This window comes from Cupriavidus sp. 05T41 (assembly GCF_056396525.1).
The window spans coordinates 1-55,326 of the sequence record NZ_JBFTLQ010000019.1 but is presented as its reverse complement, the minus strand read 5'-3'; the positions used below and the strand labels follow the sequence as shown (position 1 = coordinate 55,326).

The following is a 55,326-nucleotide window of genomic DNA, read 5'->3' as shown; positions in this document are numbered from 1 at the left end:
ATGGGTGGACAGGTGCAGATCATGTTCGACAACCCTGTGGGGCTTGCGCCGTATATCAAGGCGCACAAGCTGACCGCGCTTGCCACCACCGCGCCCACGCCGTTGCTCGGCAACGTGCCCACCTTTGCCAGCCAGGGCATCCCGGACTTCTCGCAACAACTCTGGTACGGGCTGGCCTTCCCCAAAGGCACGCCCGCCGCGATCGTCGAGCGCCTGAACCGCGCGCTGAACAAGGTGCTCAACGACAAGGATGTCGTGAAGGACCTCGCGGAGAAAGGCGTCACGGCCCGCCCCGGCACGCCCGCGGAGATGCAGGCAGCGGTGGTGCACGACATTCCGTACTGGGGCGCCATCGCCAAATCCGTGGGAGCGACCATTGAATAAGACAGCCTGGATCCCCGCACCCGCACCGGGCGAAGTCGCCATGATCAACGTGTTCGTCGGCGGCGATAGTGGCGATGGCGTCAGCGCCGGCGGCGGCAACCCCGTGCCCCTGGTGGCCGACGCCCGCGGCATGACTTCGGCGGCGATGCAGTCGGTCGCGGCGGCATACGGCCACGAGTCCGCCTTCGTCCTGCCGGCCACCGCGCCGGGCTTCGACCTGCGGCTGCGCTTCTTCGTGCCGCAGCACGAGATGGAAATGTGCGGCCACGCGACGGTCGGCTCGCTGTGGGCCTTGCGCCAATGGCAGCAGTGGACGGCCCCGACCGCGCGCATCGAAACGCTCAGCGGCGCCGTCGATGCGCGGTGGGACGACGCCGGGCAACGCGTATGGATCTCGCAGCCGCCCGTGCAGACGCGCGTGCTGACCGTGCAGGAACGCCACCGGGTCGCGGCGGTCCTCGGGCTTGCTACCGAAGCGGCCGGCTACGCCATGACCAACGCATCGACCAGCCGGGTCAAGACCCTCATTGCGCTACCGGACCTGGACACGCTGCATGCCCTGCGCCCCGATTTCGCGGCAATGGAGTCGTTGTGCGCAGCGATCGGCTCCACGGGGCTCTATCCGTACGTCCTCACCTCCCTGCCGCAGACCACCGGCGGCTACGCCGTGGCACACGCCCGCCAGTTCCCGAAGTCTTCCGGCTATCCGGAAGACGCGGCCACCGGCATCGCCGCCGCCGCGCTGTGGGGACATCTGGTGGCGTCCGGCGCGCTCGGCGCCGCGGGCGGCGAACCACCCGCCGTGTCCGTGCGCCAGGGCGAAAGCATGGGCCGGCCGTCGGAAATCCTGGTCGCGCCGCGCGCGTCGGAGACAGGCGCGCCGCAGGGGTGCTGGCTCAGCGGAAACGTGGCATGGGCAAGCGCATGACAACACTGACGCCGGAAGCACGACTAGCCGCTGCGGGCCATGTACTGCCGCCGGCGCCGCAGCCGCGCGGTGCCTATGCGCCATTCAACGTAGCCGGAGACTGGATCGGGATCAGCGGACAGACCTCAAGGCGCGACGGCGTGGCCATGGCCGGCATGTGCCGGGCAGACGCCGATGTGGAGCCGGCAAGACAAGCGGCGCAAGTCGCCATGCTGAACGCGCTGGCCGCGCTGAGGGCCGCGTGTGGCGGAGGGCTGGAGCGCGTGGTCCAGGTCACGCGCCTGCGCGGATTCATCCGCAGCGGCACGGACTTCACGCGGCACACCGCCGTGCTGGACGCGGCATCGGATGTCCTCAGCCATGCCTTCCCCGAGCACGCCCTGCCCGCGCGCACGGCGGTAGGCGTGGCGAGCCTGCCCGACCAGGCCTGGATCGAGATCGAACTGGAGGCGCGCCTGTCGCCGGCAGCCAGTCATTCGCCATCGTCCGAGCCGCGCAGCAGCCGCGTCAGATGACCACTGCTGGCAAAGCCCAGCTGCTCGCTCACCCTGGCTAGCGGCCGGCCCTCCGCCAGCAGCGTGCGCGCATGCGCCGCCAGCACCCGCCGCCGCACGGCGACCGGGCTGGCGCCCAGTTCCAGCTGGCAGGCACGCTGCAGTTGCCGCATCGATACGCCCAGGCCCGCGGCCACCACTTCGATCGAAGGCAGCGCGGCGTCCCGCTCCAGCGCTGCCGTAAAGCGCCCCACCATCCGCAGCGCGACCGAGGCCGGCTCGGCCGGCACCGCCAGCGGCCTGCCTGCCATCAGCTGCGCCACGATCGCCCGCACCAGCAGCGCCGCGCTGGCCGGCGCGAGCATCGGCGACAGCAGCGCCTCCAGCATCGCGATGGTCGCCGCGTCCAGGTGCACCGCGCCGAAATGACTCAGCGCGCGCAGATGCTCGGGCGCCAGGTAGAGTTCGCCGTGCTGCTGCCGCCCGGCCTCGGCGACGGTCAGGTGCGTGGTTCCCGCCGGCAACAGCACGGCATCGCCGCGAACCAGCCGCGTGGACACCGCGCGCGCATCGTCCGGGCGGTCCGCGCGCGCCTCCCACATGCTCTTCAGCCGCCCCATGCGCGGCCACAGCAACATGCCGCAGTCATGGGTATGCCACTCGCGGCGGAAATCCGCCTGCCGGCTGTCATGCAGGGCAAAGCCATGCTCGGCGACCAGATGCAGCTTCGGGGAGAAATGGATGGGTGAGGCCATGGCGTAGAAGTCACCGCCGGGGATGGGCCGGGGCTCTGCCGGACATGATACGCCGGCCGGGACCGGGTGACCTGTTCGCCGCGCAATGCACCGCACTGGTGCTCGCAAGAAACGCGCCGTGCGCCAGGCATTTTCTCGCTTGCCGCGCTCACCCGGCCGTTGCGCGATAGACTCACTTCACGCGCGCCTGCCAGCGCACAGACGTATCTGTGCGGCGTCCCACAAATCGAAGCGACTCTTCCTTGTACGCTGCCATGTGCTGCGCATGGCGCGCCGCCGCGCAAGGATGCCGCGCGGACGCTCAATCCCGCGATGCGACCCCCGAACAGGAGCAGGGCATGTTGCGAAAGGTGATGGACCGGGCGAGACAGCTCCGGCGCAGTGAGCGGTTCAAGCATTCCGTGGCCACGCTGAGCCGCATATCCCTGCATGCGAAGCAACGGCTGAACCGTGGGGTGTTCGCCATCGACATCCACGAGAATTCCGGGTTCTTCTCCGTGCTGCAGATGGTCCTTTTCATCCTGATGTATTGCGAGGAGAAAGGGCTGGTTCCCTGCATCTCCGCGCGCGGCCGCATCTACGGCGATCCCGAAGGCAGGACAGACTGGTTCTCGACCTTCTTCGAATCCGTGCAGCGCCCGTCGCAAGCACCGTCGTCACGAAAGGTGCGGACCTCGATCGTCCACGACCTGGTTCAACTGGGATTCCGCGAGCGCTACGAGTCCAAGCTCGAACTCAAGAGTGCCAGCGCGCTGTTCTACGCGCACTACCGGCCCGCCGCGCATATCGTCGAAGAGGTCGATGCGCTCTGCGAGGCGCTCGGCATCGGCGGGTCGACACTCGGCGTGCATTACAGGGGCACCGACAAACGGCACGAGGCAGAGTCGATCTCCTGGGAAGCGTTCTGCAAGGTCGTCGAGTCAACCTTGTCGGAGAATCCCCGCCTGACCAGCATCTTCGTCTCCAGCGATGAAAGGGCGTTTCTCGACTTCTTCGTCGCCTGGCCGTTCGACAGGCCGGTCGGCGTGGCACCCTCGAGACTGCTCGCCAACGGCAGCATGCCGATCCATTTCGGTGGCTATTCGGGCCTGGAGATCGGCCGTGAAGCGCTGGTCTCCTGCCTGCTGCTGTCCAGGTGCGGCTTCCTGGTGAAAACGCCGTCTTACTTGTCTGCCTGGTCGAAGATCTTCAATCCGTCGCTGCCGGTGCGGCTCGCGTCGCCGCCCCGGGCGGATGCGTTCTGGTTTCCGGATAGTCAGCTGTGGGTTGAGAATGACCTGGCGCAAGCTGGCCAGGAGAAATGGGCGGCGGCGCCGGAAACACTGTCGCCACGCTAGGCGTAGCGAGCGGAGAAGGAAATGTGAGTGCAGAATGCGAGGCCTCCGCGTGAATATCGGCAATCATGAATCCGCACCGTCTCGACCTGGTCTCCCTTTCCCTGTTCAACCTGGTGGTCCGCTCCGGCAGCATCAGCAAGGGCGCGACGCTGGCCCACGTGGCGGTGGGCGCGGCCAGCAAGCGAATCTCCGACCTGGAGGCGGCGGTGGGCTCGAGCCTGCTGGAGCGACATTCGCGGGGCGTTTCCCTGACTGTCGCCGGGCAGGCGCTGTACCGCCACGCCCAACGCATTCTCGACGATGTCGACCTGCTGGTCGCCGACCTCTCCGACTACGCGTCGGGGATCGTCGGGGTGGTGCGCCTGTGGGTCAACACGTCGGCCGTCACCCAGTTCCTGCCCAGCGAGCTTGCCACTTTCGTGCAGGCAAATCCCGGCATACGGATCGAGCTCGAGGAGCAGAACAGTAGCGAGGTGGTGCAGGCGGTGCTGGACGGCCGGGCGGATATTGGCATCTTTGCCGATCGGACGCCCGCGCCGGGCCTGCACCAGGTGAAATACCGGGAAGACCGCCTGGGCCTGGTGGTGCCGCGCAGCCACGCGCTCGCGGGACGGCGCACGGTGAATTTTGAAGAAGCACTGGACTTCGACTTCGTCAGCCTGTCGGAGGGCACCTCCCTGGCCAAGCGCCTGCAGGCGGAGACCGAAGCGCTGGGACGCCGCCTGAAGCTGCGCATCCAGGTCCGCAGCTTCGATGCCATGTGCCAGATGGTGGCGGCCGGCATGGGCGTCGCCGTGCTGCCGTCCCATGCCGTTCACGCCCTTGTCCGGCCGCTGAACCTGCGCCAGATCCCGCTCAAGGACACCTGGGCCCGGCGCCAGCTTCTCATCGGCCTGCGCGATCCGAACGCCCTCCCGCGCCATGTGCGCACGCTCGTCGATCATCTCTGCGAGGCGCCCGCGGCCTAGCCTGCGCCTGGCGCGGGACCGGGCCAGCCAGCCCCTTCCAGCTTTCGCGTTTCGGGAAAGCTGCGTTCTCGCCTTCGTTCTTCTCCGGCTGAGTGCGGTCATCCAGAATGCCGCCATGCGTCACCAAGAGCGCCAACCACTCAGCAATTGCCAGACTCTCTGCGTCGCCGGTGCGACCGCGGGCAAGAGCAGCAAGCAAAGGAGACCAAGATGACCCAGGCTCAATCCCTGCCCATTGGCGCGCGCCCGCTGGCGCCGCCTGACGAATCGCGCACCGTGCGCAAGGTGGCATGGCGAATCATGCCCCTGATCATGGTGTGCTACCTGTTCGCGTTCTTCGATCGCATCAACATCAGCTTTGCCAAGTTCGCCCTGCAGAGCGACCTCGGCCTGAGCGACACGGCGTACGGCCTGGGTGCGGGCCTCTTCGTCGTGGGCTATGTGCTGTTCGAGGTGCCTAGCAACCTCATGCTCTACAAGGTCGGGGCGCGGCGCTGGATTGCCCGCATCATGGTGTCATGGGGCATCGCCACCGCCCTGATGGCCTTTGTCCAGACCGAATGGCAGTTCTACTCCCTGCGCTTCCTGATCGGCGCCATGGAAGCCGGGTTCGCGCCCGGCGTGCTGTTCTACCTGACCCTGTGGTTTCCGCTCGCTTATCGCGGCCGCATCACTTCCATGCTGTTCCTGGCCTCGGCCTTTGCCGGCCTGGTCGGCGCGCCTGCCGCGGGCCTCGTCCTGTCGCACATGGAGGGCTTCCTGTCGATGCGAGGCTGGCACTGGCTGTTCCTCGTGGGGGGCGTGCCCTGCGTGGTGCTCGGCTACCTTGTCTTCAGGCTGTTGAATGACCGCATCCAGGATGCCGCCTGGCTCACGCCGGACGAACAGGCCCTGCTCTCGAGCCGCATCGCGGAGCAGAACAAAGGCGTTGGTGGCCACTCCCTGCTCGACGCGCTGAAGGCGCCCGGCTTCCTGACCCTGGGCCTGGCCTACTTCCTCATCCAGATCAGCTCCTACGGCCTCAATTTCTGGGCTCCTCACCTGATCCGCGCCTCGGGCATCGCCAATCCCACTACCATCGGCCTTCTCACCGCGGTTCCATATCTCTTCGGTGCGATCGCCATGGTAGTGGTGGGGCGCCTCTCGGATGCGACCGGCGAGCGCAGCAAGTTCGTGGCGGGGCTGATGGTGATGGCCGCCATCGGCTTCTTCAGCGCGGGCGTGTTCGACAAGCAGGCCGGCTTGCTCGTGGCCGCGCTGGCGATCATGGGCGCGGGCGTTATCGCTTCGATCCCCGCCTTCTGGGCGCTGCCGCCGAAGCTGGTGAGCGGGGTCGGCGCCGCGGGCGGCATCGCACTGATCAATACCCTGGGCCAGCTCGGCGGCATCGTCAGCCCCGTCATGGTGGGTCGCATCAAGGACTTGACGGGCAGCACCACGCCAGCCTTGTACGTGATCGGATGCCTGGCCCTGATCTGCGCCGCGATCCTCCTGTTCGGGCTCCCCGCGAAGCTGCGCGCAAAGGAAGACAAGCGCCCCGCCCACTGAGAACCGGGCCAGCGCAGCGCATTGCTCCGCCGCAACGCTGCGCCGAGTCCCGCCTCAGGGAATCTCGCCTCAGGGGAGCCTCCCTTGCACATGGCGATTGATGGCGTCTTCTAGAATCAACCGACAACCGACACACGAGAACGAGGTCGATCATGAACAAGGACATTCCAGTTGCCGCGCTGCAGGGCGTGCGCGTCATCGAGATGGGGCAGCTGATCGCCGGCCCCTTCGCCGGCAAGACGCTGGGCGAATTCGGCGCCGACGTCATCAAGATCGAGCCCCCGGGCAGCGGCGACCCGTTGCGCAACTGGCGCCTGATCAAGGAAGGCACCTCCGTGTGGTGGCAGGTGCAATCGCGCAACAAGCGCTCCATCGCCCTGGACCTGCGCAGCAGCGAGGGCCAGGACATCGCCAGAAAGCTCATCGCCGAAGCCGATGTGCTGATCGAGAATTTCCGGCCCGGCACGCTGGAGAGCTGGGGCATGGGCTGGGACGTGCTGTCCGCGCTCAATCCGGGGCTCGTGATGCTGCGCATCTCCGGCTATGGCCAGACCGGCCCTTACCGGGACCTGCCGGGCTTCGGCGCCATCGGCGAGGCCATGGGCGGCTTGCGCCATCTCACCGGGGAGCCGGGCCGGGTACCGGTGCGCTGCGGCATCTCGATCGGCGACACCCTTGCGGCGCTCCATGGGACCATCGGCATCCTCACGGCGCTTTACCACCGCAAGGTCAACGGCGGCCACGGGCAAGTGATCGACGTGGCCCTGAACGAGGCGGTGTTCAACGTCATGGAGAGCCTGATTCCCGAGTACAGCGCCTTCGGCGCCGTCAGGGAAGCTGCCGGCAGCGCCCTGCCCGGGATCGCTCCCTCCAACGCCTACCGCTGCAGCGACGGCTTTGTGCTGATCGCCGGCAACGGCGACAGCATCTTCCGGCGCCTGATGCAGACCATCGGCCGGGACGACCTGGCCGCCGATCCCGCGCTGGAGAACAACGCGGGGCGCGTTGCGCGCGCGGCCGAGCTGGACAGCGCCATCGAGGCCTGGACGCTCACGCGGCCGGTGAGCCAGGTCGTGGAAATCCTGGGCTCGGCGCGGGTGCCGGCGGGCAAGGTCTACACCGCGAAGGACATCGCCGAGGATCCGCATTACCGGGCGCGTGACATGATTCTTTCCCAGACGACGCGGGACGGGTTCGATGTCGAGGTGCCCGGCGTGGTCCCCAAGCTGCTGGGCACGCCGGGCTCGGTCCGCACCTCGGCACCGGGTCTCGGCGACGATACCGACGGGGTCTTGCTGGAAATCGGCTTTTCGGCCCAGGACATCGCCGCCTTGCGCGGCAGGAAGGTGGTGGCATGAATACCTGGAACGGTGCCGGACGGCACATCTACATGCAGGAAGTCGGCATGCGGGACGGCCTTCAGGCCGAACGGGCCTTCGTGCCCACCGCGGACAAGGTCGCGCTGGTGAATGCCCTGTCCCGGGCCGGCATGGCGAAGATCGAAGTGACGGCATTCGTCTCGCCCAAGGCGATTCCGGCGCTGAGCGATGCGCAGGACGTGCTGGGCGCCATCGAACGCCACCCCGGCGTTGTCTACAGCGCCCTCGTACCCAATGTGCGAGGCGCGGAGCGCGCCATCGAGGCCGGCACGGACGAGTTGAACCTGGTCATGTCCGCCAGCGAGTCCCACAACCTCGCCAACCTGAGGATGACCCGGGCCCAGTCCTTCGCTGCCCTGTCGGAGGTGGCCGGCATCGCCCGCGACGCTGGCGCCGCCGTCAACATCTCGCTGTCCTGCAGCTTCGGCTGTCCCATGGAGGGCGACGTGCCTGCGGCGGCGGTGCTCGACTGGTGTGCCCGCCATATCGAGGAAATCGGCACCCACGGCATCACCCTGTGCGACACCACCGGCATGGCATACCCGGGCCAGGTGGCCGCGCTGACACGCCGCTTCCGGGAGCGCTGGCCGGATACCGAACTGACCCTGCATTTCCACAACACCCGCGGCATGGGGCTGGCCAACGTGCTTGCGGCCATCGACGCCGGCGCCGACCGCTTCGACGCTTCGCTCGGCGGCATCGGCGGCTGCCCGTACGCCCCGGGTGCCACGGGCAACGTTTGCACGGAGGAGATCGTCCATGCGCTGCAACTCATGGACTACGACACCGGGGTGGACCTTGCCCGCGTCCTCGAGGCCGCGAGGACGCTGTCGGCCCTGCTTGGCCATGACATCCCGAGCCAGATCCTGAAGGCTGGACGCCGGCTCGACCTGCATGCGCCGCCCGCCGACTTCGCCGCCATCCGGGAGCGTGCGCACAGCCGGCCCGCAACGCCGTGAGCCCCGCGCCGCGGCAGCCGGTTCGCACTGGTTTGCGCACGCTGCCGCGGGCACGGCGCCCACGCTTCATGCCGCCGGGTCCGGCTCCCCGAATACCGCAATGCACTCCACCTCAACCCTGGCGCCAAGCGCTAGCCCGCTGGCGCCGAGTGCGCTGCGCGCAGGGTATGGCGCCTGGAAGAAATCCTTGTAGACCTCGTTGAAGATATGCCATTCGCTGATATCAGCCAGCATGATGGTGCATTTCGCAACCCGCTGCAGCGACAAGCCGTGTGCTTCGAGCGTGCCGCGGATATTCATCAGCGTCTGCCTGGCCTCTTCGCGAATCCCCCCCGGCACTAGCCGGGTGGTGCCCGGTACGATGCCCATCTGCCCGGACAGATAGAGCAGCTCGCCAACTCGCACGCCTTCGGAGAAAGGCAGCCCGGCAGGAAGAACCTTGCCTGAATTCAGGAATTCCATATTGCGCCCCGTGTCAGCAGTGGGAACCGCGAACCGCGCGCGCCGCCCGGTCGCGTCCAACCGGTTTTCAGTGTAGGGCAAGGATGCCCGGGGTTAACTAATGTGACTCCTGATGTACTGCATTCCTGGCCGCGCCGTAGCCCTCGCGGGCCTTGCCTGCCACGCCATGGGCGACGTCCCTGGCAGCGTGGCCGATGCCGCGGCCGGCGTCGCGCGCCAGCTCTCCGGTCCTTTTGACAGCATGCACGGTTGCCTGCTTGACCTCATGCGCGGCCTGGCGCGCATCGGCCCTGGCCAGCGGACTGAGCGTCAGCGTGACCAGGGCAGCCAGAATGAATTTCCGATTTTTCACGAAGGCGATTCCAACAAAAAGCGCGGCGAGCCGGCGAGCGGATGCGCGGGCATCCACCGGCGCGGGGCCGCTTGCTCACAGGGCGCTATTGTAGGCGGATTGGTCGAGGCACTGGATGCCAGCCCCGGATGACCAGGCGGGGGGCTGCGGGCAGCCAGCCGGCAGCGGGGCTGCGTGGCGGTGCCTGGCGATGGTGTTCGGTTTCAACGGCGAGGACCAGATCCTGCTGCCGGATCATGGTGCGCCTCCCGTCATGGTCCGCGCGTTCGGGACAGATCGGCTTCACTGCGGCGACCGGCCTGCATGGCTGGTTGCGCCGTGCCGCGGCTTCAGCTTCGGCCTCAGCCGGGTCAGGACTTCTTCTTGGCGACGCCGTCATTGCCCACGCGCGACTGCACCGTGCCGAACGGGCTTGCCGGCGCTGCCGGTTTCTTCGGCTGCTTTGGCTTCTTCGCTTCGCGGTTGCCGCGTAGTTGACTCTTGGCCATGGTGATACTCCTTTGGAATCCTGATGCGTTGCTTGCCGGAGGGCAGATCCAGCATACGCCGTTAATCCAAAGCAAAGGGAAATATCGTATATGGAATGCGGCCGGCCATATCTTCAAGCGATATGCCGCCATGCCGGGCTGCCCCGGATAAGCGCGAGCGTGCGGACAGCGTCCTGGCTCCCGCGCGGGTTCGCCTCAGGTCTGCACCGCCACCATCAGGGCGGGCACTGCGCTCTTGACCGTGCTCTTATGCCCAAGCCCCGTCGTGTCCTCGAGGAGAATCGCAAGCCCCGGCTTTCCCAGCAACCGCTGGCCGTCGCTCACCTCGAATTCCATCTCACCGGAGAGAAAGAAGAGCCATTGGCGTTTCGGGCTCGGGTGGAAATCGCCGAAATACGCCACTGGCACGGACAGGAACGCGTAAGCGGATGCGGGCTGCAGGCCGGAGACAAGAATCGGCGGCGCCGGAGGAACGAAATCCGTGGACGCCATGCCGAGGCAAAGGCCTTCCTCGATATGCGACTCACCTTTGGCGTCCGCGTAGAGGCGCGCGTATGTCACAGCGTTGTCCATGGTGGCTCGGCTCCTTCGGCGCGAACATGCGCTGACTGATTGTAGGACAGCGATGCCCGGCCGATGGCGGCCGCCCGCCTTGCCGACTGCGGCGACATGCTGCCGCGGCTTGCAAATGAGCCCGGCCGGGTCGCGCCTGCTTGCAGCCGATCGGCCGCTCGCGGATAGTGCACGCCGACCTACAATGACAATGCAATGCGGGGGGACAGACCAGAGCCCCCAATTTCAAGGGGCTGACAATGACTCCTGGCCGCGCGAACCAGGGCGAACCGATCAAGGTTGGCCAACTGGACATCCAGTACCTGATCGATGGAACCGCCACGGGCGGGATGGGTGCCTTCGAGATGACGGTGCCGCCCGGCTCGCAAGTGCCGCCGCCGCATAGCCACACACACAACGAAGAGTGCGTCTATGTGCTGGAAGGCGTACTTCGGTACTCGGTCGACGGCGTTGCCCGTGACCTGGCGCGCGGCGACTATATGCTCTCCCCACGCGGATCGGTCCATCACTTCAGCAATCCGCACGGTGACACGGCCCGCGCGCTGATTGTCATGACGCCCGACCTTGGCGCCCAGTACTTCCGCGACGTCGCGGCCATCATCAATGGCGGCGGACCGCCCGACCGCGCCAGGCTTGCCGAGGTCATGTCCGGGTACGGGCTGGTGCCGGCGCCGCCCGGCGCATAGCACTCGCCAGGCAATCGCTTCCAGTGATGCGGTTTCCCGCATCTCGGGTGTTTCTCACCGGAACACCCGGCCCGACTGGCGGGGGCAACTGTGACGGATCATGGACTTTGCGCGATCCGGCGCGATCGGGGTCACGCCAGGGATTGCCCATTGCCGCTGCGGCGACCTATCGTTATTTAGGTGCAGACCTCGGCGCAGGACGTCCACCCGGAAGCCCCAAGGAGAAGTCATGAGCAAGAAGTCCCATATCACGACGTATATCGTCATCGCGATGATTCTCGGCGGCGTGGTCGGTTACGCTTGCCACATCGCTTTCCCGGATCCCAAGCTCGCGAAAGACGTCGCCGGATACATCTCGATCATCACCGATGTGTTCCTGCGGCTGATCAAGATGATCATCGCGCCGCTGGTCTTCTCCACGCTCGTGATGGGCATCGCGCACATGGGAGATGCCAGCACGGTGGGGCGCGTCGGCGTCAAGGCACTCGGCTGGTTCATCACCGCGTCGCTGGTATCCCTGACGCTGGGCCTGATCATGGCCACGCTGCTGCAGCCCGGCACCAATATCGGCCTGCCGCTGCCCGAGGTGGGCGCCGCCACCAACCTCAAGACCAACGCCTTCACGCTGAAAGACTTCGTGGCCCACACGGTGCCAAAATCCGTGGCCGAGGCCATGGCCAACAACGAAATCCTGCAGATCGTGGTGTTCTCGATCTTCTTCGGCACGGCCCTGTCCACCCTGGGAGAGCGGGGCGCGCGCATGGCCGGCGTCATCGAGGACCTGGCACAGGTGATGTTGAAGATCACCGGCGCGGTCATGTGGCTGGCACCGGTGGCGGTGTTCGCCGCCATTGCATCGACGGTGACCACGCAAGGCCTGGGTATTCTCCTGACCTTCGCCAAGTTCATGGGCAGCTTCTACCTGGCCCTGATCGTGCTGTGGGGCCTGCTGACACTGGCGGGCATGGCGTTCCTCGGCAAACGGACCTTCACGCTGATCCGCCTTATCCGCGAGCCGTTCCTGCTGTCGTTCTCCACCGCAAGTTCGGAAGCCGCTTACCCGAAGATGCTGGAGGCGCTCGACAAGTTCGGGGTCAGCCGCAAGATCTCCAGCTTCGTGCTGCCGCTGGGCTACTCGTTCAACCTGGACGGGTCGATGATGTATTGCACCTTCGCCGTCCTGTTCATCGCCCAGGCGTATGACATTCATCTGCCGCTGGGCACCCAGATCACCATGCTGCTGCTCCTGATGCTCACATCGAAGGGGATGGCGGGCGTGCCGCGCGCCTCGCTGGTGGTGATCGCGGCCACGCTGAACCAGTTCAACATCCCGGAAGCGGGCCTGCTGCTGATCATGGGCGTGGACCAGTTCCTCGACATGGGCCGCTCGGCGACCAATGCCGTCGGGAACTCGATCGCCTCCGCCGTGGTAGCCAAGTGGGAAGGCCAGCTCGCGAGCGAGTCCACGCTCGGTCCCGGCGAGGGCGGCGTCGGCGGCGGGCCGGTGCCGCTGCACAAGCCGGACGCCGTGCGTGCATAGCCGTCCGGGCCCGGATCTGGGAGAAGCGCGCATGCATGCCATACAAGTACGCCGGTGGTCCCTGCCCGGCCATCCGATGCTGCAAGCGGTCGTGGCCCTGTGCATGGCGATATGCGTCGGCATCGTCTCGGCTCAGGAAGCCATCGAGCTGCGCGGCACCCTGAGGAAAGCCAAGGACACCGGCAGCCTGACCATCGGCTACCGGGAGTCGTCCCTGCCGTTCTCGTACCTGAACCAGGCCAACAGGCCGATCGGGTACGCGATCGATATCTGTACGGCCATCGTGCAAGCCGCGGGGGCAGAGGTCGGACGCGAGTTGTCGATCCAGTGGGTGCCGGTGACGTCCGAGAACCGCTTTGACGCCATTGTCTCGGGCAAGATCGACCTGGAGTGCGGATCGACCACACGCAACGCCGAGCGCCTGCAGCGCGTCGCGTTCTCGCCCGTGATCTTCATTGCCGGTACCAAGCTGATGGTGCCGCACGGCTCGCCGATCAGGTTGCCCCGCGACCTGAAAGGCAAGACGGTGGTCGCCACGGCAGGCACGACCAACGCCCAGGCGCTGGAGCGGCTGTCCGCGCGATTCGACCTGGGGCTGAAAATCATCCGCGCGCGCGACCACGCCGATGCGTTCGAGGTGCTGCGGCACGGCGGCGCCGACGCCTATGCGGGGGACGATGTGCTCCTGTACGGCATGATTGCCAAGTACGCCGCCGGCAAGAAATACGACATCACCCGCGATTTTCTCTCTTACGACCCGTACGGGATCATGCTGCGCAAGGGCGATCCCCAGTTCTCGGCTGTGGTGGACAAGGCCGTTCGCGAGCTGATCACCTCCGGAGAACTGGAGCGCCTGTACAAGCAATGGTTCCTTGACCGGCTGCCCACCGGTGAGCGCCTTGGCATCCCGATGAGCGCGCAACTGGAGGACATCATCAGCGCGACGCCGGAACCGCCGGACTAGAGACGCGCCGCAAGGACGCCAGCAACACCCGCGAACTGGTTCAGCGCTGGTCGTACTCGTCGTGGCGGCGCCACCAGACGCCTGTCTCGTTGCGCCCCCTGGGGGCACGGTCGAGCCACTGGTACATGCCCCAGAGCCCGTCCAGTCCGCGCGCATAGGTGGAATAGGTGTGATAGACGACGCCGTCCTCCAGCACGAACACGCTCATGCCCGGCCTGTCGCGCGAGAACGTCGGCGCGTCGGTCCCGCATGTGGCTGCGATCCGGGCGACCGGCTCCGGGACCCGGGTCGCGTCCATCGCATGGCCGGCGCGCCGGTAGTTGTATTCGATGTCCCCCGCACGCTGTTGCGCCTCGGTAAACGAGACGTTGAAGTCGAAGTTGAAGTCGCTGTCGAGCGAGGACGCCCAGGGAAACGTCCATCCCATCCGCCGCTGGTACGCCTGCAGCTTCGCGAGCGGAGCCCGCGACACCGCCATGAGCGTGACGTCGTGGTTCGCCAGGTGGACGACGAAGCCGTCGAAACCGTCCGCGATCGCCGAGCAGGACGGGCAACCCGCCGTGTAGTCGGGCCCGAACATGAAGTGATAGACAAGGAGCTGCGAGCGTCCCCCGAAGAGGTCTGCCAGCGAAGCGCTCCCCTGCCCGGTCTCGAATCGGTACGCCTTGTCGACCCGGACCCACGGCAGCGCCTGACGTTGCCGCGCCAGTTCGTCGCTGCGCCGCGTCAACTCCTTCTCCGCCTCGAGCAGCTCGAACCGCGCTGCCAGCCACGCTTCGCGTGTCCCGGTCATGTGTCCTGTCATCGTTCTCTCCTTGGCTGTCCTGCGTCGTTCTTTCGGTTCCCGGTACGACGTGCTGGCCGGGGGTCGTGTGCTAGATTAGTACCGGGCATCGAACGGTGGGAGTGACAAGTTTGGCGGGATTCAGATGGACTCGCTGATCACGGCCGCGGCGCGTGCGCTCGCCGCGGGTGATCCCCTCGGCGCGCTGAACCGGATCGCCTTGCGCGACGACGCCCCTGCGCTTGCGCTTCGCGGCATCGCGATGGCGCAGCTCGGCGATCTCGCTCGCGCGAAGGCGCTGGTGCGAAGCGCGGCACGCGCCTTCGGCCCGAAAGAGGCCGTGGCCCGCGCGAGGTGTATCGTCGCCGAGGCCGAGATCGCGCTGGCCTCGCGCGAGCTGGGCTGGCCTGCGAAGGCGCTCGACGCGGCGCGGGCGACGCTCGAGGCGCACGGCGACCGCGTAAACGCTGCCCATGCGCGCCATCTCGAACTCCGGCGCCTCCTCCTGATCGGGCACCTCGACGAGGCCGAGCGTGCGCTCGCCGGGCTCGACCCCGCGCCCTTCCCGCCCGCGGCGCGGGCCGCCCACGAACTGGTCGTTGCCGGCATCGCGATGCGACGCCTGCGCACGCAGGCGGCGCGCGCCGCGCTCGCCCGGGCCGGGCGGGCCGCGCGTCTCGCAGGTATCCCCGCGCTGGCGGCGGAGGTCGAAAGCGCGCGCCTCGTCCTGGACACGCCCGCGGCGCGCCTGATCGCGCGTGGCGAGCAACGACTCCTCCTGCTGGAGGAAGTCGAGGCGTTGCAGGCGTCGCAGGCGCTCGTGGTGGACGCGTGCCGCCATGTCGTGCGCGACGCGGGCACGGTGGTGTCGCTCGCAAGGCGTCCGGTGCTGTTCGCGCTCGCCCGCGCACTGGGCGAAGCCTGGCCCGCAGACGCGCCGAGGGCCACGCTCGTCGCGCGGGCGTTCCGCGCGAAGCTCGCCGATGAATCTCACCGCGCGCGGTTGCGAGTCGAAGTCGGGCGACTTCGCACGGTGCTCGGGACGCTGGCCGGCGTGAGCGCGACGAAGCGGGGATTTGCGCTGGTACCGCGTCGCGCATGCGAGGTCGTGGTGCTGGCGCGGCCGGTCGAAGAGGCGCATGCGGCAATGCTGGCATTGCTCGCCGACGGCGAGACGTGGTCGAGTTCGGCCCTGGCGCTTGCGCTCGGAGCCAGCCAGCGCACCGTGCAGCGGGCGCTCGACTCGCTTGCGGCAGCCGGCAAGGTACAGTCGTTTGGTCGCGGGCGCGCTCGTCGCTGGCTGACCCCACCCGTGCCGGGATTCGCGGCGACCTTGTTGCTCCCCGATCCACTACCAGGTGACTAGGATGGAAGCATGAAGCGATCAGCAGCCGAAATTCTCCGCGAATACGGGCCCTTTCCGGGTGTCGACCATGTGCATGGCGTCACATATGACGGCCAGCGCGTCTGGCTGGCTGCCGGAGACAAGCTCAACGCCTTCGATCCGGCAAGCGGGGAGACGCTGCGCTCGATCGATGTCGCCGCGCAGGCGGGAACGGCCTTCGACGGCCGGCACCTGTTCCAGATCGCCGGCGATCGCATCCAGAAGATCGATCCGGACACCGGCCGCGTGCTCGCCACCATCCCGGCGCCCGGCGGCGGCGGCGACTCGGGGCTGGCGTGGGCCGAAGGGACGCTCTGGGTGGGCCAGTATCGGGACCGCAAGATCCATCAGGTCGATCCCCTGACAGGGGCGATTCTCCGCACCATCGCGTCCAACCGCTTCGTCACCGGGGTCACCTGGATCGACGGGGAACTGTGGCACGGCACCTGGGAAGATGAGGCGAGCGATCTGAGGCGGGTCGATCCGCGCACGGGCGAGGTCCTGGAGAGCCTCGAGATGCCGCCTGGCGTCGGCGTATCGGGGCTCGAGTCCGATGGCGGCGACCAGTTCTTCTGCGGAGGCGGAAGCAGCGGCAAGGTCAGGGCCGTCCGCCGGCCCAGGCCAGGCCTGGCGGACGGCAGCGGCCCCGCGATTCCCGCCGGCTCCGCTGGCGAGTAAGCGGGGCGGCCGGCAGCTTCAGTCGACCTGCGCGTTCGATTGCTTGACGACGGCGGTCCACTTCTGCATCTCGCCATTCACGAAGCCAGGCAATTGCGCCGTCTCCAGCGTGGCAGCCTCCAGGCCCTGCGCCGCCAGTTGCTTCTGGACGGCCGGATCCTGCAGTACCGCCTGCATCGTCTGCACCAGGCGGGTCCGCGCCTGGGCACCGAGTCCGGCCGGGCCGGCCAGCATGAACCAGGCCGTCAGGTCGAAGCCGGGATAGCCCGACTCGGCCACCGTCGGCACGTCAGGCGCCGCCACCGAGCGGCGCTGGCTGCTTGCGGCCAGCGCGCGCAGCTTGTGGCCCTTGAGGTAGGGCAGCACGGCCACCGGGTGATAGAACATGAAGTCCACCTGCCCGCCCAGCACCGCGGTCAACGCCTGGCCGCCTTCCTTGAACGGCACGTGCGTCATGCTCACGCCCGCCATCGACTTGAGCAGTTCGCCCGCCAGGTGGCCGGAGGTACCGCTGCCCGCCGAGCCGAACGACAGCTTGTCCGGATGTGCCTTGGCGTAAGCGATCAGGTCGGCCAGCGTCTTGTACGGCGCGTCCTCGCGGACCACCAGCAGCGTCGGCGTATAGCCCGGGATGCCGATGAACGAGAAGTCCTTGCCCGGATCGTACGGCAGCTTGCGATAGAGCGCCTTGTTGATGGCGAGCGTGCCGACGGTGCCCATCGTGAGCGTATAGCCGTCGCCCTTGGACTTGGCGACATAGTCGGTGCCGATCGCGCCGCCCGCGCCAGCCTTGTTCTCCACCACGATCGGCTGGCCGAGTTTCTTGCCCATGGCCTCGCCGATGATGCGCGCGGTGATGTCCGTGGACGTGCCGCCGCCAAACGGCACCACCAGCCGTACCGGCCTGGAGGGATAGTCGTCGGCCCGGGCAAGGCCGGCGATGAGGGTGAAGGCAGCCATCGCGGCTGCCGCCGTCAGTATCTTCTTCATGTCTCCTCCTTTGCGGATTGTCAGGAACCGGTCTGTGCCGGACTTCCCGTTTGCGCCAGTGCGGCGCGGACTTCTTCGCGAACCTGTTCGTTATGCTCGCCCAGCAACGGCGGCGCCATCACATCCAGCGCGCGCTGCCCGTCGAACGACACCGGACTGCGTACCGTCCTGAATTCCCCGAGCGTGGGATGCTGCCCCGTGACCAGCAGTTGCAGGTGCCTGGCCTGCGGGTCTTCCAGCGCCTCGCTGGTGTCGTACATCGGCGCGTGCGGCACATCCTCCGCCTCCAGCCGCTCGCACCATTGTGCCCGCGGGCGCTGGCGGAACAGGCCGCCGAGCAGGTCGATCAGCGCCTCCTGGCTGCCAATGCGCGCTTCGCGCGTGGCAAAGCGCGGGTCCTTGAACAGGTCCGGGCGCTCGATGGCGTTGGCCAGCCCCTGCCAGAATTTCTCGGGCGACGACATGTGCAGGGCGATCCATTTGCCGTCGCCGCACTCCAGCACATACGACTGCGACACACTGGGGCGGCTGTACGGACCCATGACTTCGCCGGCCGAATAGTAATGCGTGAAGGCGTCGAGGTTGAAATGGCTCATCGCCTCCAGCATCGACACTTCCACCTTGCGGCCCACGCCGGTGCGGTTGCGCTCATGGAGTGCGCCAAGGATGCCGTACGCGGCGTAGAAACCCGTCATCGCATCGGCAATCGCCGGGCCGACCACGCGCGGATTGGCCGGGTTGACCAGCAGGTTCAGGAAGCCGCTGGCCGCCTGCGCCACCGTGTCGTAGCTCGGGCGCGACGCTGCCGGCCCGGTGGCGCCAAAGCCGCTGATGGCGCAATAGATGAGGCGCGGATTGAGCTCGCGCAAGCGCGCCTCCCCTGCGCCCAGGCGCTCCGCCGCGCCGGGGCGGAAGTTCTGGATATAGACGTCGGCGTCTCGCACCAGATCGTCGAAGACCTGCAGGTCCTCGGGATGCTTGGTGTTGAGGGTGATGCTGCGCTTGTTGCGGTTGTAGGTCTGGAAATGCGGGCTGTAGAGCCCTCCCTTGAACGCGCGGAACGGGTCACCGGTCTCGGGCTGCTCGATCTTCACGACGTCGGCACCGAGGTCGCCAAGCAGCATGCCGGCGGCGGGTCCGGTAATAAAGGTCCCCTGTTCCAGGACCTTGACGCCTTGCAGGACTTTGATCATCTGAAGCTCCGTCTACGGTCAGGCTTGCGGGTCGAAGCCGGCGGGCGTCTCGCCGGTGTAGACCACTTCGCGCGTAGCCTGGTACGACAGCGCAAAGCCGATCGAGTGGCGCAGCTCTTCGCTCAGGTGCGCGATCAGGCCGCCGGTGCGCGCCAGGATCGGCACGCCCTTGAGGGCATTGAGCGGAAAGCCCACGCCCAGCAGCACGGCCGGAATCGCCGCCGAGACGTTGAGGCTGAGCTCCTTGCCGACAATGCCGGGGATGACGGATTCCACGGCATCGGCGATATCGATGTAGGTGGTATCGGCGCCCGCCTCGCGCGCCACGTTGATCAGCGCGGCCACGCGCGGATCGCGCGCCTTGTGCAGCGGGTGGCCATAGCCGGGGATGGCGCGGCGCGCCTCGCGCCAGGCGTGGACAACGGCCTTGGCCGCCTGCTCGATGGTCTCGCCGCCCGCCATGCGCTCGCGCACTTCCGTAAACAGCACGCCGGCGGTCTCTGACGCGCCCAGGATGACCGAGCCGCAGCCGAGGATGCCGGCCGCCACCGCGCCCTGCAGCGCATCGGGCGCCGCGGCCAGCGTCATGCGGCTGGCCTGCACGCTCGGCACCAGCCCGTGCTCTGCAATGGCGACCAGCGTCGCGTCCACCACCTTGACCGCGGCGGCGTCGGGCCGCTTGCCCGTGACCAGGAAGTAGAAGTACTCGGTAAAGCTGAGCTTGCCGATCAGGTCCTGGCACAGGTCCGCGCCGCGGACCACGATGGTTTCCGTGCTGGACGTGCTGATGGCGGTCTGCGGGATGGTTTCCTTGCCGATCTTCATGGTGGTGGGGTCTCCGTTGGTATAGGGCTGGTCTGGCTAGTCTATGGGCACCGCCATCACAGATGGAAATGATTAATTTCACTCAAAACCATCGATGGCATCTATGTAAGATAGCGGGATCCCCGAACCCTGCTGGCAGCACCCCATGGAACTCCGACATCTGCGCTACTTCGAAGCGCTGGCCGAAACCTTGAATTTCACGCGCGCGGCAGAGCGCGTGCATGTGACGCAATCAACACTGTCGCACCAGATCCGGCAACTGGAGGAAGAGATCGGCCAGCCCCTGTTCGACCGCGTCGGCAAGCGCGTTTCCATGACGGAGGCCGGCGAGACCCTGCTGCTCCATATCGGCCCGGCGCTGCGGCAGGTGGACCGCGCCATCCATGCCGTGCGCGACGAAAAGGAGCCGCTGGTGGGCGAGGTCCGGGTCGGCGCGACGCATAGCTTCAATATCCGGCTGATCCCGCAGTGCGTGTCGTTGTTCCTGGGCCGCTACCCTTCGGTGCGCGTGATCGTGGAAGAGCTGAGCGCGGCCGATATCACCGAGCGCCTCGCTGAGGGCAAGCTCGACCTGGGCGTGTCATACCGGCCGGCGCAGGCCGATGCGCTGTTCTTCGAGCCGCTGTACAACGAGGAAATGAAGCTGGTCGTGAGCGACCGCCACCCCATGGCCGGCCGAAAGCGTGCGCGCATGGTGGAGCTGCACGGCATGCGCATGGTGCTGCTGCCCTCCTACTTTGCCACCCGCCAGTTGCTCGACGAGTGCTTCCGGGCGGCTGCGGCGGAACCCCAGGTCATCGCCGAGCTCAATTCGATCGCGCCAATGCTGGAGTTGGTGCGCCAGACCGATATCGCGGCCGTGATCGGCGCAAGCGCGGAGTCCGATGGCGAAGGCCTGCGCTTCATCGCGCTAGAAAGCCCCACGCCGCAGCGCACGCCAGGCCTGCTCTGGAAGCGTGGCGCAGCGCGCGCGGTACCCGTGCGGTTTTTTGCCACCACGGTACGGCGCGTGGTGGAGCGGCTCGGACAGAAAGGCTGAGGGCGATCTCGCCGGCAACGCCCTGTCGTGCCGCAACGCGGCCTGCCGAAGCGGATCTCCGCGCCGGGCTATTCCCTCACCTTCCCGGCGGCCTGGTCAATCCGGCCCCTTACGACGCCAATCGCCTGCTTGAGCGCGTAGACATCCTGGAAGTAGCGATGCGGAATCCGGATCTGGCTGGCATGCGCATCGATGTTCTCGATTTCATCGCGCCATTGCGCAATCTGGTCCGGGGTCGGCTGCCCGTTTTTCCATATTTCATCTTCCAGCGCCTTGATTTCGCGATACCAGACCACGAGCCGGTTCTTGATCCGCGCCTCCGCCATGCGCGGCAATGCCTGCAGCAGGCCCAGCAGCAAGGCCATGAAGGGAAGCAGGATCAGCAGGCGCCGTTCGATAAAGCTGGCAAGCCAGAATGGAAGGTAGCGCTGCAGGAAAGGACGACCCGATCTGAAGTAGCGGGTGCTTTCGTCCGAGACGGGAAATTCATCGCTGTTCAGGTTGGGAAACGTGCCTAGCGGCGTGAAGTAGTCCTCGCCGCCGTGGACGGTCCTGGCCGCTTCCAGCAGCAGGTAGACCAGGGCCGGATGCAGCGTGTCCTTGGACACGAGCAGGGCCGTGGCCGCCAGCAGCGTGACGTCAGCCTGCGGGAGATCGTTGACGATGCTGGTCGAGGCGCGCGGGAAGACAATCTTGGAGAGAGACGGGAATTTCTGCACCAGGGCATCGGCCTGGGCAAAGCTCATCAGCTTCAGGTCACTGTTGAGCAGCGTCTGCTGCATCTCGGCATCCGGCCTGCCGATAAAGAACGCCGCATCCAGGCCACCCTCCTCGAGGCCTTGATATGCCTTGGCTGCATCCATTTCCAGCAACCTGGTATTGCCGTCGGTGACGCCACTATGCGCGAGCAAGACCCGGGCGACGTTGAGCAAGCCGCTGCCCGGCACGCCGATGGCGACCCTTTTGCCGCGCAATTGTGCCAGCCGGTCGACGGTGATGCCGCCACGGTAAAACACCCAGATCGGTTCATACGAGATGGCAGCGATGGTCTGCAGGCGGTCGGTTTCCTCCGGACTGGCGGTGCCCGACTGGATAAAGCCCACTTCGTATTCGCTGCCCGGATTCTTCAGCCGCGCGTAATTCTCGACCGAGCCGGACGAACTGCGGATATCGAGCTTGATGCCGTCGCGCTTGAGGATGGGGGCATAGCGATCGGCGAAGCCGCGGTAGATGCCCTTGTCCGCCCCGGTCGTGATGACGATCGTGCGCTGGATGGCGGGCTTGAGCACTGTCGCCAGCCCCCAGGCCAGCGCGGCCAGCAGCAGTATCGCGCCAATGACGAGAAGCCGCCGGCGCCCCGGTGTCATGGGGGTCTTCTGGCTACGGTGAAGCGCTGGGTTCTGCCTGGGCATCGTTTGGCCTCTCTTGCCAGCCCGCTCCCGCGCCGGGCGGGCCAGGAGCAAGCGTTTGCGTGGCGGCGTTGCTGGAAGCCACCGCTGACACGAGGAAGGTCGTCGCCCTGGCCGCAACGGCCGGGCGATCCTTGCCCGCTCGCTCCGGGCCGGCGCCTGATACTTTTTTTCCCGTCAGGACGGCCCTGGCATCTCGTCAAGCACCGCACGAACGAAGGCGCCCATCGAGGCGAGCGATCGGCGGCCAGCATCGACCTGTTGATAGAACAGGCTCCACGCATGAATCATGTCAGGCCAGAGTTCCAGCCTGGCTCGCAAGTTCGCCTCGCCCGCCCGCTGGGCGAGACGGATCGAATCGTCGAGCAGCGTTTCTGCCGTGCCGACCTGAATCAGCATCGGAGGAAGCCCGGTGAGATCGGCATGAACCGGCGAGACAAGCGGCATGCGCGGACTGGCGCCGTTCAAATAGGCCGCCGCCGCTTCGAGCAGGTATGGCTTCTGGATCAGGGGATCCACGGCTGCCTTGGTCACCATGGACTCGCCGGTCATTTCCAGATCGGTCCATGGCGAACTCAACCACGTGCAGGCAGGAAGGGGAATGCCCAGGTCTCGCAACGAGACGAGCGTCGCCAACGCCAGTCCGCCGCCTGCGCTTTCCCCGGCCAGTGCAATGTTCGCGGGTTCATAGCCCTGCGACAGCAGAAATCGATACCCGGCGATCGCATCCTCCAGGGCAGCGGGAAACGGGTGCTCGGGCGCAAGCCTGTAGTCCAGAGCCAAGGTGCGGGTCCGTGCCTCTCGCCCAATCTGCGCGACCATGTGCCGGTGGCTGAGAAGAGAGCCCGAGATATACGCCCCCCCATGGAGAAACACCAGGACCCGCGCCGGATCGGCCGCGGGTGTCATGGTCCATTCGGCGGGAACGCCGTCGACATTGGCGGCCTCGACCTGCACGTCCGGCGCCACGGGATAGCGGCCGAGCAACGAGTCCAGACGCTTGCGCCGTTCGGAAAGCTCGCCCGGACGGGGCTGGCTTGCCAGTAGGTTGCGGACAGCTTCGATCTGGGGATCGGACATCTTGCGGCTCCTGGAGGAGGACGATCGGAAGACGTGGCGGGAGGCCTCCGACCGTTGGCCTTGCCGGCCATGCAGCGTGCCGCGCGCGGCAGAGCGAACTCTCAACACTTTAGGCTGCACGGTCGGTAAATTCAAAGAGGCCGGAACGCGATGCCATGGGCACCATGGATGTCCGGCGCGAAACACTGGCGAGTTGCCTCTCGTCTCTGCCCGCCCTGCTTGGCAGAGACCGTAGCGCAAGGGGTAGGTCAATGAACGATGCCGAGGCCGCACTCTCACGCGGTACGTTGTTGGGCGACGCGACCAACGTCGGTTCGGAGCCAGCGCGCAGAAAATCGGCGCCATCTAGCCGGATGCCGCGCTTTCGCCACTCTCGAGCCGATCGAATCGAGCTCGGCGAGGGCGCGGCCGTTGTCGCGCAGATTCACGGCGTGCTCTGCGCACGCCAGCAACTTGCTCGCGCTACGCTCTAGGCTGCCACACTGCCGACGCAAGTCCCGCACCCTGCCGCACCCTGCCACATCCGCCCGCCGTTGCCGGCGGCCAGCGCCGCGATGCATCCCGCGCAGCTAGGCATCGAGCGCCCACACGTCGCGTAGCGCGTCCCGCATGGCGATGATTGCCGGGTCCTGCTCGCGCGCTTCCTGGTACAGCAGGCACAGACGGGTATCGCGCTCGTAGCCGCTCAGCCGGATCGCTTCGCCCGCGGCCTCGGCCCGTTGCGCCAGCTCATCGCGCAGCAGGCCGATTCCCACGCCGGCGGCCACCAGCGCGCCGATCAGCGCTTCGTGATCGGCCTCGACAGTGCCGGCCGGATGAATGCCCGCCTGCGCGCAGATCTCCGCCATCATCTCCTGGTGCGCACTGTCCGGCGTCATGCGAAGCCAGGGCAAGCGGGCCAGTTCTTGCGCATCGGCACCGCCAAGGCGCGCGCCCCACGATGGCGGCGCCACCAGGCAAAAGCTCAGCGACTTCAGGAGCAGCGCACGCGCGCCCCTCGGCGTTGTCCTGGCGACCAGGATGGCCGCATCGATCTCGGAACTCTGCAGCGCCGCCCGCAGCCATGGCGTGCGTCCGACCTGCAGGTCGATCTTCAGCCCGGGATACTGCGTGACCATATGCTGCATGAAGGGTCCGATGCGCAGCATCGCAGGATCCAGCATCACCACGCCGACACGCAGATGGCCCTCGATCTGGCCACGCAAACCCTTCGCGGCGTTCACGAAGTTGCCAAACGCTTCGATCGCGCTCTCTGCGCGGCCCAGGAGTTCCTGCCCGCTCTGCGTCAGCGTGACCGATGATGTGGAACGCGACAGCAGGCGAACCCCGAGATCCTCTTCAAGCTGCCTGAGCTGGCCGCTGACGGCGGGCTGCGTGATGTGCAGCGCCTCGGCGGCCCTCGTGACGCTGGCCAGGCGCGCGACCGTGACGAAGGTCCTGAGTTGACGGATATCCATGGCGAAACCTGATGAGTGGCGCCCCTGCGCCGGGGCCGATGGCGCATCGCGCCGGGAGCGGGATTTCACCTTCGCGGCACGGGAAAGCCGCAAAAGCCTGGCTTATGAGCTTCATCGCGATATGTGATTTCCGGTGTGCGGACACGAACATTATTCTGGAACACGCCAGGCGCCACAACCCGGGAGCAACCCAGGGTGCGAGGAGCGCCGAAGGCCGAACACAAACCAGAAGGAGACCTCATGGATACGAACCCTGCCACCGGCAATGGCCCCGACGAAAATATGCCGGCATTGTGCCGCCTGAGCGCGAGCGAAGCCGTCAGGCTGCTCAGGCAAGGGGAAATCGCGCCCCTGGATCTGGTGGACGCCGCGATCGCGCGCATCGAGGCGGTCGATCCGGTGATCAACGCTTTGCCGATTCGCTGCTTCGAGGCAGCCCGCAAGGTTGCGAAGGACTTCACCAGGCCCGCCGACGACGTCGCGGGCGATCCTGGCTGGCTGGCCGGCCTGCCGATCGCGGTCAAGGACTATAACGACCTGGGCGGCTGCCCCACCACTTACGGGTCGCCCATCTACGCGAATCGCATCGCCGCGCGCTCGGACCTGACCATCGCGAACCTGCAGCGGCATGGCGCCATTGCGCTGGCCAAGTCCAACGTTCCCGAGTTCGCCGGCGCCAATACGTTCAATACCGTATTTGGCGCCACGCGCAACCCCTGGAATACCGCACTGACGGTGGGCGGATCGTCCGGCGGCTCGGCCGCGGCGCTTGCCGCCGGCATGGTCTGGCTCGCCACCGGCAATGACCTGGGCGGCAGCCTGCGCATCCCTGCGAGCTACTGCGGCGTCGTGGGCATGCGCCCGAGCGTGGGGCGGGTGGCGCGACCGGAGTCGGTGGTCCCCTTCGACCCGCTCTGGGTGGAGGGGCCGATGGGACGCTGCGTCGCGGATGTCGCCCTGATGCTCGACGCGCAGGCGGGATTCGATGCGCGCGATCCGCTCTCGCTACCACGCCCGCAAGTCCCTTTCTCGCATGCGGTCCGCCGTCCTGTCGCGCCGGTCCGGGTCGGCTACAGCGCGGACCTCGGCATTGGCAAGGTGGATGCCGAGGTCGCGGCGCTGTGCCGGGCAGCGGCCCTGCGCTTCGCGGATTTCGGCACCGTCGTGGACGATGGCCAGCCAGACCTTGCCGGCGGCTTCGAGGCCTTCCAGACCTTGCGCGCCAACCTGGTTGCCGCCGTCAGGGGCCCCCTGCTCGAAGCACACCGCGAACACATCTGCGAGGAGATCGTCTGGAACATCGAGAAAGGCCGCAAGCAGAGCGGCGAGGATGTGGCGCGCGCAGAACGCTTGCGCGGCGAGCTGTTCATGCGCGTTGGCGCCTTCTTCGCGCATCACGACCTGTTGATCTGCCCGACGGTGGCCGTGCCCCCGTACCCCGTCGCGCAGCGCTATCCGACGCAGATCAATGGCGAGCCGCTGGGCTCGTATATCGACTGGATGTATCTCACCTTCGTGCTGACGCTGACCGGCTGCCCCGCGATCTCGGTTCCGATCGGGCTGACTTCCGACGGCCGTCCGGTCGGCCTGCAGTTGCTGGGACGGCCGCGCGGCGACTTCGACCTGCTGTCGGCCGCCGCGCTGCTCGAACAGACACTTGGCATGGCAAGCCAGGTACCGCGCAGCCCGCGCCTGGCCGGGGCGCTGTAGCCCTGTGATTTCCGCACCGGCAGGCAAGCGTGCTGGCACGCCAGCCGCTTCGCCTCCCGGGGAAGACTGTGCAACGTGAGAGGCAGGATCATGTCAGTTCAAGAAAAGCAGTGCATCGCCGGCTCCGGCAGCCAGCAGATCGACAACCATGCATACCAGGCACCGCTGCTGGAGCGTCTGGCGCTGCGCGTCACCGCGTGGTGCGAAAAGTGGTATCCCGATGCCTACGTCTTCGTGGCGCTGACCGTGCTGGCGGTGGCGCTCGGGGCGCTGGCGATCGGCGCGTCGCCCCGCGCGGTCTCGGTGGCGTTCGGCAATGGGTTCTGGAGCCTGATCCCGTTCACCATGCAGATGACCATGGTCGCGATTACCGGCTACGTCATTGCCTCATCCCCGCCCATGGCCAGGCTGGTCGCCCTCGCCGCGCAGGTGCCAAGGAACGGCAGGACAGCGGTGGCCTATGTCGCCCTGGTCAGCGTGCTGGCCTCGCTGCTGCACTGGGCGATCAGCCTGGTCTTCGCAGGCCTGCTGGCCAAGGCCCTGGCGCGGCGCGAATCGTTGCGGATGGACTATCGCGCCGCCGGCGCGGCGGCCTACCTGGGCCTCGGCGCGACCTGGGCCATGGGCCTCAGCTCGTCCGCGGCGCAGTTGCAGGCCAACCCCGCCAGCATCCCGGCGAGCCTGCTGCCCATCACCGGCGTGATCCCGTTCAGCGAGACCCTCTTCCTGTGGCAGAGCCTGGTCATCACGTGCGCACTGGTAGCCGTGTCCACGCTGATCGCCTACTGGACCGCGCCTTCGCCGGCACGGGCCAGGACCGCAGCGGATCTCGGCGTGCAGATCGAGCCGGTCGACTACACCATGGCGCCACGCACCCGGCCGGGCGAATGGCTCGAATACAGCCCCTTGCTTACCCTGGGCATCGTGGCGCTCGGGCTCGGCTGGGTCTGGACCGAGTTCGCAGGCAAGCACTGGCTGATCGCCATCTCCGGGCTCAATACCTATAATCTCATCTTTCTCTTGCTTGGCATGCTCCTGCACTGGCGCCCCAGGAGCTTTCTCGGCGCAGTCACCAAGGCCGTGCCGACGACCGCCGGCGTACTGATCCAGTTTCCGCTGTATGGCGCCATCGCCGGCATGCTCACGATGGCAAAGGGGGCAGGCGGAGAGTCATTGACGCACCACCTCTCGACGCTGTTCGTCAGCGTCGCGTCGACCGACAGCTTTCCCCTGCTGATCGGAGCGTATTCCGCGGTGCTCGGCTTTCTCATGCCCTCCGGCGGCGGCAAGTGGATCATCGAAGCGCCCTACGTCATGCAGGCCGCAAACGACCTCCATGTGCACCTCGGCTGGGCGGTGCAGATCTACAACGCGGCCGAGGCCCTGCCAAACCTGATCAATCCGTTCTGGATGCTGCCGCTGCTGGGCATATTGGGACTGAAGGCCCGCGACCTGGTCGGATTCACCTTTGCGCAACTGCTGACGCATGCGCCGCTGGTATTGCTGCTGCTGTGGTTGCTGGCCCCCACCCTGGCCTACCATCCGCCGCTGCAGCCATGACGCGGCACTGGCGTGCTTGCTGCCGCGCTCTCCGGGCAGCACGATACGCGCCAGTCCCGTGGGGCAATCCGGCATTGCCCCATCCGATCGAAAATTCCCGCCCGGCCGACATGAGTACAATCACCGCCGGGCGCGCAATCACGCGCCCTAAGAAAGCAAAAAAATAAGGGGGAACAAGAAGAATGGCAGTCCTGCAACTCAAGAACCAATTACTCGGCCTGGCGCTGGCCCTTGCCGCACAGGCAGCGCTCGCGGCAACCTGCGCGCCGGACTACCGCGGCACCGTCAACTGCCCGAGCAACTCCGCCTGCATGATGACCCGCTCCGGCGAGGTGCGCTGTGCGAAAGACGGCGGCGGCATCGCGCTGGACCGGGAAGGCGATGCCCGCTGCGGCGCGGGCCGGTGCGCACTCGACATGAAGGGCAATGTGCAGTGCTCCACGGCCGTGGGCGGCGGCGCGAGCCTTGACAGCTCGGGGGCGGTGGTCTGCGATGCGGGATGCCGGGCAGGATCGGGGTCGGCCTGTTCTTCACCGAGGTAAATCGCTGCTCGCGCCGCCTTGCGCGGCGCCCCGCATCGCAGCGGGGCCGGCGGCGCCCGCCTGCCAGCCGCCTTCGTCAGTCCGGCTTGATCCCCCCGCGCTTGACGACCTCTGCCCAGCGCCGGGTGTCATCCGTCACGACTTTCTGCAACGCCCCCGGATCGCCGCAGGTAGGTACCGCGCCCAGTTGCGCGAAGTGGGTGCGCGTCTCGGGCAGCTTGCACAGCGCCACCAGTTCGCTCGACAGTTTCTCGATGCGGGCCGCCGGCGTCCTGGCCGGGGCCATCACGCCCACCCATACGGGCGCCTCGAGCCCCTGCAGGCCGGTGACATCGCTGACGGTAGGCAGGTTCGCCAGCCCCGGCAGCGATGTCCGGGAGAACGTGCCGAGCAGGCGGGCCTTGCCGCTCTCGACCATCGGCTCGATCGAGGCCGCACTGGTCATCAGCAATTGCACCTGCCCGCCCAGCAGGTCGGTCAGCGCCGGACCGGCGCCGCGATAGGGCACGTGCAGCAGGCGGACGTTCGCCGCCTGCGCCAGCAGTTCGCCACTGAGATGAGACACCGTGCCGTTGCCGGTGGAGGCGAAGCTGACCACACCGGGATGCGCCCTGGCGTCCTTCAGCACGTCGCCCAGCGTCTTGTAGGCGCTGTTGGCACGCACGGCGACGGTCATCGGCGTATCCGCGATCAGCGCCACGGGCGCGAGGTCTTTCTGCGGCGAGTAAGGCAGCCTGGGGTTCAGCGACGGTGCGATGGAAATCGCGCCGCCCGTGGCCAGCAACACCGTGGTTCCGTCCGCCGGGCCCTTGGCCACGTAGTCGGCGGCCAGCATGCCGCCAGCCCCGACCTTGTTTTCCACGATGACCGGCACGCCCAGGCGGCTCCCGAGCTTTTCGCCGAGATAGCGGGCAATCACGTCCTGCGACCCGCCCGTAGCGAAGGGCACGATGATCCGCAGCGGCTTCCCGTCGGTCTGCGCAAGCGCCGGCGAGAGCAGCATGGCTGCGAAGGAACATAGCGCGAAAAGCTTGACGGACGATCTCATCTAATTTCCCAAGGTAACGTAAGCAATGCGTTCGAACGGTGCCGGCGCCCAGCCGCCAGCGCAACCGGCCGCGAGAACAGAATCCTCGCACAAGTCGGCCGGAGATCGTTGGATCCAGGCCAACGCATTGGTCCCGCTGTTGGGCGGAACCCGTCATCCGTTGCGCGATTTGGGCCGGCCCGCGCACCCGATACGCCCTGGAAGGATGGCATGGCCTGTGCATAGTGAATCGAAGGCCGGGCGCCAGCCACGCGCTTCGCGCGCTGGGCGCGGTGGGCCACTCACAAGGAACAAGCCATGAACGCCAGATCCCTCTATACCGTCTTCGCCATCACCGCGGCACTGACAGCCGCGTTCCTCGCCGGCGAGACGGTCGCGCTCACCAACAATATCGACGCAGACAAGCTCAGCACCGTCATCGACAACGCCAGCCATGCCGATCCCGATGCCGACGGCGAACACGCCTTGGCGGCAGCGGCACGAGGATGCAGCGGCGGGCAGGATGCCAGGCTTCACGTATATGGAGATTGAAGGGCCTGATCCCTGCCATGTCGCCACGGCCTGGACGCGCCAACGAATGGCGAACTCGGCAAAGGTGCGGGATGGCATTGTCCCTTTGAACCGGGACAGGAGATCAGCCTGCAAGCTGGTGCGCGCGCCGCGAACGTCGGCGCAGGAAAGTGGTGCCCATGGGCAGGATCGAACTGCCGACCTCTCCCTTACCAAGGGAGTGCTCTACCACTGAGCCACATGGGCAATTGCTCTAATGCATTTAGCAATGGAGCGGGAGACGAGTCTCGAACTCGCGACCTCAACCTTGGCAAGGTTGCGCTCTACCAACTGAGCTACTCCCGCGTATTGGCATCCCGACCTGAACTCGAACCAGGGACCTGTGGATTAACAGTCCGCAGGCCTCGGTGGATCAAGCCCTGCTTCGGGGGAGCCGAAGTATATCGCAAAAAAACCCGCATGGATTGCGGACTTTCCAATTTTTTTGTCCGGCATCTTCTGCCTCCCCCAGCGCCTTCATTTCCGGTACATCACAACATGATCAAGTTCTGCAGATTGTCCACGAAGCCCGGCGTCATCCGTTACAGGCTGGCCAGCACGCATGCTGTCCCGGCGCGACGAAGGGGAAGCACGGGCAAGGCGGCACGATCGCTGCCGGGGACATGGCCAACGTCACGTATCGGGGGGATGATCCCGGACTATCGCGGGCACCCCTTGCGGGTCATGCGCGGGGACTTGCGAACGCCGCTGGCTTTGCTTGCGCAGTCCGCATTTCTTTCTTCTTGTTGCGCGACGCAGCATTTCCAGCCGGCAGTATTTAGGCAACTGTCCAACGCCAATTGAATTAGAATTCGCGTGCACAGGAATCACCGCTGGTCGACTAGGCACGCATCAGGATTGCGCTATCAGGTTAGTCAAGACACCTCGGAGGATTATCGAGATGCGCCGCGATTTGATTGTTTGCGCCTCGCGCGCCGGCTGGATCGTCAAACTGTCCGGAACCCGCAACGGGATTCTGGAATTCGAACGCCAGGAAGACGCGATAGTCGTGGCGACCAGCCTCGCCGTGCGCAAGGGCGTCGAGCTGCTGCTCGAGGACGGCAACGGGACGCATCGGCTCCCGCGCAATGCCGAGCCCTTCAGCAAAGACACAAAGGCATCTTCGGCCTGACGTTTCCCTCATCCGGCCCTGACGGCGCCCTCCGGGGCGCACCATCCGCCATTTGACGGATAGCACGCACCCGGAACAAACGCGATACTGGGCTCTCTCGTATCTTGACCCGTACGACCTAGGCCGCCCCGCGCGGCCATTTTTTTTGCCTGGCACGCCGCCCCGGCAATGCTGCGGAGATCGGCTCGCCCCGGCGCCGGCCCGCTCAGCCGGCGACGCCGGGAGCCATCAGGTCCTCCAGGAAATAGGCCGCAAGCTGGTGGCGCCCTTCGAGCTGCGCCTTGGCATAAACGTTGGCAGCGTGCTGGCGCACGGTCTTGGCGCGGCTCTCGCGCAGGCCCGCGATTTCCTCTAGCGACAGGCCCTTGACCAACAGCAGGGCCACGTCCTTTTCGGCCGGCGTAAGGTTCCACGCGTCGAACTGCTCCTGCATCTGCACAAGAAAATGCCGCGTGCTCTGCTTGGCAGCGGTATCGCGCTCGATCATGGCGCGCTCGCTCGCCTGCGCCGCATTGCGCAATTCCGCAAAGTCGCGCGCGACGCGCTGCCGCTCCCGCACGAACACAACCAGGATCCACACGAAAACGATGGTCGCGACCGCCTCGGTCAGGAGGTGGTAGTTCACGCCGCTGCTGAGGTGTATCTGACTGAGATCCCATGCCTGGTAGGCAGGGAAGATGGCGAGCAGGAGCAAAAGCTTGGGTGACATGTGGCGAATTCCGGGCAGCAAGACCATCGGCGCAATCCGGCTGCAGCGTGCCGGCCCTGACGGGGAGTCAAATGTAACTGATTCTTGTTCTTAGGAAAAGACCGGTTTTTTGCGGTCCGGCTCCCACAATAAAAAGATGATCATGAGGCATATTTTCTCCGGGACATTTGCCCCGTCCGCGCGCGCACAGCGGCCGCAAAGCCAGTGCTTACAAGGCAAATGCCCCGTACAGGGGGGACATCCGCCTCGCTCCGCCGTTTTTGAATTGAACTCGAGAATGATTCGCATTAGCCTTCGCTGACTCCGCTCCGAGGGCCGCAAGGCCGGTCGGGCGACGACGACTGACCGGCCTGCTGCGCCACCTCCTCGAGTTCCAGCCTTCATGACACGTGCATTCCCACCCCGCCTCGCGCCCCGCCCCCACGCGCTTGCCGCCATCGCCTATGCCCTGATCGCCGGCCTGCCCGCTACGGCGCGCGCACAGGCCGCGCAGCCGGAACATACCTTGCCCGAGGTCACCGCCTCGGCCGGACAGGTCCCGGCCGGCAGCTTGCGGGACACGGTGACGACCGGCACCAAGACGGAAACCCCGCTGCGCGACATTCCGGCCGCGATCACGGTGATCCCCGATAGCGTGCTGCGCGAGCAGGGTGCGGTCGACATGAACTACGCGCTGCAGAATTCGGCAGGCGTGCAACCCCAGCTGGCCGGCGGCTATGGCTTTGCCAACAACTACACCATCCGCGGGCTGGGCACGCGCTTCCTGCGCGACGGCTACCTGGACGGCCCCAGCCAGAACGGCTACTACCGCACCATGTATGACGTCGAGCGCATCGAGGTACTGAAGGGGCCGGGGTCTGCGCTGTATGGCTCGGGCCAGCCGGGCGGCACGGTGAACGTGGTGACCAAGGCCCCGCTCAGCAAGTTCGGGGCCGAGATCGGCGCTTTCGGCGGCAGTTTCGGCACCTGGGGCACGTATGTGGATGTGGGCGGGCCGGTAAGCTCGCAGCTATCCACGCGCCTGATCGCCGACTACGAGAAGAGCGACGGCTATCGCGGGCTGTCGCGCGATATCAAGGAAGTCTCGCCCTCCTTTGCCTGGGCGTACGACACCAACAAGACGCTGACACTCGACTACGATCACCGCGACATCCGCATCGTCCCGGACAACTACGGCATCGTCTTCAACAACCAGGGCAAGATCGCCTCCGCACCGCGCGACGCGCGCTACTACAGCCCGTTCAACGACACCCGCCAGACCATCGACCGGGTGACGCTGAGCCATGACTGGCGCATCGATCCCGCGCTCACCATGCGCACCGCCTTCATCTATGACGAGCGCGGCCTGGACATGACGCGCAATGCCGGCGGCAACGGCGGCAACGCACTCAACCAGATGACGGGACGCGCCGCGCGCACGCAGACGGACGACGGGCACTTCATCCTCGCGCAGAACGAACTGGTCTGGAAGACGCGTACCGGCCCGGTCGACCACACCGTCCTGTTCGGCATGGAGTATTCCGACACGCATATCAACACGGTGCGCAACGGCTACAACCTGCCCAACATCGCCAACATCAATGCGCCAGTCGTGCCTGAAACCACGCTCAATGGCCTGGCCCCGGTCGTCTCCCAGGGCTTCAACCGGGTCCTGAAGCAGGAGGACTTCGGCGTCTACCTGCAGGATCAGCTGGCGTTCGGCGAGCAATTCAAGGTGCGGGCGGCGGTGCGCACGGACCGCGTCAAGTTCAGCGACGTGGGCACGCAGGGCGGCGTCTTTCGCAGCATCGGCGACACGCAGAACCTCACGTCGGGCTCGCTCGGCGCGGTATGGCAGCCGCTGCAATCGGTGTCGCTCTATGCCGGCGTGTCGACCAGCAAGTTCATCAACGTCTCGACCGAGCCCGCGGCCTTGAGCACCCAGCCGGAAAGCGCGCTGCAAAAAGAGGTCGGGGTCAAGGCCGACTTCCTCGACGGCCGCCTGCAGACCAACCTGGCGCTGTTCGAGACCGAGCGCAAGGACTACTACATCACGCTGCCGGGCGCATTGAGCCCGACGCCGGATGGCCGGGACCGCTCGCGCGGCATGGAACTGGAGCTGACTGCCCGCCCGCTCGCCGGCTGGACGGTGCTGGCGAATTTCGTGCTGCAGGACGTCGAGGTCAAGTCCAACGCGCTGGCATCCAACGCCGCGATGGGCGTCACCAACCGCAGCATCGCCGGCACCCGCCCGGCCGGGGTCTCCCGCACCGGCGGCCGGCTGTGGACCACCTATGACTTCCAGCAGCAGGCCCTGCATGGCTTTGGCGTCGGCCTGGGCCTGACGTACAAGGGCGACAGCTACGCGGACAGCCTGAACCTGTATCGCGTCCCGTCGTACGTGGTGCTCGATGCGGCGGTCTACTACCGCCGCAAGACCTGGGACGTGAGCCTGAACCTGCGCAACCTGACCGACAAGGCCTACTACGTCTCGCCGACCTTCTCGGGCGCGCTGCCCGGCGACAAGCGCAGCGCAATGCTGACCGCCCGCTACCGCTTCCAGTGAGGAACCCATGAAACAGCACGCATTTCTCGCCAGCATCGCACTTGCGCTCACCTGCGCCGCCTTCGTCGCGCCCGCCCGGGCTCACTATCTCTGGCTGGAACAGGACAAGGTCAGCGCCCACCTCTACTTCGGCGAGTACGAGGAGATGCTGCGCGAACGCTCTCCCGGGCGCCTCGATGAAATGCCGGGCCCGGAAATCCGCGCGCTCGGCCGGGACGGGCAGACCGCAGCGCTCACCGCCAGCCGCGAAGCCGGCGGCTTCCGTTTCGCCTCGCAGCCCCGTGGCATTGCCGTGCTGGCGAGCGAAGGCGCCTATGCCGTCAAGGACTGGACCCACGCGGGGCTCGGCGTGGTCAAACCCATGTTCTATGCCCGGCTGATCGGCGAGTCGACAGCGGCAGCCGAGGTGGCCACGTCGATGCCGCTGGATATCCTGCCCACGGGCAGCGCGGGCGAATATCGCGTCGTCTTCCGCGGCACGCCGCTCGCCGCGGCCGACGTGCGCGTCATCGCGTCCAACGCCTGGACGCGCGAGGCGACCACCGGCAAGGACGGCCTGGTGCGCTTCGCGTTCCCCTGGCGCGGACAATACATCCTGCACGTCATCCACCTGGAGCGCACTCCGGGCACGTTCGACGGCACCGCTTACGCCGCCGTGCGGCATCGCGCCACGGCAACCCTGACGATTCCCGCCGGCCCGCGGACGACGGCACCCGCCACCTGGCAGGCATCGCCGCCGCACTAGCGGCCGTGGCTGCGGCCTTGCGCACGCTACCGCCCGCTTCCTCCCAGCCCCGGCCGCACCGCCCCACAGGCGTGCGGCCAAGCCTACCGATGCCACCCAGAGTCGTCCGGCGCTTCGCCTCCCTTCATGCTTTGGCCGCCAGCCGGCGTGCCAGAGACTCCTTGCCCGGCGCCGCCTGGGGCGAGAGCGGCCGCCTGGCCGCGCAGGCGATCGCGGACAGCGGCTTGCCTGTGACCCTGGGGCGAATGGCCGTCTTGCTGGTTCTCCGGGAAAGCGCCGCCAGGCACACGACCGCCGAGCAATTGTGCCGCGCCATGGTGTCGTCCCCTTACCGGACCGCGCTTTCCACGTTCCGGGCCGGACTATACGAGCTGACCGAGAGCGGACTGATCTTCCGCGTCACCGTTCCTTCGGGCGACCACAAGCTGACCCACTTCTACGAACTCGCGGACCGCCCCGCGCACGAGCATCTGTTCTGCAGCGGCTGCGGCCAGATCGACGAGGTCTTCGACGCCGCGCTGCTTGCCATGCAGGAAGCCCGGCTGGCATCGGCGGGACTGCGCCCTGCCCATGTCAGGAGCGCGCTGGTCGGCCGCTGCCGGGCCTGCGCCGCGCCAGCCTGAGGCTTCGCGGAGCATGACGGTTCGGCTGGCCCGCCGCAGCGCGAACCCGGCCGCCGCGGCCACCGCGCGTTCCGCGCTCGACTGATAGTCGGAGTTCAGGCGAACGCTGCCGAAGTACGCAATGCCGGACAGGGAGTGCGTCGTCGGCCGGGACGGCCCCGATGAGCCCACGCGCGGCTGCGCCAATGGGAAAGAGGGTCTTGCCCAAGTCCATACCTGTGGACTTGGGCGAGACCCTTGCGTGTCAGCCCCGGCCAGCCGGCCGGACACGCAGTCACTCAGGCCATGGCGCCGTCGAGGTAGACATCGACGCTGCGCGCCGGATCGGACGATACGCCGCTGCGGTCCAGCCCGGCGACAGTGCGTGCGCCATCGGTGTACGGATCGACCTGGCGGGCACCTTCGCCGAAGCTGTCGAACTTGCCGGTACGAGCACCGTCGGTGAAGGCATCAGTCTTGCCAACGCGGAAGTTGTAGCCGTACTTGTCAGCGGACAAGGTGCTGTCATTTGGGCCAGAGGCCTGAGCGGCGCCGGCAATGAGAGCGACGGCGGCGACGGCCGCGGAAATGACGAAACTGCCGAACTTGAATCTCATGGTGTGCTCCTTCGAAGCGTGGGGGAATGAACGGCGCGCACGACGTTCTACCTTCCACAGAGCACGCGCCATGCCATGTGCCAAGCGGCAATGGGTGTGCGCGGAGGAGCCTAAACCGGGGAGCAAGTGATGGGGCGCAGCCAACAAGCGGCGCAATATGCGGCGCAACAGTGGGTCGCGTGCCAACACCTGGCCGGGCTCTGCACGAGGCGCCCGAAGGTAAGGTGCCGGCGCCATCCAAGGCCCGCGAAGGTGGCAATACGATGGGACGACGCACGCCTCCCGGAGGGTCTCGGAAGTAGCGGGAATGGCCGCGGCCGAACTGAATCGTGCGTGCGATGCCGCCGCCATCTGAGGATCCGTCTTCGGGCATCCCTTGCCCGCTGCATGTCACGGGGGCAGCGGCGCGGCATCGTCATCAGAGGCGTTGCAGGCTACGGCAAGTCGTCCAGCTTGACCGCAAAGCCGCGTTGCACGCCCGGCCGCGCGAACAGGGCGTCATACCAGCGCCGCACGTTCGGATAGCGATCGAGCGATACCTGGTGGCGCTCATGCCGCCACGCCCAGCCCAGAATCGCGAAATCCGCCACGGAAAGCTCGCCGGCGACGAACTCGACTTCCGCGAGCCGGCGGTCCAGCACGCCGTAAAGCCGGGTCGTTTCCTCCGAGTAGCGCTTGAGCCCATAGTGGCGGTCAGCCTCCGGTTCGACCGTGCGGAAGTGATGCACCTGTCCCGGCATGGGCCCGAAGCCGCCCATCTGCCACATCAGCCATTCCAGCACCGAAACCCGGTCGCGCAAGGCCGCAGGCAGGAACTTGCCGGTCTTCTCGGCAAGGTAAAGCAGGATCGCGCCCGATTCGAACACACTGATCGGCTGCCCGTCGGGGCCATCGGGATCGACGACGGCCGGGATCCGGTTGTTCGGGCTGATGCGCAGGAAGTCCGGATGGTGCTGCTCGCCCTTGGTGATGTTCACCGTCTTGACGGCATACGGAAGCGCCATTTCCTCGAGTGCAACGCTGATCTTGCGTCCGTTCGGGGTGTTCCAGGTGTGCAGGATGATGGTCATCGGAAACAGTAGGTGAAGTGTTGATTCGCGCGCACCTGCGTGCGGCTCAGCTAAGCGGCGCGGCGAGATATTGCCCGAAGGCGGCACGCGTACTGACGCGCTCGTACCAGCGATCCATATCCGGCAGTGCGGGACGTTCGATCTCGGCATCGAGCCCGTACCAGCGGCGCGCATAGGCGCCGAGCACCAGGTCGGCGAGCGTGAACTCGCCGCTCTCGAGATAATCGCGCCCCTGCAAATGCCTGTCCAGTGTCTGCCACAAGCCGGCCACGTTGGCGGCGTCCGCCTTCAGGCGATCCATATCGCGCTCGGCGGCGGGCGTTCGCACAACGCCCCAGAAGACTGGCCGTTCCGCTGGCTGCAGCGTCGAAAGGGACCAGTCGAGCCATCGATCCACGCTGGCGCGCAGCTTCGGATCCGCCGGGTACAGCGCTGTGCCCTTCCCGTACTGCATCGCCAGGTAGCGGAGGATCGAATTCGACTCCCACAACACGAAATCGCCATCGATGAGCGTCGGAATACGCCCCATCGGATTCATTGCAAGGTACTCAGGCTCATGGTTGCGGCCGAATTGCATGCCGGCGTCGATCCGCTCGAATGACAAGCCGAGTTCGTCGCAGCACCACAGCACCTTCTGCACATTGACCGAATTCGCCCGGCCCCAGATCGTCAGCATTTGTTGTGCCCCCGGTGAAAACCTCGCGTTTGCGAGCAAGCCCTCAACGATACACGACAGCCGAAACGGCATCGGTACGCCCCGGGGACGGGGCGCCGTCCCCGCCTCCGCCATGCCGGCAATCACGCGGGGTTGGCTACGTCCGACGCGGCGTCGGCTGTGGCTCCTTTGTCCCCGGTCGGGGCGCCAGCCGCTTTCCTGCGCCATGTCGCGGGTGGCTCGCCGAACTCCCGCTTGAACGCGCGATTGAATGAGGCCTCCGATTCGTATCCGACAGCCTCGGCGATCGATGCCAGCGACGCATCAGTGAGGCGAAGCTGCCGCGCGGCGAGCTGCAGGCGCCACAGTGCCAGGTATTGCATCGGTGGCAGCCCGACCAGTTCGGTAAAGCGCTGCGCCAGCCCCGAACGCGAGATGCCCACCTCGCGCGCGAGCGCATCCACGGTCCAGTCGTGCACCGGTCGCGCGTGCATCAGCGCGAGTGCTCGCGCGACGAAGCGATCGCGCAATCCCGCCAGCCACCCCTTGCGATCGCCGGCCATCGTGCCGACGTAACGACGAACCGCTTCGACGAACACCAGCTCCGCAAGCTTGGCCAGCACCGTGGCGCTGCCTGCCTGCGCCGAGGCCGCCTCCTCGGTCGCGAAGCGCAGCGACGATTCGAGCCACGACGCGCTGGATCCGCGCATGCTCACCGTGAACAGCCTGGGCAGCGCGGAAAGCAGGGGATTTCGCGAATTGTCCTGCATGGCAAGAAAGCCACACACCATGCGCGTGAGCTCGCCGCCGCCGCCGTGGACGAGCGTCATGACTTCGCCGGGCTTTGCCTCGACATGCTCAGCCAGGAGCGGCGCCAGGAATTCCGGCAACAGATCGGTGGAACTGCCTAACACGTGGGTCTCGCCCTGCGGCACCACGATGACATCGCCGGCCTCCGCCAGCAGCGCGCTCGCCGGATCGCCTGGCAGCATCGCCCAGCACCTGCCTTCCGTGACGAGATGGAACGAGACGACCCGCCCGGAGGCTGGCAGGTATGCCGAGCAAAGCGCCGAGTCGGCCTGCCCGATGACGCACCAGGGCGCCGAGAAGCTGCCGTCGAGGTGAACTGCCCCCGTCAACTGGATGACGCGCAGCACATCGGAGAGAGCATCCATGGCAGCAGTTGCGCAATGTTGGGGTCGCGCACAAGAAATCCGGACGCCCGGCTATTCAATGGCGCGCTTGCCGTCAGGATACTAGCCCCGTGCCTGAAGGCCAACACACGCAAGAGGATTCGGCTCAAGCAGGGCCGCACCGAGGGTTGCGGCGTTTCCCGCCAAACAGGCGGGCAATGCACGGCCTGTATGCGCCTGCTCCGGAAGAACCTGGCGATCCCGCAACCCATGCGGCGCTTCTTTGGACGCAGCCGGCCGCATTTTCACTGCAACACCACAGCAACACCAGCCCCAACCCCGTCTCCCAGGAGAGCAGTCATGTCCGCAGCCACCTCACCTTCCCTGCCCAATGCCGATCTCGCCGCACTCAGGACCCGGCATGCCGCATCCGATGCTCAGCTCCCTCCCTCGCAGCCTTATGTCGATTCCGCGCGCTACGCCAGATGCGTGGAAGTGTCCAGGCGCGTCCGGTGGGACATTGATCGCGATGTGCTGCGCCAACGGGATTTCGACTTCACGAAGAAATTCCTGCCTGACGGCCTGTCCTTCGTCGATCGCCTGCCGTTCCTGAGCGGCATCGAGCGTCGCCTGCTGTCGCAGATCCAGGGCCGCTCGTATGCCAACATCTTCGGCCTGGTAGAGCGGTTCATCGGCGCCAAGATGCTCGAGGTGAGCCGCGACCACTGGCTTGGCGACCAGGGCGCACTCGAGGCACTGGTGCGCTTCACCGACGAGGAGCTGAAGCACCAGGCGCTGTTTCGCCGGATCGAGACCATGATAGGCGCCCAGATGCCCGCGGGGTACCAGTTCGGACCGCGGCCCGATGACGTCGCGTCGTTCGTACTGGGCAAATCGACGTGGTCGGTGCTGGCGCTGACTTGTCTGATCGAACTGTTCACGCAAGCCCACTACCGGGCCAGCATCGCGCCGGACAGCGAGCTTTCGCCCCTGTTCAAGGATGTGTTCCTGTTCCACTGGAAGGAGGAATCGCAGCACGCGATTCTGGACGAGCTGGAATGGGTCCGTGAGAACGCCAAAGTCTCGCCGCAAGCGCGCGATGCAGCCGTGGACGACCTGATTGCGCTGGTGGGCGCCATCGACGCGATTCTGCAAGCCCAGTCAGCCGCAGACACGCGCTACTTCATCGCGCTTTGCAACCGGCCCATGACAAGCGCCGACATGGATGCCGTGACGAACACCGTTCTTGCCGCGTATCGCTTCCAGTACATCGCGTCGGGCGTGCAGATTCCGCGCTTCGGCGAAACGCTCAACGCGATGATCTCGCCTGCGCAAGCGCTCCGGATCGGTGCCGCGCTGGCACCGATCATGGCTTGATCCGCAATCGAAAACACGGAGCCCGAAATCATGGCAATGCCATCTCCCGGCGGATACCACCGCCAACGCAACGGTTGCAGGCGACTTGCACGGCGCGCCGAGACAGCAGCCGGCACAGGCAACAGGCGCGGCACCCGATCAGATAAAATACGGCCACCTAGCAGTTTCCCGAAACAACGGAGTGTTTTAAGTGATTCAACCGAGCAACGTATTCAAGGATAACCTCGCGCAACTGCCCGCCATCGACGGTATCGATCGTATCGATCTCGTCGACGGCAAGGGCGCCGTGGTGGCAAGTATCGAGAACAAGCCGGGCAAGCAGGGCTCCCTGGCGGTGTACCACTATCTCCGGCAAGCCTTCGGCGCCCTGGACGCCACCGCGGCCGAGCACGGCCTCGCGGTGTTTGCCGAGCACACGGTCGACGCGCGCAACCGTCCGGGTGCGCACCCGAACGTTGACCGCCTGCTCGCTATCGCGGCCGGTGGCGAAGCATTGCGCATCGACCTCGTCGCCACAGCCTGAACCGCTCAGGTTGCACGTGACGACGCCGATCGCTTGAGCGTGGTCAGCACTGCGCCGGAACGTGCCGGGACTCCCCGCAGCGTCGCCTGACGCCGATACGACGACGGCCTGACGACGACCTGACGACTCCGTAGCGTCATGCGCAAGCCAGCTTTCGGGCTGGCTTGCGTGAGATCGTGTGTAAAACCCGCGCGGGCTTTCCCGGGGCGCTGGACTCATTCCACTTCCCGGGCTGCGCTAGTGAGGTGGCGTCGCTTCTTTCTCTGCCCATCGCTTGCGGGCACGCCGGAAGTTGGCGCCGTCGCTGAAGCCCAGAAGCAAGGCGATGTCATCGGTGCTCATCCTGGTCGTCTTCAGGTACTCCGTCGCCAGGGAAAAACGCACATCATCCAGAATGGCACCGAACGACGTGCCCTCCGTTCCCAGGTGCCGCCGCAGCGTCCGGCTGGTCATGCCCAGCGTTTCCGCCACCGTTTCCATGCCCGGGAAGACGCCGGGTTCGCGCATCAGGATCTGGTACACCTCGCCAGACACGCCGACGGAGGTCTTGGCTTGTCCCACCAGCCGGTCGCATGTCTCCTGGATCAGGGCGGCGGAGTGCCGGTGGGCCAGCTGCGGCTTATGCTCGAGGATGGCGCTGTCGTAGATGAGTTCGTATTGCGGCTGCCCGAATGCGCAAGGGCAGCCAAGATACTTTGGATAGAGCCCGGCATGGGCCGGCGCCGGATACGGGAAGCAGGCTTTGACGGGCGGGCAGCTTCGGCCCGCGACGTCCTGCAGATGCGTGACGTGCTGCGCAAACTGCTGCTCGATCAGGAACTGGCGCAACTCAGCGGATGCGCTCGCAATGAATGCGTCCGGGAACGTCCAGACCGCTTTGTCGGGATATTCGGTCCAATCGATCGCCAGCGTCGGCGTTGCCAGCCGGTGGTATTTCACGCCTAGCCTGAAGTAGTCGCGCAGCGACAGGCAAGACATCAACGCGTACCCGTACATGCCGTAGGCCGACAGATGCAGGCGTGAGCCGACCTCGAAAGGCGTGGCCGGATCGCTCGACAAGTTCAGCGCGTTCTTGCACACGGCAATGTACTGGCGCACGGACGTCAAGACCGACGTGCCGGACAACTCGTCGGCATCGATTCCGGTGCCCCTCAGACTGTCTGCCGGTGCGATTCCCTGTTCGGCAAGCACCTCGACCAGCGCCGCGATCTTGTATGGCGCATGGATGCGCTCGTTATGCAGTGGAAATCTCGGCGCCACGGCGTCTCCCCAAGTTGTCCCTTTTTGCCTTCGTAGTGTCCGGAAATGACCTTACGCCGCGCATGCTATCGAACTATTATCCGTTCGACAAGAGCCGGCGCACCATGCGACCGCTTGATACCGAGACGATTCTCCCAATGAGCAACGCTAGCCATAAAGTCATTATTTCCTGTGCTGTGACGGGTTCCGCGCATGTCCCTTCGATGTCGGAATTCCTGCCCCTTTCACCCGCGGACATTGCGTCGCAGGCCATCGAGGCGGCACAGGCCGGAGCGGCCATCCTCCACCTGCATGCACGCGATCCCCGCGACGGCCGCCCGACGCCACGTCCGGAAATCTTCCAGGAGTTCGTGCCGGCGATCGCCCGCGCCACCAACGCGGTCATCAATATCACCACGGGCGGCAGCACGCGCATGACGCTCGAGGAGCGGCTGGCCTATCCGCGGCTGGCGCGGCCGGAGATGTGCTCGCTGAACATGGGCTCGATGAATTTCTCGCTGCACCCGGTCGCGGAGAAGATCAGCGCCTGGCGGTTCGACTGGGAGAAAACCTACCTCGAGTCCATGGAAGACATGATCTTCCGCAACACCTTCAAGGACATCAAGGGCATCCTCACCGAGTTCCAGGAACACGGCACGCGGTTCGAGTTCGAATGCTACGACGTCGGGCATCTCTACAACCTGGCCCACTTCGTCAACCAGGGCATCGTCAAGCCGCCGTTCTTCATCCAGTCCGTGCTCGGCATTCTTGGCGGGCTGGGCCCGGACCCCGAGAACCTGGCCATGATGCGCGCCACCGCCGACCGGCTGTTCGGGCGCGAAAACTATCAATTCTCGATCCTCGGGGCCGGCCGGCACCAGATGCCGCTCGTCACGATGGGCGCCATCATGGGCGGCAACGTCCGCGTGGGCCTGGAGGACAGCGTCTACATCTCGAAGGGCGTAAAGGCGAGGACCAATGCCGACCAGGTGCGCAAGATCCGCCGCATCCTGGAAGAGCTGTCGTTCGAGATCGCCACGCCGGATGAAGCCCGCCAGATGCTCGGGCTGAAAGGCGCCGGCAACGTGAACTTCTGACGATCCTGGCCGGGCAACTCGTGCTGGCGCGACCTCCTTCGCTCGCCGGCACGCAGGCCGCACTCACAGGATGCCCGTCGGTTCAGGCAGTCATGACTACAAAAAACAGATTCCTTCGTGGAGACATCATGGTGACGACCTCTCTTGATTCCGGTAGTGACGAAATGCACCGCCTTGCCACGCGCAAGGCCATACTGAAACTGATCCCGCTGATGTGCGCGATCTACTTCATGTCGTATCTCGACCGCACCAACGTGGCGCTGGCCAAGGTGCAGCTGGCGGCCGACCTGGGCATCAGCGCGGCCATCTACGGGCTCGGCGCCGGCATCTTCTTCATCGGCTATGCCTTGCTCGAAGTGCCCAGCAACCTGATCGCACACCGCGTCGGGCCGCGGCGCTGGATTTCCCGCATCGCGGTCACGTGGGGCGCGTTGTCCGCCTGCATGATGTTCGTGCAGGGCGAGTGGTCCTTCTACACGCTTCGCGTCCTGCTCGGGATTGCCGAAGCCGGCCTGTTTCCCGCCTTGATGTACATGGTCACGCTCTGGTTCGCGCCCAGGGAACGTCCGGTCGCCGTTGGCTGGATCTACACGGCACCCGCGATTGCGCTCGTGATCGGCAATCCGCTCGGGGGTGCATTGATGCAGCTCGATGGCGTGGGCGGCCTGCACGGCTGGCAATGGATGTTCCTGCTCGAAGGCCTGCCGACGATCTTCGTCGGCATCCTGCTGTACTTCAAGCTGCCCGAGCGGCCGAGCGATGCCCGCTGGCTGTCCCGCGCGGAAGCCCGGATCCTCGAAAGCCGTGCGGTCATCGAAGATCACGCACAGTTGACCTCCGCGCACTGGATGGCCGCACTGAAACGCCCCACCACCGTGCTCATCGGGCTGATCTACTTTCTGAATCAGGTGGCCTTTGTCGGCCTCGTGTTCTTCACGCCGGCGATGATCCACCAGATGCACGTGACATCGCCCCTGGTCGTTGGCCTGCTGTCGAGCAGCGTGGGCATCGGCTTTCTGGGCGGCGTGCTGATCCTGCCGCGCATTCATCGCCGCATCGATGCCGACTGCCTGTACCTCGGCGTGCTGACGGCGGGCCTGGCCGCGAGTGCCGGTGCGGTCTTCACCACGACCAACCAGACGCTTCAGATCGTGCTGTTCGCGGCCACCGCGTTTTTCGGCGGCGGTGTCCTGCCCTCCTACTGGGCCATCGCGATGAAGCGGCTGCAGGGCATCCATGCTGCCGCAGGCCTGGCGTTCATCAACACCATTGGCCTGATGGGCGGCTTCGTCGGCCCCTATCTGTTCGGGATGGCGGAAGCGACGACGGGCAAGAGCACCTCGGGGTTCGCCGTGGTCGTCGGCGCCGCTGTGCTGGGCGTATTGCTGGTACCGCTGCTCGCCAGGGCGATCCAGCTCGAGACACGCGGCACCGGCGGCGAGCCGGCGCTTGCGCAGGGGGTCTGACGCCGCATGCCGCCGCGATTGCGCGGCGGCACGCGGATTCGTATTTTCACCACGGGAAGGTAGTTCATGAGACTGAGCAGCAAAGTGGCAATCGTGACGGGCGCAGGCCAGGGCATCGGCGCGGCGACGGCACTGAAGTTTGCCCGCGAAGGCGCGATCGTCGTGGCATGCGACGTGAATGGCGACGCGGTATCTGCGGTCGTCGATGCGTGTCGGCAGGCAGGCGCCGACGCCCGGGGTTTCGCCATCAATGTCTCGGACCGGGACGCCGTCGACGATATGGTGGAGCAGGTTTGCGACTGGTGGGGCAGGATCGATACCCTGGTCAACAACGCCGGCATCACCCGTGACGCCCGCCTCCAGAGAATGACACTGAAGCAGTTCGACGATGTCATCGACGTCAACCTGCGCGGCGTCTTCCAGACCACGCAATCCGTAGCCGACCGGATGATCGCGCAAGCGTCCGGGGTCATCCTGAACGCAAGTTCGGTGGTCGGCCTCTATGGCAACTTCGGCCAGACCAACTATGCGGCGGCAAAGTTCGGGGTGATCGGTTTCACGAAGACCTGGAGCCGGGAACTCGGGCCAAAGGGTATCCGCGTCAACGCCGTCGCGCCCGGATTTATCGACACACCGATCCTGTCGACCGTGCCGGACGAGGTCCTGGCCAAGATGCGCGAACAGGTCCCGCTGCGGCGGCTGGGGCAGCCCGAGGAGATTGCCAATATCTACGCCTTCCTGGCCAGCGATGAGGCGAGCTACATCAACGGCGCAGTGATCGAGGCCTCCGGGGGCATGACGCTCTGATTGCGCGGATAATCGCTGCCCACTCCTGCCAACTCTCTTGAAAGACCAATCATGAATACGCTTGAGCTGTTGAAGCCCAGAGCCGGCCTTCGGGTGCTGGTGTCGGGCGGGGCCGCCGGCATTGGCGCCGCCATTGCCGAGGCGTTCCTGCAGGCGGACGCCACCGTCTACGTCTGCGACATCGACCCTGCCGCCGTCGCCCGGGAGAAGACCCGGCATCCGCGCCTTCACGCGGGCGTGGCGGATGTCGCGGACCGGGAACAGGTAGACAGCCTGATCGACGATGCCAGAGCCGCGCTGGGAGGCCTCGACATCCTCGTCAACAATGCGGGGATTGCCGGCCCGACCGGCCCCATCGACACGATCACGCCCGAGCAGTGGGAGCAGACGGTCGCCACGAACCTGAACAGCCAGTACTACTTCCTGAGGAAGGCCGTTCCCGTCCTGAAGGCAACGTCGGACAGTCCCGCCATCATTGCCATGTCCTCCGTGGCGGGACGCCTCGGCTATCCATTCCGCACCCCCTATGCCGCGACGAAGTGGGCCATCGTCGGACTGGTCAAGTCGCTGGCCATCGAACTCGGGCCTAGCAATATCCGCGTGAATGCCATCCTGCCCGGTGTTGTCGAAGGGGAGCGCATGGACCGCGTGATCTCGGCGCGCGCGGCGGCACTTGGCATCACCTTCGAAGCCATGAAGGAGGAATACCTGAGAAAGATATCCCTCAAGCGAATGGTGACCGTCGATGACATTGCCGCGATGACGCTGTTCCTGGCATCGCCGGCGGGGCGGAACATCTCGGGCCAGGCCATCAGCGTGGACGGCAATCTCGAGTTTCTGTAAGCGCAACCCGCGGCCCTGTATCAACGGGCGGCGTGGGTCCATCCAGCCTTGCCGGGCATCCGCCGCGGCGCCCTTGCCGCTTCCGGAGCGCATGCGTCCGTGCCTCTCCCGATGACTGAGAGGCCGGCCGGCGCGCCGGCGACAACTATCCGCGGGAAGCACACCGGCGGCAGACCGGCCAGCCCGGCGATGAGATGCCGACAGTCTCAGGGGCTGGGCACCCTACGCCCCGCGAGACACCTGCCGGCGCTGTCACGACACGACTTCGGTTTCGTTTGGCTCCCTGCCGGTGCTCGGACCGGCAACCTGCGAATTGACAGTGCGCGGGGACAGACCGGCTGACCACCAGAACGACAAGCTGCATTGCGTTTGCTCACTGAGCCGACGTCCGGCGCGATTGCCGTAAAGCAGCCTGTAGCAACATGCTCCGCAACAGCCTCGCCGCCGCGTGAAGGCATCGCAGCGCCTCGAATGCGCTGTGTCGTACGGGGTTCTCGCCTCAACACATCAGTCAGGCCTGGCGCCGCCCTCCCTCCCAGGTACCCGAGCAGTCCCGTTCGAGCTTCGCTCGCAGCATGACACCCGCAGCGCGCCTGCGCGGTGCCTCCAGGCTCACGCGCCACCGATGCCGCGCCGAGCGCCCCGTGCCCTCGATGTCCGGATTCGAGGGCGGCACCCCCCTCTCCAGACCGCATCAGCACCGGCCTGCATGGCGCCATCCCTGGTGTAAACACCTATTGGACTGCTCGCTCTCAAATAACATTATTGCATCACAACAGCATTGTTGCATTGTGAGTGTGAGGCGCGAGGGACATGCCGGACTCCCGGCGTGACGCGGATCGCTTGTTCTTCCTGGAGCGCGCCACGGCACCGCCGGTCAGAGTGCGTAGACCGCTGCCAGACCACTCACTTCATGCCACCCGAATTCCACCGCTTTACGCAGGTGCAATGCCGCCGCGCACGTCGCAGGAAGAAGCGGCTTCGAATTGGTACTTCCTGCATCCAAACAACATGCGACGAAGAACGCAATCTTCTTAGCAATCCACTGCTTATCCGGTTCAAAACGGCGCGCCGGAGAATTCAAGCGCCTACTGCAAGGAGACGACGAATGCTCATTCCAATGTCATGTGGTTCCACGGAGCCAAATCTCCGGGGAAAACGCCCCCCGCTCCCCCGTTGCGCGCAACGACCCAACCAGGGGATGCGCCATGAAGACTAACGACGGCATCATCCAGCGTACGGTCGATATCGGACATGTCCTCGATGAGGGTGCATTCTCGGCCCTGCAGAAAATCGTGGTGGTAATGACATCGCTGGCACTCATCCTGGATGGCTTTGACGGCCAACTGATCGGGTATGCGATTCCTGTGCTGATCAAGGAGTGGGGCATCAGTCGCGGCGCGTTTGCGCCGGCGGTGGCCGCCGGACTGGTCGGCATGGCAATCGGAAGCGCCACCGCCGGTCTAATCGCAGATAAGTTCGGCCGCCGGATGACGTTGATCGTCACCGTGCTGCTTTTTGGCACCGCGACATGTGCAATTGGTCTTGCAACGAATATCTTCACGATCGCCAGCCTTCGTTTCATTGCCGGACTGGGCCTCGGCGGCGCGCTGCCCATCGCGACGACGATAACCGCCGAGTTCACGCCTGCGCGTAACCGAACCATCGCAATCACAGTCACCTGCATCTGCGTGCCGCTGGGCGGCATGCTGGCCGGCTTGTTCGCCGGTGTCGTCCTGCCGCATTACGGCTGGCGCAGCCTTTTCTTCATCGGCGGCACTTTCCCCCTGGTTTGTGGCGTGTTGCTGCTTGCCGTACTGCCTGAATCGCCGCGCTTCCTCGCGCGCAAGCATCACCGATGGCCTGAACTGCGCGACTTGCTATCGCGCATGGCCAGGCCGACTGCCGAAAGCACCGTGTTCAAAGATATCGGCGAACAGGCGACAGAAAAACGGGCAGGCTTCAGCGCGTTGTTCGAGGCCAGCCTAATCCGTGACACGCTTGCGATCTGGAGCGCATTCTTCATGTGCCTGATCGCGGTTTATAGCGCCTTTAGCTGGTTGCCCACCATGTTATCGGCCGAAGGTCTTCCAATCGGCATTGCCAGTTCGGGCCTGACTGCCTGGAACCTGGGTGCTGTAATCGGTGGCCTGGGCTGCGCCGTGGCGATCGCGCGCTTCGGATCGCGTTGGCCAATGGTCATCGCCTCGTCGGGCGCAGCCGCGAGCGCGTTCTTGCTTCAGAGCGTCAACGCCGGAAAGAACACCGATCTCTTCATCTTCGGCCTCGGGGTTCACGGCATGTTCGTCAGCGCCATACAGTGCACGCTCTATGCCGTGTGCGCCTACGTATACACGACGAACGTTCGTGCGACCGGCACGGCATCGGCGCTGGCATTCGGGCGCCTTGGCTCGATTCTGAGTGCGTTCCTTGGCGCGATCGTCATTACCGCTGGCGGTGCTTCCGCCTATCTTGGCCTGCTGGGATCGGCAATGCTTTTCGTGACCGTCGCGTTGCTGGTAATCAAGCGGCATATCCCGTCGCTGAAAACAAGCCGCGCCGTAGTTGCAACGAGTTCGCCGTTTCCAGCCGAATAGCCGATTAGTTCTTCCATGAAGCGGGCCGCGCAACGGGCCCGCAGTTCACCCACAAAAACCAGAGGACCTTGGTATGTCATTGTCAAACCCCGAACTCCTGCATGTCCTGGCAAACTGCCGGAAGAAAGCGGCTCACATCGATGCCGCCGAATGGGAGATGCGTGTCGATCTCGCGGCCTGTTACCGCCTGATGGCTCATTTCAGAATGACGGATTGGATCTACAATAACATCTCGGCGAGCGTCCCAGGTTCTCCGCACCACTATCTGATCAATCCCTTTGGCCTCCTCTACGAGGAAGTATCGGCCTCCAATCTGGTCAAGGTCGACATACACGGCAACCTGGTCGATGACATACCGCTAGACGTGAACCCGGCGGGATTCGTCATCCACGGCGCCATACATAAGGCTCGCCCCGATGCCGTCTGCGCCCTGCATACACATACCGCCGCAGGCATCGCAGTATCGACCCAGGTGGAAGGACTGCTTCCGATCTCGCAGCATGCGCTGAGATTCTATGATCGTCTCGCCTATCATGACTTCGAAGGCGTCGCACTCGATCTCGATGAACAGAGCCGCCTAGTCCGCGATCTCGGCAACAAGAATGTCCTGATCCTGCGTAATCATGGCTTGCTGACTATCGGCGCTACCGTGGCGGATGCATTCAAGGAGATGTACTACCTTGAGCGCGCGTGCCAGATCCAGGTCAGTGCACTGGCGGGGCAAAGACAACTGACGTTGCCCTCGGCGGACGTTTGCGTTCGCACCGCCGAGCAGTTCGGCGGCGACACAGAGATCCTGCAAGGGCGCGACTGGCGGGCACTGCTTCGGCTTCTGGATCGGACCGACCCGTCTTACAAGGAGTAGGTTGAGCGATGTCCCGGTCAGCAGAGTCGTGAACTAGACCGTCGCACGGGTTCCATATCCCATTCGCGCCGACACCAAGGCTGGTTTGGGATCTGCCCCCCACTTGTTGGCCTCTTCGCACAACAGGGGAAAATATCCGGGAATTCGAGAGGATCGCGCTTGACGGCAACGAACTGGCCCCACGTTCATCTAACGCAGGTTTGTTAGGCTGCCGGCCAGGAGCAAGGCGACCAATGTTGAGCAGAGTACCCCAGCCTACGGAGACGGGCCTGTCAGTTTCTTTGTGTGCAGGGCAGTTGCCCTGCACACAAAACTTCTGACAAGCCCTCCGACCCCAGTGGCCGGCAGTCAGGAAAAGATTCCCACCGGACCATCATCCAGACTCACGACAACGCCTTTGGTATGCGTGTATTCACGCAAGATGTCATGTGCGAACTCGCGTCCGTAGCCGCTCTGCTTATAGCCGCCAAGTGCCATGCCGGGCCGGTGGTTGAAGTACCGGTTTACCCATACGGTCCCTGTCTCCATCGCCTTTGCCAGGCGATGTGCCTGGGTGAGATCCCGAGTCCACAAGCCTCCCGCCAGACCATAAGGCGAGTCGTTTGCCTGATGAATGACTTCCTCCTCCTCCGCCCAGGTCATCACACAGGTAACCGGCCCGAAGATCTCCTCTTGCGCGACCCGCATCCGGTTATCCACGTCGGTAAGCACCGTTGGCATGACAAAGAAGCCATTCTCCATGCCCTCCACGTGCGCGACGTCTCCACCAATCGCAACAGTCGCCCCCTCCTCCCTCGCGATTTTGAAGTAGCCACATACCTTGTCGAACTGATTCCTCGATGCGAGCGCCCCTAGTTGCGTCCGGGAATCGAGCGGGTCGCCTACCCTGATTCGGCCAATCACGCCAAGAAGCTTGTCGATAAACTCATCCTTGATCGACTCATGCACGAATACCCGAGAGCCGGCCAAGCAGACTTCACCCTTGTTGAACACCGTCGAGACTGCCGCCCCCTCCACCGCCGCATCCACGTTCGCGCTCGGGCAAACTATCTGCGCCGACTTCCCGCCTAGCTCCATGGTCTGCGGAATCATGTTCACGGACGCGTACTGAGAGATCCTCCTTGCCGTAGCCAAGGACCCGGTGAATGCAACTTTGCGCACCAGCGGATGCGTCACCAGCGCTTCACCAATCTCCGCCCCATATCCCGTCACGACGTTCACCACGCCCGGCGGAATAATGTCACTCATTTCACGGAAGAACTCCAATACCGCAAGACAAGCAGTCTCCGCAGGTTTGAGCACGACCGTATTTCCGGCAACGATCGCAGGGGCGATCTTTGCGGCCATCATCAGCAGCGGCACGTTCCACGGTATCACTTGTGCGCACACCCCCAGCGGCTCGCGGTGCACCAATCCGACGGCATCCGGATAGTCGCGCGTCTCGCCCGCGAGGCTGTAGGCAGCCCCCGAAAACAGCTCAAACTGCTCCGCGACGAGCGGAATATCCCAAAAGCTGGCCTCGCTGATGGTCTTTCCGTTGCTCAAGGTCTCCATCAAGGCATAGTCTTTCTGCCTGGCGCGCACGCGGCGAGCGAACTCAAGCAGTAGCGCCTGCCGCTGCGCCGCACCGGACCGCGACCAGGATCTGAACGCCAGCGCGGCAGCCTCCACTGCCCGGTCCACGTCCTTCTTCCCACCCGACTGGATTCGGCTCAACACGCTTCCGGTCGATGGATTGATCTGATCAATCGTCCCTCCTTCGATTGATGCAACCCATTCCCCGCCTATGAAATGCCTATACTCATCCTGAAAACGATATGCTCCACTCATTTCATCGATCTTAGACATACGATCTTCCCTTAACGCATTCAGTATTCCCCGGATCGCATCTTCGCCGGCCGTCAACTATTTGCGATCCGTACGAAGTCAGCGACGAAACGCAAAGGCGGACGTCATCATCCCGGCCAGACCCGTTTCGTCCGCCATTTCCCCAGCAGCGGCTTTCAGTCGACTATTGTCACCTCGACAAGAAATGGTTCATTCGACCTCAATGCGATCTCCAGATCGCGATGAAGCTCTCCCGGATCTGACACCCGCTTTCCGTTCCATCCTTGTGCCCTTGCCAAAGCCACAAAATCGATGGCTGGAATACTTGTTCCAACGGGTTCTGGCAGATCGAAGTGCGCTGCATAGTTTTCAAGTGCCGCATACCGCTGGTTATTTACGATGATCATCGTCATCGGGAGTTTTAGCTGCGCCGCTGTCCAAAGCGACTGGATCGCGTACATGCTTGATCCGTCGCCAAACAGGCCGATCGTCCGGCGGCTCGGATCAGCGAGTGCGACGCCGACCGATGCGGGCATGGCATGCCCCAGCCCCCCGCTCGAACATGTAAAGAAACTCTTGGGTTCATTGATGTGGAGGTAACTCTGCATCGCGATACGGCTGGAGGCCGCCTCCTCAACCACCACACTGTTTGCGGGGCGACTCTCCGACAACGTCTGCATCAGGAAGGCCGTGCTAATGCCGCTGCCCATGCTCACGCGGGGAGGCGATTGGCGGCCGCGGCGCCGGGGCGGAGCGGCGGCGGTATTGCAGGCCAGCAGGTCTCGAACACCGAGGCGAAGGGTGCATCGAATCGAGGTACCTTCGGCGCATCCCGCTGCATGGTCCGGATCGTCCGTTAGCTGATACAGTTTCGAGCCGACCGGAATGTGAGGCCCCACCCCTGCCGCATGGTAAGAAAATACCGGGGCGCCCACGACACAGATAACGTCATGATCGTGGAGACACTCAACGATTCGTTCGCGATACGGTGGCAGGAATCCCGCAAATAACGCGTGGTCTTCCGGGAAACTGCAACGCGCCGACATGGGGCTGACCCAGACATGCCCCTGATATTGCTCCGCAAGCCTCAGCATATCCCCCCAGGCGCCGTCGCGATCAACACCGGCGCCAACCACGAACACCGGGTTGCGTGCGGTTTTCAAGGCCTCCGCAAGACCGGCAATCGCCTGCGGGTCGGGACGCAACCCGAAGCTAACCTCGCGTGTCGCAACAAGGGAAGCGGGCCTGTTCCAGTCATCCATCGGGATGGACACAAAGGTTGGTCCGCGGGGAGCCTGCATGGCGATGTAGTAGGCGCGAGCGATAGCCGCGGGGACATCCTCAGCTCTCGCCGGCTCGCACGCCCATTTAACGTAGGGTTTTGGGAGCTCCGTCGGCTGCGCCGAGAACAAGAAGGGGTCATACGGAAGAATTGACCTGTCTTGCTGGCCTGCGGTGATCACCAAGGGCGTTTGATTCTTGAAAGCCGTGTATATATTTCCCATTGCATGCCCCACCCCGGCTGCAGAATGAAGATTCACCAGGGCGGCGCCTCCACTTGCTTGGGCGAATCCATCGGCCATGCCGACCACCACCGACTCCTGTAATCCCAGGATGTACCTGAAATCTTCGGGGAAATCGTGGAACATCGGTAGCTCCGTGGTTCCAGGATTGCCAAATATCGTGGTCATATTCAACGAACGAAGCAGTTCAAACACTGCCTGTCGTACCGTGCATTCATCCTGCGGAATGCCCGCGCCCGGTCTCGCGATAGCATCGATGTCACTCATTTCATCGTGGCGTGGATTCAACATCAAATTACCCTCCGTTGTTGCACTAAGCCCAGTGTGGCAATGGGAATTACGAATTTCCTTTTTGACCGGACATGCCAACGTGCGGATGCATCGCGCTCCGGCGTGGTCGTCGCGGCCAAATCAGATGAAGTTGTGGTTAGTTCGCCGGAATCGAGGTTGATCTCGCTATCCTTGCTCGCGGCGTCTTCGCCGCCGTGACAGGTCCGCGCGAAGATTCATATGCCGTGTCCGATACAACGACAAACAGGCGAAAACTGGTGTGTACTGGTAGTGATTCTGCACACGTCCATCTGGCGCCCTGGTCAGAAGATATGTTTGATCCCCACCATCAGCCCAAGTTGGTTTCCCCCAGAAGCCGGATTTGAACCGGCTGCCGCGCTACTGACGGAAATGGCCAGGTCACCTCGATTGTCAATGTAGCCGACGCTCCCGTAGACCCTCGTTCGCTTTGAAAAATCATAGGTCGTTCGAGCCACGAATAGCCACGCCTTGTTCGGACTATTGGAGAACTTCAGGTAATGGGCCTCCGTGTCGATATTCCAGGCAGGCGTGATGGCGAGTGACCCGCCGACAAACCACAAGTTGCTGCGGGGAGTCGTACTTCCCTTGTTGTCTCGCCGGATCACGCCCGCGCCAAGCTTGGCGTTGCCAACAAGTGCGTAGCCGTTGATGGTAAAGCGATCGTCGGTGAGACTGCTCCTGGTGAGGCCGCCAAACGCGCCCGGCCCGCCTCGCATTGAATCGTAGGCGGTGCTAACACCCCAATTCCGGGTTTCGTACTGCAATAGAACTGACCACTCCGTGCAGGCGCGTTTATCCGCCGGATTTTCGCCAGCACAATTGGTTCCCGCAGGACTCGACGCATTGGCGACATCCCTGCCAAAGCTATAGGTTGCTCCTGCCGTCATGCCTCCGAACTTGCCCTTATACGAAATAGTATTGTCGCTTCGCGCGTTCGCGATCCCCGGATCTAGGGACGCCGAACCGAACGCGTTCGGCCCCAGAAGATCCGCGTCAAGTGTTGACCAGAACAGCATGGTGTATTGCCTGCCAAACGCCACTTGCCCCCACAAGCCATTAAGCCCGACATAGGCTTGGCGACCAAAGAGCCGTCCGGCCTGATTGGACACTCCGCTGTCGGGTGAGAATCCGGACTCAAGGACGAAGACCGCATTCACACCCCCACCCAGGTCTTCGGTGCCGCGGATGCCCCAGCGGGACGGAACTGAACCAGTCGTGCCCGGAATTCGGACCACGCTATCCTTTTTCGCACCAATGTTGTTGACATACTCAATGCCGGTGTCAACTACGCCATACAAAGTCACAGACTGTGCAGCGGAAATCAATGGGAACGACATCAATGCAGTCATTGCGACGTAATTTAACTTCATGGTTCTCCTCCATTTTTTTAATGCACTTGTTGTATGGTTTAAAGAGGCAGTGGCGACTGCGGTGCAGGTCGGCAGACTTGATGCTGAATCCCCAGTCAAGTGCTCTTCGTTGCCAGGTGGTTAGTTCGAAACCGTTGTCGCGTGCGTTCGCAGGCGAGGTTTTTTTCGCAAGACGTTGGGCATGGTCAGATCGCCCGGTCGCTCGAA

53 protein-coding genes and 2 tRNA genes (1 of these 55 only partly in view) are annotated in these 55,326 nt (G+C 65.1%); 31 read left to right on the top strand and 24 right to left on the bottom strand.

The genetic code is table 11. The features are described 5' to 3' along the window. The 3 genes in view from AC1DKV_RS13860 to AC1DKV_RS13850 are tightly spaced (at most 40 nt apart) and all read left to right on the top strand, a layout consistent with a single transcriptional unit that may run on beyond the window. On the top strand, window positions 1-384 hold the end of the coding sequence (locus tag AC1DKV_RS13860; RefSeq protein WP_441616625.1) for a Bug family tripartite tricarboxylate transporter substrate binding protein. 579 nt of this gene lie to the left of the window's left edge; only the last 384 of its 963 coding nucleotides appear in the window; the start codon falls outside the window, past its left edge; it ends in the stop codon at window positions 382-384. Window positions 385-424: 40 nt separating this feature from the next. Continuing rightward, window positions 425-1,312 (top strand): PhzF family phenazine biosynthesis protein, encoded by an 888-nt coding sequence (locus tag AC1DKV_RS13855; protein WP_441616830.1) that lies wholly within the window; start codon window positions 425-427, stop codon window positions 1,310-1,312. Then, window positions 1,309-1,827, top strand: coding sequence for a RidA family protein (locus AC1DKV_RS13850; protein WP_441616623.1), 519 nt, complete (start codon window positions 1,309-1,311; stop codon window positions 1,825-1,827). The genes AC1DKV_RS13855 and AC1DKV_RS13850 overlap by 4 nt, the downstream gene beginning before the upstream one ends. On the opposite strand, the gene AC1DKV_RS13845 is transcribed toward AC1DKV_RS13850, so the two are convergent. Beyond that, window positions 1,785-2,561, bottom strand: a complete 777-nt coding sequence (locus AC1DKV_RS13845) for a helix-turn-helix transcriptional regulator (RefSeq protein ID WP_441616621.1) — start codon at window positions 2,559-2,561, stop codon at window positions 1,785-1,787. The two genes, AC1DKV_RS13850 and AC1DKV_RS13845, sit on opposite strands and share 43 nt — an antisense overlap. A 338-nt stretch (window positions 2,562-2,899) precedes the next feature. On the opposite strand from AC1DKV_RS13845, the gene AC1DKV_RS13840 reads away from it, so the two are divergent. From AC1DKV_RS13840 to AC1DKV_RS13820, 5 genes are all read left to right on the top strand, one after another. Further along, window positions 2,900-3,898, top strand: coding sequence for an O-fucosyltransferase family protein (locus AC1DKV_RS13840; RefSeq protein ID WP_441616619.1), 999 nt, complete (start codon window positions 2,900-2,902; stop codon window positions 3,896-3,898). A gap of 65 nt (window positions 3,899-3,963) precedes the next feature. Beyond that, entirely contained in the window at window positions 3,964-4,866 is a 903-nt protein-coding gene (locus AC1DKV_RS13835; RefSeq protein WP_441616617.1) for a LysR family transcriptional regulator, read from the top strand. Between the two features lie 210 nt (window positions 4,867-5,076). Then, on the top strand, window positions 5,077-6,414 hold the full coding sequence (locus tag AC1DKV_RS13830) for an MFS transporter (RefSeq protein ID WP_441616615.1): 1,338 nt from the start codon (window positions 5,077-5,079) through the stop codon (window positions 6,412-6,414). A gap of 152 nt (window positions 6,415-6,566) precedes the next feature. Beyond that, complete coding sequence (locus AC1DKV_RS13825) at window positions 6,567-7,772, top strand: CaiB/BaiF CoA transferase family protein (RefSeq protein ID WP_441616613.1); 1,206 nt, start codon at window positions 6,567-6,569, stop codon at window positions 7,770-7,772. Continuing rightward, window positions 7,769-8,752, top strand: a complete 984-nt coding sequence (locus AC1DKV_RS13820; RefSeq protein WP_441616611.1) for a hydroxymethylglutaryl-CoA lyase — start codon at window positions 7,769-7,771, stop codon at window positions 8,750-8,752. The genes AC1DKV_RS13825 and AC1DKV_RS13820 overlap by 4 nt, the downstream gene beginning before the upstream one ends. Window positions 8,753-8,818: 66 nt before the next feature. Here the strand turns inward: AC1DKV_RS13820 and AC1DKV_RS13815 are convergent, their stop codons facing one another. The 4 genes from AC1DKV_RS13815 to AC1DKV_RS13800 all read right to left on the bottom strand — a co-directional run bounded on the left by AC1DKV_RS13815 (window position 8,819) and on the right by AC1DKV_RS13800 (window position 10,627). Next, window positions 8,819-9,214: a RidA family protein gene (locus tag AC1DKV_RS13815; protein WP_441616609.1), complete on the bottom strand. Its 396-nt coding sequence runs from the start codon at window positions 9,212-9,214 to the stop codon at window positions 8,819-8,821. Between the two features lie 97 nt (window positions 9,215-9,311). Further along, complete coding sequence (locus tag AC1DKV_RS13810) at window positions 9,312-9,566, bottom strand: hypothetical protein (protein ID WP_441616607.1); 255 nt, start codon at window positions 9,564-9,566, stop codon at window positions 9,312-9,314. A gap of 350 nt (window positions 9,567-9,916) precedes the next feature. Then, window positions 9,917-10,054, bottom strand: a complete 138-nt coding sequence (locus AC1DKV_RS13805) for a hypothetical protein (protein ID WP_441616605.1) — start codon at window positions 10,052-10,054, stop codon at window positions 9,917-9,919. A 195-nt stretch (window positions 10,055-10,249) separates the two neighbouring features. Continuing rightward, window positions 10,250-10,627, bottom strand: a complete 378-nt coding sequence (locus AC1DKV_RS13800) for a cupin domain-containing protein (RefSeq protein ID WP_441616603.1) — start codon at window positions 10,625-10,627, stop codon at window positions 10,250-10,252. Window positions 10,628-10,866: 239 nt separating this feature from the next. Between AC1DKV_RS13800 and AC1DKV_RS13795 the strand changes: the two genes are divergently transcribed. From AC1DKV_RS13795 to AC1DKV_RS13785, 3 genes are all read left to right on the top strand, one after another. Beyond that, window positions 10,867-11,313, top strand: a complete 447-nt coding sequence (locus tag AC1DKV_RS13795; protein ID WP_441616601.1) for a cupin domain-containing protein — start codon at window positions 10,867-10,869, stop codon at window positions 11,311-11,313. 229 nt (window positions 11,314-11,542) lie between these two features. Next, on the top strand, window positions 11,543-12,853 hold the full coding sequence (locus AC1DKV_RS13790) for a dicarboxylate/amino acid:cation symporter (protein WP_441616599.1): 1,311 nt from the start codon (window positions 11,543-11,545) through the stop codon (window positions 12,851-12,853). 31 nt (window positions 12,854-12,884) lie between these two features. Continuing rightward, on the top strand, window positions 12,885-13,817 hold the full coding sequence (locus AC1DKV_RS13785; protein WP_441616597.1) for an amino acid ABC transporter substrate-binding protein: 933 nt from the start codon (window positions 12,885-12,887) through the stop codon (window positions 13,815-13,817). A 40-nt stretch (window positions 13,818-13,857) separates the two neighbouring features. On the opposite strand, the gene AC1DKV_RS13780 is transcribed toward AC1DKV_RS13785, so the two are convergent. Beyond that, a complete protein-coding gene (locus AC1DKV_RS13780) occupies window positions 13,858-14,622 on the bottom strand; it encodes a DUF899 domain-containing protein (protein WP_441616595.1) in 765 nt (254 codons plus the stop codon). A gap of 124 nt (window positions 14,623-14,746) precedes the next feature. On the opposite strand from AC1DKV_RS13780, the gene AC1DKV_RS13775 reads away from it, so the two are divergent. Both AC1DKV_RS13775 and AC1DKV_RS13770 read left to right on the top strand, forming a co-directional pair. Then, window positions 14,747-15,967 (top strand): helix-turn-helix domain-containing protein, encoded by a 1,221-nt coding sequence (locus AC1DKV_RS13775; RefSeq protein WP_441616593.1) that lies wholly within the window; start codon window positions 14,747-14,749, stop codon window positions 15,965-15,967. A gap of 9 nt (window positions 15,968-15,976) precedes the next feature. Beyond that, on the top strand, window positions 15,977-16,663 hold the full coding sequence (locus AC1DKV_RS13770) for a Vgb family protein (RefSeq protein ID WP_441616591.1): 687 nt from the start codon (window positions 15,977-15,979) through the stop codon (window positions 16,661-16,663). Between the two features lie 18 nt (window positions 16,664-16,681). On the opposite strand, the gene AC1DKV_RS13765 is transcribed toward AC1DKV_RS13770, so the two are convergent. Genes AC1DKV_RS13765 through AC1DKV_RS13755 form a run of 3 tightly spaced genes read right to left on the bottom strand, consistent with a single transcriptional unit; the run spans window position 16,682 to window position 19,671 of the window. After that, window positions 16,682-17,653, bottom strand: a complete 972-nt coding sequence (locus AC1DKV_RS13765) for a Bug family tripartite tricarboxylate transporter substrate binding protein (RefSeq protein ID WP_441616589.1) — start codon at window positions 17,651-17,653, stop codon at window positions 16,682-16,684. Between the two features lie 20 nt (window positions 17,654-17,673). Then, window positions 17,674-18,846 carry a CaiB/BaiF CoA transferase family protein gene (locus tag AC1DKV_RS13760; protein ID WP_441616587.1) on the bottom strand — a complete coding sequence of 391 codons (1,173 nt, stop codon included), beginning with the start codon at window positions 18,844-18,846 and terminating at the stop codon, window positions 17,674-17,676. Window positions 18,847-18,864: 18 nt separating this feature from the next. Next, on the bottom strand, window positions 18,865-19,671 hold the full coding sequence (locus tag AC1DKV_RS13755; RefSeq protein ID WP_441616585.1) for a citryl-CoA lyase: 807 nt from the start codon (window positions 19,669-19,671) through the stop codon (window positions 18,865-18,867). A 145-nt stretch (window positions 19,672-19,816) separates the two neighbouring features. On the opposite strand from AC1DKV_RS13755, the gene AC1DKV_RS13750 reads away from it, so the two are divergent. After that, on the top strand, window positions 19,817-20,710 hold the full coding sequence (locus tag AC1DKV_RS13750; protein WP_441616583.1) for a LysR substrate-binding domain-containing protein: 894 nt from the start codon (window positions 19,817-19,819) through the stop codon (window positions 20,708-20,710). 68 nt (window positions 20,711-20,778) lie between these two features. Here AC1DKV_RS13750 and AC1DKV_RS13745 read toward each other — a convergent pair whose 3' ends face one another. Beyond that, entirely contained in the window at window positions 20,779-22,077 is a 1,299-nt protein-coding gene (locus AC1DKV_RS13745; RefSeq protein ID WP_441616581.1) for a TAXI family TRAP transporter solute-binding subunit, read from the bottom strand. A 219-nt stretch (window positions 22,078-22,296) separates the two neighbouring features. Then, window positions 22,297-23,199 carry an alpha/beta hydrolase gene (locus AC1DKV_RS13740; RefSeq protein ID WP_441616579.1) on the bottom strand — a complete coding sequence of 301 codons (903 nt, stop codon included), beginning with the start codon at window positions 23,197-23,199 and terminating at the stop codon, window positions 22,297-22,299. A 251-nt stretch (window positions 23,200-23,450) separates the two neighbouring features. Here AC1DKV_RS13740 and AC1DKV_RS13735 point away from each other — a divergent pair, with 251 nt between their 5' ends. Then, window positions 23,451-23,672 (top strand): hypothetical protein, encoded by a 222-nt coding sequence (locus tag AC1DKV_RS13735; RefSeq protein WP_441616577.1) that lies wholly within the window; start codon window positions 23,451-23,453, stop codon window positions 23,670-23,672. 96 nt (window positions 23,673-23,768) lie between these two features. Here the strand turns inward: AC1DKV_RS13735 and AC1DKV_RS13730 are convergent, their stop codons facing one another. Then, the gene (locus AC1DKV_RS13730) at window positions 23,769-24,656 is read right to left on the bottom strand and encodes a LysR family transcriptional regulator (protein ID WP_441616575.1); all 888 of its coding nucleotides are present in this window, start codon (window positions 24,654-24,656) and stop codon (window positions 23,769-23,771) included. Between the two features lie 240 nt (window positions 24,657-24,896). Between AC1DKV_RS13730 and AC1DKV_RS13725 the strand changes: the two genes are divergently transcribed. The 3 genes from AC1DKV_RS13725 to AC1DKV_RS13715 all read left to right on the top strand — a co-directional run bounded on the left by AC1DKV_RS13725 (window position 24,897) and on the right by AC1DKV_RS13715 (window position 28,468). Beyond that, complete coding sequence (locus tag AC1DKV_RS13725; RefSeq protein WP_441616573.1) at window positions 24,897-26,366, top strand: amidase; 1,470 nt, start codon at window positions 24,897-24,899, stop codon at window positions 26,364-26,366. A gap of 90 nt (window positions 26,367-26,456) precedes the next feature. Beyond that, window positions 26,457-27,926, top strand: a complete 1,470-nt coding sequence (locus AC1DKV_RS13720; RefSeq protein ID WP_441616571.1) for a short-chain fatty acid transporter — start codon at window positions 26,457-26,459, stop codon at window positions 27,924-27,926. Between the two features lie 182 nt (window positions 27,927-28,108). Next, window positions 28,109-28,468, top strand: a complete 360-nt coding sequence (locus AC1DKV_RS13715) for a hypothetical protein (protein ID WP_441616569.1) — start codon at window positions 28,109-28,111, stop codon at window positions 28,466-28,468. A gap of 76 nt (window positions 28,469-28,544) precedes the next feature. On the opposite strand, the gene AC1DKV_RS13710 is transcribed toward AC1DKV_RS13715, so the two are convergent. Beyond that, window positions 28,545-29,516, bottom strand: coding sequence for a Bug family tripartite tricarboxylate transporter substrate binding protein (locus AC1DKV_RS13710; protein WP_441616567.1), 972 nt, complete (start codon window positions 29,514-29,516; stop codon window positions 28,545-28,547). Window positions 29,517-29,813: 297 nt separating this feature from the next. Here AC1DKV_RS13710 and AC1DKV_RS13705 point away from each other — a divergent pair, with 297 nt between their 5' ends. After that, complete coding sequence (locus AC1DKV_RS13705) at window positions 29,814-30,047, top strand: hypothetical protein (protein WP_441616565.1); 234 nt, start codon at window positions 29,814-29,816, stop codon at window positions 30,045-30,047. A gap of 150 nt (window positions 30,048-30,197) precedes the next feature. On the opposite strand, the gene AC1DKV_RS13700 is transcribed toward AC1DKV_RS13705, so the two are convergent. Then, a tRNA-Thr gene (locus AC1DKV_RS13700) sits at window positions 30,198-30,272 on the bottom strand. A 23-nt stretch (window positions 30,273-30,295) separates the two neighbouring features. Then, a tRNA-Gly gene (locus AC1DKV_RS13695) sits at window positions 30,296-30,371 on the bottom strand. Between the two features lie 595 nt (window positions 30,372-30,966). On the opposite strand from AC1DKV_RS13695, the gene AC1DKV_RS13690 reads away from it, so the two are divergent. Beyond that, window positions 30,967-31,197, top strand: a complete 231-nt coding sequence (locus AC1DKV_RS13690; RefSeq protein WP_441616563.1) for a DUF2188 domain-containing protein — start codon at window positions 30,967-30,969, stop codon at window positions 31,195-31,197. Between the two features lie 205 nt (window positions 31,198-31,402). Here the strand turns inward: AC1DKV_RS13690 and AC1DKV_RS13685 are convergent, their stop codons facing one another. Next, on the bottom strand, window positions 31,403-31,933 hold the full coding sequence (locus tag AC1DKV_RS13685; RefSeq protein ID WP_441616561.1) for a helix-turn-helix transcriptional regulator: 531 nt from the start codon (window positions 31,931-31,933) through the stop codon (window positions 31,403-31,405). 355 nt (window positions 31,934-32,288) lie between these two features. On the opposite strand from AC1DKV_RS13685, the gene AC1DKV_RS13680 reads away from it, so the two are divergent. The 3 genes from AC1DKV_RS13680 to AC1DKV_RS13670 all read left to right on the top strand — a co-directional run bounded on the left by AC1DKV_RS13680 (window position 32,289) and on the right by AC1DKV_RS13670 (window position 35,819). Further along, the gene (locus AC1DKV_RS13680) at window positions 32,289-34,451 is read left to right on the top strand and encodes a TonB-dependent receptor (protein ID WP_441616559.1); all 2,163 of its coding nucleotides are present in this window, start codon (window positions 32,289-32,291) and stop codon (window positions 34,449-34,451) included. A gap of 7 nt (window positions 34,452-34,458) precedes the next feature. Further along, window positions 34,459-35,196: a DUF4198 domain-containing protein gene (locus tag AC1DKV_RS13675; protein ID WP_441616557.1), complete on the top strand. Its 738-nt coding sequence runs from the start codon at window positions 34,459-34,461 to the stop codon at window positions 35,194-35,196. A 161-nt stretch (window positions 35,197-35,357) separates the two neighbouring features. Beyond that, complete coding sequence (locus AC1DKV_RS13670; RefSeq protein WP_441616555.1) at window positions 35,358-35,819, top strand: Fur family transcriptional regulator; 462 nt, start codon at window positions 35,358-35,360, stop codon at window positions 35,817-35,819. A gap of 278 nt (window positions 35,820-36,097) precedes the next feature. Here the strand turns inward: AC1DKV_RS13670 and AC1DKV_RS13665 are convergent, their stop codons facing one another. From AC1DKV_RS13665 to AC1DKV_RS13650, 4 genes are all read right to left on the bottom strand, one after another. Next, a complete protein-coding gene (locus AC1DKV_RS13665) occupies window positions 36,098-36,415 on the bottom strand; it encodes a hypothetical protein (RefSeq protein ID WP_441616553.1) in 318 nt (105 codons plus the stop codon). A gap of 434 nt (window positions 36,416-36,849) precedes the next feature. Beyond that, window positions 36,850-37,485 (bottom strand): glutathione S-transferase family protein, encoded by a 636-nt coding sequence (locus AC1DKV_RS13660; RefSeq protein WP_441616828.1) that lies wholly within the window; start codon window positions 37,483-37,485, stop codon window positions 36,850-36,852. 46 nt (window positions 37,486-37,531) lie between these two features. Then, a complete protein-coding gene (locus AC1DKV_RS13655) occupies window positions 37,532-38,161 on the bottom strand; it encodes a glutathione S-transferase family protein (protein WP_441616551.1) in 630 nt (209 codons plus the stop codon). A 122-nt stretch (window positions 38,162-38,283) separates the two neighbouring features. After that, a complete protein-coding gene (locus tag AC1DKV_RS13650; RefSeq protein WP_441616549.1) occupies window positions 38,284-39,315 on the bottom strand; it encodes an AraC family transcriptional regulator in 1,032 nt (343 codons plus the stop codon). A gap of 318 nt (window positions 39,316-39,633) precedes the next feature. Between AC1DKV_RS13650 and AC1DKV_RS13645 the strand changes: the two genes are divergently transcribed. Both AC1DKV_RS13645 and AC1DKV_RS13640 read left to right on the top strand, forming a co-directional pair. Continuing rightward, on the top strand, window positions 39,634-40,650 hold the full coding sequence (locus AC1DKV_RS13645) for a hypothetical protein (protein WP_441649926.1): 1,017 nt from the start codon (window positions 39,634-39,636) through the stop codon (window positions 40,648-40,650). Window positions 40,651-40,840: 190 nt separating this feature from the next. Beyond that, on the top strand, window positions 40,841-41,173 hold the full coding sequence (locus tag AC1DKV_RS13640) for a DUF2322 family protein (RefSeq protein ID WP_441616545.1): 333 nt from the start codon (window positions 40,841-40,843) through the stop codon (window positions 41,171-41,173). Window positions 41,174-41,410: 237 nt separating this feature from the next. On the opposite strand, the gene AC1DKV_RS13635 is transcribed toward AC1DKV_RS13640, so the two are convergent. Next, entirely contained in the window at window positions 41,411-42,433 is a 1,023-nt protein-coding gene (locus AC1DKV_RS13635; RefSeq protein WP_441616543.1) for an AraC family transcriptional regulator, read from the bottom strand. A gap of 137 nt (window positions 42,434-42,570) precedes the next feature. On the opposite strand from AC1DKV_RS13635, the gene kce reads away from it, so the two are divergent. From kce to AC1DKV_RS13605, 6 genes are all read left to right on the top strand, one after another. Then, window positions 42,571-43,509 carry a 3,5-dioxohexanoate:acetyl-CoA acetone transferase gene (gene kce, locus AC1DKV_RS13630; RefSeq protein WP_441616541.1) on the top strand — a complete coding sequence of 313 codons (939 nt, stop codon included), beginning with the start codon at window positions 42,571-42,573 and terminating at the stop codon, window positions 43,507-43,509. 128 nt (window positions 43,510-43,637) lie between these two features. Continuing rightward, the gene (locus AC1DKV_RS13625; protein ID WP_441643331.1) at window positions 43,638-44,975 is read left to right on the top strand and encodes an MFS transporter; all 1,338 of its coding nucleotides are present in this window, start codon (window positions 43,638-43,640) and stop codon (window positions 44,973-44,975) included. Window positions 44,976-45,041: 66 nt separating this feature from the next. Beyond that, window positions 45,042-45,782 (top strand): 3-oxoacyl-[acyl-carrier-protein] reductase, encoded by a 741-nt coding sequence (fabG, locus tag AC1DKV_RS13620; RefSeq protein ID WP_441616537.1) that lies wholly within the window; start codon window positions 45,042-45,044, stop codon window positions 45,780-45,782. A 51-nt stretch (window positions 45,783-45,833) separates the two neighbouring features. Continuing rightward, window positions 45,834-46,625 (top strand): SDR family oxidoreductase, encoded by a 792-nt coding sequence (locus AC1DKV_RS13615; RefSeq protein WP_441616535.1) that lies wholly within the window; start codon window positions 45,834-45,836, stop codon window positions 46,623-46,625. Window positions 46,626-47,833: 1,208 nt separating this feature from the next. Then, entirely contained in the window at window positions 47,834-49,222 is a 1,389-nt protein-coding gene (locus AC1DKV_RS13610) for an MFS transporter (protein ID WP_441616533.1), read from the top strand. Window positions 49,223-49,295: 73 nt separating this feature from the next. Next, the gene (locus tag AC1DKV_RS13605) at window positions 49,296-50,087 is read left to right on the top strand and encodes a class II aldolase/adducin family protein (RefSeq protein ID WP_477137621.1); all 792 of its coding nucleotides are present in this window, start codon (window positions 49,296-49,298) and stop codon (window positions 50,085-50,087) included. Between the two features lie 348 nt (window positions 50,088-50,435). Here the strand turns inward: AC1DKV_RS13605 and AC1DKV_RS13600 are convergent, their stop codons facing one another. The 3 genes from AC1DKV_RS13600 to AC1DKV_RS13590 all read right to left on the bottom strand — a co-directional run bounded on the left by AC1DKV_RS13600 (window position 50,436) and on the right by AC1DKV_RS13590 (window position 55,119). Beyond that, window positions 50,436-51,935, bottom strand: coding sequence for an aldehyde dehydrogenase family protein (locus AC1DKV_RS13600; RefSeq protein WP_441616529.1), 1,500 nt, complete (start codon window positions 51,933-51,935; stop codon window positions 50,436-50,438). A gap of 155 nt (window positions 51,936-52,090) precedes the next feature. After that, window positions 52,091-53,704, bottom strand: a complete 1,614-nt coding sequence (mdlC, locus tag AC1DKV_RS13595; protein WP_441616826.1) for a benzoylformate decarboxylase — start codon at window positions 53,702-53,704, stop codon at window positions 52,091-52,093. Between the two features lie 326 nt (window positions 53,705-54,030). Further along, entirely contained in the window at window positions 54,031-55,119 is a 1,089-nt protein-coding gene (locus AC1DKV_RS13590) for a porin (protein ID WP_441616527.1), read from the bottom strand. Window positions 55,120-55,326: the final 207 nt, after the last annotated feature.

Excerpts from the sequence above, each read along its gene's own strand:
- AC1DKV_RS13735 (WP_441616577.1), top strand. The coding sequence starts at position 23,451 with ATGAACGATGCCGAGGCCGCACTCTCACGCGGTACGTTGTTGGGCGAC.
- AC1DKV_RS13680 (WP_441616559.1), top strand. The coding sequence starts at position 32,289 with ATGACACGTGCATTCCCACCCCGCCTCGCGCCCCGCCCCCACGCGCTT.
- AC1DKV_RS13705 (WP_441616565.1), top strand. The coding sequence starts at position 29,814 with ATGAACGCCAGATCCCTCTATACCGTCTTCGCCATCACCGCGGCACTG.
- AC1DKV_RS13800 (WP_441616603.1), bottom strand. The coding sequence starts at position 10,627 with ATGGACAACGCTGTGACATACGCGCGCCTCTACGCGGACGCCAAAGGT.
- AC1DKV_RS13780 (WP_441616595.1), bottom strand. The coding sequence starts at position 14,622 with ATGACAGGACACATGACCGGGACACGCGAAGCGTGGCTGGCAGCGCGG.
- AC1DKV_RS13825 (WP_441616613.1), top strand. The coding sequence starts at position 6,567 with ATGAACAAGGACATTCCAGTTGCCGCGCTGCAGGGCGTGCGCGTCATC.
- AC1DKV_RS13730 (WP_441616575.1), bottom strand. The coding sequence starts at position 24,656 with ATGGATATCCGTCAACTCAGGACCTTCGTCACGGTCGCGCGCCTGGCC.
- AC1DKV_RS13600 (WP_441616529.1), bottom strand. The coding sequence starts at position 51,935 with ATGTCTAAGATCGATGAAATGAGTGGAGCATATCGTTTTCAGGATGAG.
- AC1DKV_RS13775 (WP_441616593.1), top strand. The coding sequence starts at position 14,747 with ATGGACTCGCTGATCACGGCCGCGGCGCGTGCGCTCGCCGCGGGTGAT.
- mdlC (WP_441616826.1), bottom strand. The coding sequence starts at position 53,704 with ATGAGTGACATCGATGCTATCGCGAGACCGGGCGCGGGCATTCCGCAG.
- AC1DKV_RS13625 (WP_441643331.1), top strand. The coding sequence starts at position 43,638 with ATGGTGACGACCTCTCTTGATTCCGGTAGTGACGAAATGCACCGCCTT.
- AC1DKV_RS13715 (WP_441616569.1), top strand. The coding sequence starts at position 28,109 with ATGGCAGTCCTGCAACTCAAGAACCAATTACTCGGCCTGGCGCTGGCC.
- AC1DKV_RS13740 (WP_441616579.1), bottom strand. The coding sequence starts at position 23,199 with ATGTCCGATCCCCAGATCGAAGCTGTCCGCAACCTACTGGCAAGCCAG.
- AC1DKV_RS13835 (WP_441616617.1), top strand. The coding sequence starts at position 3,964 with ATGAATCCGCACCGTCTCGACCTGGTCTCCCTTTCCCTGTTCAACCTG.
- AC1DKV_RS13720 (WP_441616571.1), top strand. The coding sequence starts at position 26,457 with ATGTCAGTTCAAGAAAAGCAGTGCATCGCCGGCTCCGGCAGCCAGCAG.
- AC1DKV_RS13605 (WP_477137621.1), top strand. The coding sequence starts at position 49,296 with ATGTCATTGTCAAACCCCGAACTCCTGCATGTCCTGGCAAACTGCCGG.
- AC1DKV_RS13650 (WP_441616549.1), bottom strand. The coding sequence starts at position 39,315 with ATGGATGCTCTCTCCGATGTGCTGCGCGTCATCCAGTTGACGGGGGCA.
- AC1DKV_RS13785 (WP_441616597.1), top strand. The coding sequence starts at position 12,885 with ATGCATGCCATACAAGTACGCCGGTGGTCCCTGCCCGGCCATCCGATG.
- AC1DKV_RS13615 (WP_441616535.1), top strand. The coding sequence starts at position 45,834 with ATGAATACGCTTGAGCTGTTGAAGCCCAGAGCCGGCCTTCGGGTGCTG.
- AC1DKV_RS13840 (WP_441616619.1), top strand. The coding sequence starts at position 2,900 with ATGTTGCGAAAGGTGATGGACCGGGCGAGACAGCTCCGGCGCAGTGAG.
- AC1DKV_RS13725 (WP_441616573.1), top strand. The coding sequence starts at position 24,897 with ATGGATACGAACCCTGCCACCGGCAATGGCCCCGACGAAAATATGCCG.
- AC1DKV_RS13590 (WP_441616527.1), bottom strand. The coding sequence starts at position 55,119 with ATGAAGTTAAATTACGTCGCAATGACTGCATTGATGTCGTTCCCATTG.
- AC1DKV_RS13760 (WP_441616587.1), bottom strand. The coding sequence starts at position 18,846 with ATGATCAAAGTCCTGCAAGGCGTCAAGGTCCTGGAACAGGGGACCTTT.
- fabG (WP_441616537.1), top strand. The coding sequence starts at position 45,042 with ATGAGACTGAGCAGCAAAGTGGCAATCGTGACGGGCGCAGGCCAGGGC.
- AC1DKV_RS13755 (WP_441616585.1), bottom strand. The coding sequence starts at position 19,671 with ATGAAGATCGGCAAGGAAACCATCCCGCAGACCGCCATCAGCACGTCC.
- AC1DKV_RS13710 (WP_441616567.1), bottom strand. The coding sequence starts at position 29,516 with ATGAGATCGTCCGTCAAGCTTTTCGCGCTATGTTCCTTCGCAGCCATG.
- kce (WP_441616541.1), top strand. The coding sequence starts at position 42,571 with ATGAGCAACGCTAGCCATAAAGTCATTATTTCCTGTGCTGTGACGGGT.
- AC1DKV_RS13750 (WP_441616583.1), top strand. The coding sequence starts at position 19,817 with ATGGAACTCCGACATCTGCGCTACTTCGAAGCGCTGGCCGAAACCTTG.
- AC1DKV_RS13830 (WP_441616615.1), top strand. The coding sequence starts at position 5,077 with ATGACCCAGGCTCAATCCCTGCCCATTGGCGCGCGCCCGCTGGCGCCG.
- AC1DKV_RS13645 (WP_441649926.1), top strand. The coding sequence starts at position 39,634 with ATGTCCGCAGCCACCTCACCTTCCCTGCCCAATGCCGATCTCGCCGCA.
- AC1DKV_RS13660 (WP_441616828.1), bottom strand. The coding sequence starts at position 37,485 with ATGACCATCATCCTGCACACCTGGAACACCCCGAACGGACGCAAGATC.
- AC1DKV_RS13850 (WP_441616623.1), top strand. The coding sequence starts at position 1,309 with ATGACAACACTGACGCCGGAAGCACGACTAGCCGCTGCGGGCCATGTA.
- AC1DKV_RS13745 (WP_441616581.1), bottom strand. The coding sequence starts at position 22,077 with ATGACACCGGGGCGCCGGCGGCTTCTCGTCATTGGCGCGATACTGCTG.
- AC1DKV_RS13855 (WP_441616830.1), top strand. The coding sequence starts at position 425 with ATGATCAACGTGTTCGTCGGCGGCGATAGTGGCGATGGCGTCAGCGCC.
- AC1DKV_RS13820 (WP_441616611.1), top strand. The coding sequence starts at position 7,769 with ATGAATACCTGGAACGGTGCCGGACGGCACATCTACATGCAGGAAGTC.
- AC1DKV_RS13805 (WP_441616605.1), bottom strand. The coding sequence starts at position 10,054 with ATGGCCAAGAGTCAACTACGCGGCAACCGCGAAGCGAAGAAGCCAAAG.
- AC1DKV_RS13845 (WP_441616621.1), bottom strand. The coding sequence starts at position 2,561 with ATGGCCTCACCCATCCATTTCTCCCCGAAGCTGCATCTGGTCGCCGAG.
- AC1DKV_RS13655 (WP_441616551.1), bottom strand. The coding sequence starts at position 38,161 with ATGCTGACGATCTGGGGCCGGGCGAATTCGGTCAATGTGCAGAAGGTG.
- AC1DKV_RS13685 (WP_441616561.1), bottom strand. The coding sequence starts at position 31,933 with ATGGTCTTGCTGCCCGGAATTCGCCACATGTCACCCAAGCTTTTGCTC.
- AC1DKV_RS13795 (WP_441616601.1), top strand. The coding sequence starts at position 10,867 with ATGACTCCTGGCCGCGCGAACCAGGGCGAACCGATCAAGGTTGGCCAA.
- AC1DKV_RS13665 (WP_441616553.1), bottom strand. The coding sequence starts at position 36,415 with ATGAGATTCAAGTTCGGCAGTTTCGTCATTTCCGCGGCCGTCGCCGCC.
- AC1DKV_RS13690 (WP_441616563.1), top strand. The coding sequence starts at position 30,967 with ATGCGCCGCGATTTGATTGTTTGCGCCTCGCGCGCCGGCTGGATCGTC.
- AC1DKV_RS13770 (WP_441616591.1), top strand. The coding sequence starts at position 15,977 with ATGAAGCGATCAGCAGCCGAAATTCTCCGCGAATACGGGCCCTTTCCG.
- AC1DKV_RS13675 (WP_441616557.1), top strand. The coding sequence starts at position 34,459 with ATGAAACAGCACGCATTTCTCGCCAGCATCGCACTTGCGCTCACCTGC.
- AC1DKV_RS13765 (WP_441616589.1), bottom strand. The coding sequence starts at position 17,653 with ATGAAGAAGATACTGACGGCGGCAGCCGCGATGGCTGCCTTCACCCTC.
- AC1DKV_RS13610 (WP_441616533.1), top strand. The coding sequence starts at position 47,834 with ATGAAGACTAACGACGGCATCATCCAGCGTACGGTCGATATCGGACAT.
- AC1DKV_RS13815 (WP_441616609.1), bottom strand. The coding sequence starts at position 9,214 with ATGGAATTCCTGAATTCAGGCAAGGTTCTTCCTGCCGGGCTGCCTTTC.
- AC1DKV_RS13790 (WP_441616599.1), top strand. The coding sequence starts at position 11,543 with ATGAGCAAGAAGTCCCATATCACGACGTATATCGTCATCGCGATGATT.